Below are 54,752 nucleotides of genomic sequence, written 5' to 3'. Positions count from 1 at the left end.
GGAGCTCGGTGAGGGTTCGCGGGAGTAGCGTGGACATCGGTCCGGTCCGTCCACGATCGCGGAGGCTGTCATGACTGTTCGAGCGGAATGGAACGGCGTCGTTCTCGCCGAGAGCGACGACACGGTGGTGGTCGAGGGAAACCACTATTTCCCGGCCGCGGCAGTGCGCTCGGAGTACTTCACACCGACCGACACCCACACCGTGTGCCCGTGGAAGGGCACCGCGTCGTACTACACGGTGCGCGTGGACGGCAGCGAGAACCCGGACGCGGCCTGGTACTACCCGGAGCCGAAGGAAGGTGCCGCGCAGATCAAGGATCACGTCGCGTTCTGGCGTGGCGTCGACGTCGTCGAGGATTGAGCCACGGCGCGATGTCCCGCCGGCCGTATCCGGCCGGCGGATCGCCTCTCGCACTGCCCGAGCCACCGGCCGCAGATCCGGTGGCTGCGTAGCCTGGCTACATGGATAAGGACCAGATCCTCGCGGGGTTGGCCGCGCTGCCCGATGACGAGCTGGCTGCCGTCCTGCGCGCGGCCGTCGCCGGACGGCCCGCCTTCCACGCTGTGCAGGCCGCGCTCGCAGGGATGGCGGATGCCCCCGGTCGGGAAGGGCAGGAAGGGCTCGCCGATCACGAGACCATCCCACGCGGCGACGGCCCCGGCGATGTGACCAGCACCACTACTCGTCCTGTCGGCGACCCGCCCGGGTCGGTATCGGACCTGGTCGGCGGTCCGGTCTTCGCCGGCTCGCCGGATTTCCCGGTGTCCACGGCGAGCGGGTACACCTCCTCGGGAGTGCCCACCTTCGACTCGGTTCGCGATAAGGTCGATCGACGTTCCGGCACCGCGCAGGGAATGAGCGAACTCGATCGCCAGACCCCGGCGGGGCGCAGCGTCGACGAGCAATTCGCCGCGCGCGAGCAGGCCGCGCGTGAGCGCCTCGACCGCATCCGCAGGTCACTGCACGGCGAGGACACCGACTGAATGTCCGTCATCGCGGCGGGCGCCCGACGACAGGGGTGGATGTCATGACCGAACCGCGTGCGATCGCCGAACGGCTGCTCGACGCCCAGGTGGACTTTCTGCTCGCCGAGGTCACCGGCGAGCGATTCGCCGAGGTGGTCGCCCGCGATGTCGCCGACGTGCTCGCCGTCGCGGAGACCATCGGATTCGGCGAGGTGGTCGCACTCGAGGACGGCAAGCAGACCGTCGCCACCGTGGTGGATCTGATGGGCGGCAGCCCGGTGCTGGCCGACATGGTGGGCGTGTTCGCCGACGCCGTGTACGAGCACGTCGCCGAGAACACCACCGACACCCTCGGCGAGGTCGTCGAGCGCGAACCGGTCGAGGCGCTGCTGGAGAAGGTCCTCGGCATGCACCAGGCCCAGGAGCGCATCCTGGATCGGCTCACCGAATCCCCGCTGGTGGCCACGGTCGCCGCGAAGTTCGTCGACAAGTTGATCAGCGACTTCGTGCAGGCCAACCGGGAACGCGCCGAGAAGATCCCCGGTGTCGGCTCGCTGATGTCGCTGGGTCAGTCGGCGGCCAATCGCGCGAAGAAGGCCGCCGACAACACCTTCGTCGGCGACCTCGCGGGCAAGGGCGCGCTGTTCGCCCTCAAGCGCACCAACAACGCCATCCGCGAGATGCTGCGCGACGCCCCCGTGCACTCGGCGGCGATGGAGTTCTGGGATCTGCACGCCGGCGAACCGGTCAGCGGCCTGCGCGACTACCTGACCAAGAAGGATCTCAACGAGCTGGTCGTGCTCTGCTACGAGATCGCGGTGACCACCCGCGAGAAGCAGTACTTCGGCGAACTCGTCGCCGAGTGCGTCGAGGTCTTCTACGACAAGTACCGCGACCACACCCTCGCCGCCATGCTGCCCGAACTCGGCCTGACCGCCGAGGACATCACCGCCGAGATCCTGCGCTACGGTCCCGCCGTCGTCGAGGCCGCCAAGCGCGACGGCGTGCTCGCCCGCCTGATCCGCGAACGCCTCGAGCCGTTCTACACCTCCGACGCCGTCCTGGGCATCCTGGCCGACGCGAGTAAGTGAAGCCTGTGCCCGCCCGGCCGATACGGTGAGCGGCATGGGTGAGCACAAGGAACGGATGCTGCGCGGCGAGCTCTACCGTGACAACGACCCCGAACTGGTGGCCGAGCGGTGGCGGGCGCAGGAACTGTGCGAGCAGTTCAACCGCACCGCCGCCGATGAGACCGAACGGCGCACCGAACTGCTGCGCACCCTGCTCGGCAAGCTCGGCGAAGGCTCGTGGATCATGCCCCGATTCCAGTGCGACTACGGCTATCTGGTGGAGATCGGCGCCAACTCCTTCCTCAACTACGATGCGATCCTGCTGGACTGCGCACGCATCACCATCGGCGACGACGTCTCCATCGGTCCGCGCTGTCAGCTGCTGACCGCCCTGCACCCGATGGAGGACCACGAAGCCCGCAGACAGCGCTGGGAGTCGGCCGCTCCCATCACCATCGGCAACAACGTGTGGTTCGGTGGCGGGGTGATCGTCTGTCCCGGCGTGACGGTGGGCGACGACACGGTCGTCGGCGCGGGCAGCGTCGTCACCAGGGATCTGCCCGCCAGGGTCTTCGCGGCGGGCAATCCGGCAAGGGTGATCCGTTTGCTGTGAGCGTGCACCGGCGCGTCCTCCCGGCGTGCCTTGATTCTGCTCAGCGGGCGGACGCCGTGGCATCTCCGGAGAGTTGACGACTACGCGCGAGACAGGACCGCGATCGGCAGGGTGCGGGTGGTCAGCGCCTGGTAGGTGGCGAAGTCGGGGTAGTGCCGGATCAGGATTTTCCAGCGCGCGTCGTACTCGGCGGGGTCGGTGACCACGCGGACATCGACGGGCCAGGACTCGGAGCCGACCCGCACCTCGGCGCGTCCGGCGGCGACGAGATTGTGCCACCAGTTGGGCGGCTTGGGATTGCCGCCGTTGGAGCCACAGACGAGCAGGTCCTCGCCGTCGGGCACGTACATCAGCACCACCGGGCGCGGCTGTCCGGACTTCCTGCCGACGACGGTGAGCTGGAAGATGGGGCGACCCAGAAACTTTCCGAACCGGGTGCCGCCGAAGCGGGTGTAGAGGCGGGCATGCAGGCGGCTCTGCACCTTGGCCAGTCCGGCCAGCCGGGTGCTGCCGAAGTGCGCCAGGCGGCCCGTGCCGCTGAGTTTCGTCGGGGTGGCGTCCTCTGCCATGCGAATTCCTCGGGATAGTTCGGGTCGTGCGGGTGCACGCTACCGCGTCTGTCCACAGGCCGGACACGGCCCGCGCGCCTGTGTGATTCTCTCGCGTCAGGCCCCCGTGACGGTGGGACCCGGCAGTAGGGTCGAGCGCATGACCGAACCGCGGATCGAGACCGAACAGGACGCCACCCGGCCGCTGCGCGATGACATCCGTTTTCTCGGCGGCGTGCTCGGCGACACCATTCGCGATCACGAGGGCCCCGAGGTATTCGATCTGATCGAGCGGGTGCGCGTGGAGGCGTTCCGGGTGCGCCGGGAGGAAGTCGGCCGCAGCGCCGTCGCGCAGATGCTGCGCGATGTCGACATCGAGGTGGCGCTACCGCTGATCCGGGCCTTCACCTACTTCGTGCTGCTGGCGAACCTGGCCGAGGACATCCAGCGCGACCGCCGCCGCGCCGTGCACGTCGCCGCGGGCGAGGCGCCGCAGGACTCCTCGCTGGCCGCCACCTACCGCAAACTGGACGCCGCGGCGCCGGCCGCGGCCACGGTGGCCGATCTGCTCTCCGACGCCTTGGTGTCGCCGGTCATCACCGCCCACCCCACCGAGACGCGCCGCCGCACGGTCTTCGACGCTCAGACCAGGATCACCGAGCTGATGCGCGCACGGCAGTGGGTGAGCGACTCGCGCGAACGCGACGAGGTGGAACTCGGCATTCGCAGACAGATCCTGTCGCTGTGGCGGACCGCGTTGATCCGATTGGCGCGCTTGCGGATCCAGGACGAGATCGCCGTCGGTTTGCGCTACTACGACCTGACCCTGTTCGACGTCATCCCGGCCATCAATGCCGAGGTGCGGGCCGCCCTGCGCTCACGATGGCCGGACGCCGGCCTGCTCGAACGCCCGATCCTGCGCCCGGGGTCCTGGATCGGCGGCGACCGCGACGGCAACCCGTTCGTCACCGCCGACGTGGTCCGGCACGCCGCGAGCCAGGCCGCGGGGGTCGCGTTCGGCCGGTATCTGCGTGAACTGGTCGAGTTGGAGAAGACACTGTCCCAGTCGGCCCGGCTGGTCTCGGTGTCGCCCGACGTCGAAGCCCTGTCGGCGGCCGGTCACGCGGACCCCGCCATGCACAGCGACGAGCCGTATCGCCGTGCGCTGCACCGGATCAGGGTCCGACTGACGGCCACGGCCGAACGCGCCCTCGGCGCCACACTGCCGAATTCGGCGACCGGCCCGGACCCGGAGCCCTATCCCGGACCTCGCGAATTCCTCGCCGACCTCGAGGCGATCGACGCCTCGCTGCGCGCCTCGCGCGACGACCTGCTCGCCGACGATCGCCTCGCGGCGCTCCGGCACGCGGTGGAGACCTTCGGCTTCCATCTACAGGGTCTGGACATGCGGCAGAACTCCGAGGTCCACGAGCAGGTCGTCGCCGAACTGCTGGCCTGGGCCGGCGTGCACCCCGCCTATGCCGAGCTCGACGAGGACGCCAGGGTCGAGTTGCTCACCGCCGAACTGCGCACCCGCCGACCATTGCTCGGTCCGCAGGCCCGGCTGGGGGAGCTGGCGGAGAAGGAAATCGGCATCGTCCGCGCGGCCAAGGCCGTGGTCGACACCTTCGGTCCCGACGCCATTCCGAACTACATCATCAGCATGTGCACCTCGGTCAGCGACATGCTCGAGGCGGCACTGCTGTTGAAGGAGGGCGGTCTGCTCGACCCAGGCGCGCGCGGCGCAAGTGTGGGGCCGGCGGGTGCTGGCGCCGACAGCGACGGTTCGGGCGCCACCGGCGCGGACAGCGAGGTGGCGGGCCCCCGTTGTTCGGTGAACATCGTGCCGTTGTTCGAGACGATCGAGGATCTGGCGGCCGGTGCGGCGACGCTGTCCGCCGCGCTGGACGTGCCCGTCTACCGAGAGCTGGTCGCGGCGGCCGGCATGCGCCAAGAGGTGATGCTCGGGTATTCCGACTCCAACAAGGACGGCGGATACCTGGCCGCGAACTGGGCGCTGTACCGCGCCGAACTGGACCTGGTCGAGGTCGCGCGCAAGACCGGGATCAGGCTGCGGCTGTTCCACGGTCGCGGCGGCACGGTCGGTCGCGGGGGCGGGCGCAGCTACGACGCCATCCTGGCCCAGCCCGCGGGCGCGGTGCGCGGCGCGCTGCGGCTCACCGAACAGGGCGAGGTGATCGCCGCCAAGTACGCCGAAGCCGGTGCCGCACACCGCAATCTGGAATCGCTGATCGCGGGGACTCTGGAATCGACCCTGCTCGACGTGGAGGGGCTGGGCGCCGATGCCGAACCCGCCTACGAGCTGATGGACGACCTCGCCGCGCGGGCGCGGGCGGCGTACTCGCGCCTGGTGCACGAAACCCCCGGCTTCGTCGAGTACTTCCGCCAGTCCACCCCCATCGCCGAAGTCGGCGACCTCAATATCGGCAGCCGCCCAGCCTCCCGCAAACCCACCAACTCGGTCGCCGACCTGCGGGCGATCCCCTGGGTGATGTCGTGGAGCCAAGCCCGCGTCATGCTGCCCGGCTGGTACGGCACGGGCGCCGCGCTGGCGGAATGGGTCGGCGACGACCCGCGACGACTCGCCCGCCTCACCGACCTCTACCGCCGCTGGCCGTTCTTCAAGACCGTGCTGTCGAACCTGGCGCAGGTGATGGCCAAGAGCGATCTGGACATCGCCGCCCACTATGCCGAACTCGTCGAGGACGAGGAACTGCGTGCGCGGATCTTCGGCATGATCACCGAGGAACACGCCCGCACCCTGCGCATGCACGCCGCCATCACCGGCCACGAGCAGCTCCTCGCCGACAACCGCTCGCTGGCCGAGTCGATCCACAACCGGTTCCCCTACCTCGAACCCCTCAACCAAATGCAGGTGGAACTGCTGCGCAGGCTCCGCTCGGGCGAGGACACCGAACTGGTCAAACGCGGCATTCTGCTCACCATGAACGGGCTGGCGACCGCCCTGCGCAACTCGGGGTAGGCCGACGATCGATGCCGCCGCGGACTCGTCGCGGCCGACCCCGCGTACCAGGTCACCCGCCCGATCTCGGAGGGGGCCGTACAGTGCCTTCACGGACGGGAGAAACAACATGTCGCAGGTGACCGTCGTCGGCGCCGGAATCGGCGGACTGGCGACCGCGATCGCGTTCACCCGCATCGGCTGGCAGGTGCAGGTGCTCGAACGCGCGCCTGCTCTTACCGTTCCTGGCGCCGGATTGTCCCTGTGGCCGAACGCGTTACGCGCTCTCGACGCCCTCGGGATCGGCGACCAGGTGCGCGCCCGCGCTCGCGAAGACGGCTCGGCCGGTATTCGCGACAGCCGCGGCGCCTGGCTGTCGACGTTCGATGTGCCTGCCCTGAAAGCGCGCTACGGTCTGCCGATCATGGTGCATCGGGCGGATCTGCTCGACATCCTCCGTCACGCGATCCCGGCCGGTTCGGTCCGCACCGGCGTCACCGTGACCGAGGCTCGCGGCGACGGCACCGTCACGCATTCGGCGGGTGAATCCCGCGCCGACCTCGTCGTCGGCGCCGACGGCATCAACAGCGTCGTGCGCCGCGCCGTCGCGGGTACGGTCCGACCGGTCTACGCCGGCTACACCGCCTGGCGTGTGATCGTCACCCCGAAGCGCCCGATCACCGATCTCGGCGAAACGTGGGGTCGCGGGCTGCGCTTCGGTTACGCCGCCCTCGCCGACGATCGGGTCTACTGCTTCGGCGTCGCGAACAGGCCCGAGGGCGCGCCGAGCACCGGTCTCGCCGAACTGCGCGACCTCTTCGCCGGCTGGCACGACCCCATTCCCGCCCTGCTCGCCGACGCCGACCCCGCCGCTGTCCTGCACCACGACATCTACCGCCTGCCCGACCTGAGGACCTTCGTCGCCGGCCGCATCGCCCTGCTCGGCGACGCCGCCCACGCCATGAGCCCCAACCTCGGCCAAGGCGCCTGCCAGGCGCTCGAGGACGCCGTGGTGCTGGCTCGCATCGCGACCGACAGCGGTGACCTCGCCCGCTACGACCTCGCCCGCCGCCCGCGCACCAGGATGATCGCGGCCAGATCCGACCGGCTCGGCACCGTCGGCCAGCTGTCCGCCCGTCCTGTGGTGGCCGCCCGTGACGCGGTCATGCGCCTGATTCCACCCGCGGCCCAGTTCCGGGCCCTCGCACCGGTTCTGGACTGGGAGCCCTGAGCGTCGGAATTGCGGCGAATCCCGCTCGGCGACCGCGTGCCGACTCCGTGCTGCAGCGGTCGCCCGACGGTCGCCGTCTCAGCAGTCCGTCCGAAGAAACGGACACCGAGGCCGACGACGGAGTCGACCTATCCGTGGAGGTCTCCGCCTCACTTCCGCCAGAACAGGTGATGCGTCACTCCGCTCGGGCTCGGCACCGTCTCGAGGTGGAACCGATCGGTCAGTTCCTCGGGCGACTCCCAGAGCTTCAGCCCGGAGCCGAACTCCACGGGCGAGACCGCCACATGCATGGCGTCGACGAGGTCGGCGTCGAGGAACTGCCGGATGGTGGTGACGCCGCCGCCGAGACGCACGTCCTTGCCCTGCGCGGCCTGCTTCGCCTGTTCGAGGACCGTGGCCGGGTCGCCGCCGACGAAGTGGAAGGTGGTGTCGGAGAGGGTGATCGACGGCCGGGTGTGGTGGGTGAGGACGAACACCGGGGTGCGGAACGGGGGCTTTGCGCCCCACCAGCCCTGCCACTCGTGGTCTTCCCACGGTCCACGCTGGGGTCCGAACTTGTTGCGGCCCATGATCTCCGCGCCGATATTGTTCGTGAAGTCCCGGGTGAAGTAGTCGTCGAGACCGCGGCTGCCGCCGGGATCGGTGCGGTTGGGCCAACTGGCGGTGGCGCCCGCCCAGGCGAACATGTCACCGGGGTCGAAACCGAACGGGCTGTCCAAGCTCTGGTTCTCTCCGGCGGCGATCCCGTCGCTCGAGACGTTGAAGTTCTGGACGCGCAGTAGTTGTGGCACTCGCTTCTCCTGTATCGCGACGATGGTTGCCGAAGATGAGACGCCGCGGATTCGGCGAATTCATCGCCGGAACCCTAGCGATCCTCTCCGACATCGCGACTTGACCTTGACACGATGTCAAGGACTCGAATGGTCGGCGAAGGAGGTGGTTGTTGTGAACACAACCCAACATGCTCAGCTCGTCGACGCCCTGACCGCGGCCGATCCGTCGGTCCGGCTGCGGGCCGCCCTGTCCGCGGGCACGGATTCCGATCCCCGTCTGACGGAGACGCTGGTCGCCCGGTGCGCCGTCGAACCGGACTTCTTCGTCCGCGACATGCTGACCTGGGCATTGTGCCGGATGCCTGCCGATGTCACGGTGCCGAGACTCATCGACGAACTCGGCTCCGGCTCCGCGCAGGCCCGCAGCCAGGCGTTGCACACGCTGTCCAAGATCGGGGACCCGCGCGCCTGGCCGTCGGTCTCGGCGCAGTTGCACGACGAGGACGACGAGGTCGTGCGCAGCGCGTGGCGGGCCGCGGTGGTGCTCGTACCGCTCGGGCAGGAAGCCGTCCTCGCGGCCGAGCTCGTGCCCGAGCTCGGCAGGGGAGACCGGGACAGGCAACTCAGCCTGAGCCGCGCGTTCGCCGGACTCGGTGAGGACGTCCTGCCCGCGCTCGACACGGTGGCATCGCATCCCGATCCGCTGGTCCGCGCGCATATGGAGGCCACGAAACAGCTCGTGCACGATCCCGAGAGCAGTTTCACGCTGTCGGTCGAGCTGGCCAAGCGCGTCGCGATCACGGGTCAGGGAAGCTAGGAGGAGAGGCGATGTTGATCGGCGAGGTCTCGCGGCGTTCCGGCGTCAGCACCCGGATGCTGCGCCACTACGACGCGGTGGGGCTGGTGCAGCCCACCGGCCGCACCTCCGGCGGCTACCGCGAGTACTCCGCCGACGACATCCGGCGCCTCCTGCATGTCGAGAGTCTGCGCACCCTCGGGCTCTCGCTGCAGGAGGTCAAGCGCGCCCTCGACGAACCCGGCTTCGCGCCGACCGAACTGGTGGCCGACCTCATCCGGCACACCCGCCTGCGGATCGCGGCCGAGGAGGAACTGCTCGCGAAACTCGAGCGGGTCGACGCCGCCGCACCGTCGGAGTGGGAGGACGTCCTGCGCGTAGTCGCTCTGCTGCGCGCCCTCGAATCCGGATACGCCCCGCGTCGTCAGCAAGCGCTCCTGTCCGCCGACACGCCGACCGCGTTACCCGTCGAGGCTCTGGTCGAGGCCGTTCTGTCGGAGGACAACGCCGACGTGGCCGGGGCGCTGCGGTGGTCGCTGGCCAGGGCACAGGGGCAGGGGCTCGACGGTCTGGCCGTCGGTCTGGGCTCGGCGTCGGTCGATGTCCGGCGTCGAGCCGTCACCGCGATCGCCGAAGTGTCCACGGCCGCGGCCACCGAACTCCTGCGCGAAGCGCTCGACGATCCGGATGCCACCGTCCGCGGGCGCGCGGCCCTGGCGCTCGGTTCCCGCGAGGTGATCGGCGCGCTGCCCGCCCTTGTCGCGATGGTGGTCGAGGGGCGAAGCGATGTCGAAGCCGCCGAAACGCTCGGCCTGCTGACGAAGGTCGCCCCCGACGTCGACATCGTCGCCCGCGTGTCGGGTGAACTCGCCGGTGCCGACGACCCGTCCACCCGGTTGCGCCTCACCCAAGCCCTCGCGGAGATCCCCGGCCCGGCCGCACGGCAGGCCCTCGACGACTTGACCCGCGACGGCGACCGGACGATCGCGGCGACCGCCGCCGCGATCCTGACGCTGCGGGACCGCCGACCGCGGCTGGAACGGCGTAGGGGTCAGCGTGGTGATCCACCGGCGAAGACCGGCCGGGGCGACAGCTGACGGTTGGCGCTACCTGGTCGGTGAGAGCAGGTCAGCCGGCGGCGTACCGTGCCGCCATCGCCCGGGCGGTGGCCGCCATGCGCTCGCGCAGTTCGGGCGGCTCGAGCACCTCGAGGTGTTCACCCAACGGCAGCAGCCCGTGCGACAGAACCGGATAGGACTCCGCGCCCACGGTCACCTCGACCCACCCCTGCTCATCGGGTTCGCCGCGGGAAGCGAGTGCCTCGGTGGCCGCGGCGGGATCGAGGAACAGCCGCAACAGGCTCAGCTGATCGGCGGCGATGCGGCAGCGGGCGCGCACCCGCAGCATGGAGCGGGCGAACTCGTCCTGGGCGGCGGCCCAGTGCTCGGCGAGTTGAAATCCGGGTGGGCGGGTGAAGGTCCGCTCGGTGGGAGTGGCGGAGAGGATGCGCCCGACGCGGTAGGAACGGATGTCCCGGCCGTGGCGGGCCACGAGATACCAGGTACCGGCCTTGAGGACGAGCCCGAGCGGGTCGAGGAGACGCAGCACTTCCCGGTCGGCACGGCCGTAGCGGACCTCCAGGGTGCGATCGTGCCAGAGCGCGTCGGTGATCGCGGCCAGCGCCGGGGTCTCCTCGGGACGGCGGAACCAGCCGGGCGCGTCGACGTGCACGCGTTCGGCGATGCGGGTGGCTCGCCCGCGCATCTCCGGCGGCAGCGCGGCCAGCACCTTGAGCTGGGCGGTGGCCAGCACGGTGCCCAGCCCGAGGTCCGTGGCAGCCTCGGGCAGTCCGGTCAGCAGGACCGCGTCGGCTTCTTCGGAGGTGAGCCCGGTCAGCCGGGTGCGGAAACCGTCGAGCAATCGCACCCCGCCGCCCCGGCCCTGCTGGCTGTAGACGGGCACGCCCGCCGCCGAAAGGGCCTCCACGTCGCGATACACGGTCCGCACCGACACCTCGAGTTCGGCGGCGAGTTCCGGCGCGCTGAGGTGACCGCGGGTCTGCAACAGCAGCAGCAGTCTCAACAGTCGGCTCGCGCGCACCCGAAGGAGAATAGCCGCGGAACCTGACAGGACCTGGCAGGTTTGCGGCGTACCGTCGCCGTGCATGACCACATGGAAACGGTTCGTCGAGGAAGCGCCGAAGATCTCCTCCGTGTTCACTCGCAGGCATCAGGCCACCGGCAACCTGTGCATGCTCGGCACTGTCCGCGCCGACGGCTCCCCGCGCATCAGCCCGGTCGAACCGCGGATTTTCGAGGACATGCTGGTGATCGTCGGTATGCCCGGCACGCGCAAGTTCGCTGATCTGGCCCGCGACCCCCGGTTCTGCCTGCACACCGCGACCGTGGACACAATGGTCACCGAGGGCGACGCCAAACTCTTCGGCGCCGTCAGCGACCTGCCCGACCCCGCCGTGCACGGCCGCTTCGCGCAGGCGCTGTTCGACGAGAACGGCTTCGACCTCCGCGGCCAGGAGTTCGACCACTTCTACATCGCCGACCTCACCACCGCGTCCTGCGTGGAGGTCGGCGACGAACTGATGATCACCATCTGGAAGCCGGGTGCCGGCGAGCGCGTCGTGCGCAAGAAATGACCGGCTCGGACGGCAACAGCCCCTGTCACCTGCGTAGGTGACAGGGGCTGTGTTGCTCGTTCAGCGGGGGATCCCGCTCAGGCAGCGCCCTCGATCAGAGGTAGGCGCCACAGACCGGCCATGCGCCGGGACCCTGGCCCGCGAGAACGTTCTCGGCGACGCGGATCTGCTCGGCCTTGCTGGCGTTGCTCGCCTGGCCGGAGCCGCCGTAGGCCTCCCAGGTGCTCTGCGAGAACTGCAGGCCGCCGTAGTAGCCGTTACCGGTGTTGATGCCCCAGTTGCCGCCGCTCTCGCACTGCGCGACAGCGTCCCAGTTGTTGGCGGAGGCGGTGGCCGTGGAGAGACCGAACGGGATGGCGGCGAAGGCGCCGACCGCTGCGATGAAACCGGCGGCGCGAGTGCTGATCTTTCGGTTCTTCGACATGAGTATTTCCCTGCTGCGCCCACCGACTCGGCTCGAGGCCGGAGTCCCTGTCCCCAGTGGATGTCGGGGTTTCTCGAACCGTGGGACAGGGTCTGTCGGTGTTCGGCGGTTCGAGCGATGTGCCCGTCTCGGTCGATCGGGCCGTGCCTAAACCATAACGAACTAATCTCGAACAATCACGTGTAGGTAACGTCACCAATGTCTTGATTGTTTGTCGAGGGATAGCTGTATTACTCCAGGTTGATGCGTGGAAATGTGGACGGCGTTCGACAGTATGTTCTAACGCAAATGTGCCGCAGGTCACGTTTATTGGACCGAAATATGTGACTCGGGCAACGTGCGGGTGCCGGTCGGTTCGGTAGCCGGAACCATTTTCCGCGCATTTGCGCAGGTAGAGACGCTTTGGTGCGCTCGGTCTCCTGCATCTTGCGGGGTGGGCGGAGTTGCGGGGGCCGGTTCGAAGGCGCTTCCCGATCGAGTCGTGCGGGCTCTCGTGGGGGCGATTCGGAATTCTGCGAATAGATATGTTCGAAGAATGGCGCGGCCGTGGCGTGGTCTCGGATGGCGCCGGTGAGGTTCGGAGCCGTGTCGTTACCGAAGGGTGTCCGGGCGGGCTGAATTTCGCGTCGTCGCCGAGGAATTCGCGCCTTGGTTTGGACGGCTGGAATATCTCTGATCTTGAAATCGGCACGGTCGTCGGCGATCGCGAGGATCGGCGGCCCGGTGGGTATGCCCTCGAATCGGATTGGCGCGCAATGGTCTCTGCTCGCGCATCGGCGGGCGGAGGGCTCCCCGCGGCTACCTGGCGGGGAGGTGCGGTTCGACGCCCGGTCGAGTGCCCTCGGGTTGCGTCACCGTTGTGTCACGGTGATCCGAGGGGCTGGGGGCTGTCGAGTCGCGGCGTCGTCCCCCTCGCAGACTCCGGGCGGCGGCGCGGATTCGATCGGGGAACTCGACATGAGCACCCGCCTCATGAATGAGCTTGCACTGTCGTGCATAATCATTTCATGGCTGATTCGGATGCCCCTCTGCGGATTGCTGTCGCCGGAGCGAGCGGATACGCGGGCGGCGAGGTCTTGCGCCTGCTGCTCGCCCACCCACGTTACCGATCCGGGCGCCTCGAGATCGGGGCGCTGACCGCGGGCTCCAACGCGGGTTCCCCGCTGATCGCCCACCAGCCGCATCTGCTGCCGCTGGCCGACCGGATCCTCGCGCCGACCACCGCGGCGGAACTGTCCGGTCACGACGTGGTCTTCCTCGGTCTGCCGCACGGCCAGTCCGCCGCCATCGCCGAACAACTGCCCGAATCCACCGTCGTCATCGATTGCGGTGCCGACTTCCGGCTGCGCGATGCGGCCGCCTGGACCAAGTACTACGGCACCGATCACGCGGGCACCTGGCCCTACGGCCTGCCCGAACTACCCGGCGGACGCGAGGCGCTGCGCGGGGCCACCCGGATCGCGGTGCCCGGCTGCTATCCAACTGTGTCGAGCCTGGCGCTGGCTCCCGCCGTCGCGGCGGGCATCGTCGAGCCGACGGTGAACGTCGTCGCGGTCAGCGGCACCTCGGGCGCGGGCCGCAAGCTCGATGTGGGCCTGCTCGGCTCGGAGGTGATGGGATCGGTGCGGGCCTACAACATCGCCGGCGCACATCGCCACACGCCGGAGATCGTGCAGAATCTGTCGCCGCTGGCCGACGGCCCGGTGAAGGTGTCGTTCACCCCGGTGCTGGCCCCCATGCCGCGCGGCATCCTCGCCACCTGCACCGCCCCCACCACCGTCGACGCCGCCCAGGCTCGCGCGGTCTACGAGAAGGCCTACGCCGACGAACCGTTCGTGCATCTGCTGCCCGAGGGCGTTCTCCCGCAGACCGGTGCGGTGCTCGGCTCCAACGCGATGACCCTCCAGGTCACCGTGGACGCCGACGCCGGACTGCTCGTGGTGATCGGCGCGATCGACAACCTGACCAAGGGCACCGCCGGTGGCGCGGTGCAATCGATGAATCTGGCCGTCGGCTTCGACGAGACCGAAGGACTTCCCACCGTAGGAGTGGCACCGTGACGACAACCGAGAGCGGCACCGGCAAGCTGGTGCGGACCCAGGGCGTGACCGCCCCGCTCGGCTTCCGGGCGGCGGGTATCGCCGCGGGCATCAAGGCCAGCGGCAAACCGGACCTGGCGCTGGTCTTCAACGAAGGCCCCGAATACGCGGCCGCGGGCGTGTTCACCAGTAACAAGGTCAAGGCCGCGCCCGTGCTGTGGTCGCAACAAGTGCTCACCGCCGAGCGGCTGCGCGCGGTGATCCTCAATTCCGGGGGCGCCAACGCCTGCACCGGCCCCGGCGGCTTCCAGGACACCCACCGCACCGCCGAGGAACTGGCGACGGCATTGAGCAACTGGGGCACCGAGACCGGCGCGGGCGAGATCGCGGTCTGCTCGACCGGCCTGATCGGCGACCGGCTGCCGATGGACAAGCTCATTCCGGCGGTCACCGAGATCGTGCACGAGATGGCGGGCGGGCTCTCCGGCGGCACCGAAGCCGCCCACGCCATCATGACCACCGACACCGTGCCCAAGGAAGCGGCCTTCCACCACCGCGACAAGTGGAACGTCGGCGGCATGGCCAAGGGCGCCGGCATGCTCGCCCCCTCGTTGGCGACCATGCTCGTCGTGCTCACCACCGACGCGGCGGTCACCGCCGATCAGCTCGACAGCGCGCTGCGCAAGGCGACCCGGCTCACCTTCGACCGGCTCGACGTGGACGGCTCCTGCTCCACCAACGACACCGTGCTGCTGATGGCCAACGGCGCCAGCGAGGTCACCCCCTCGCAGGAGGAACTCGACGCCGCCGTCCTCGCGGTCTGCGACGACCTCGCCGCCCAGCTCATGGCCGACGCCGAGGGCGTCACCAAGCGGGTGCGGGTCACCGTCACCGGCGCGGCGAGCGAGGACGAGGCCGTGATCGCCGCCCGTGCCATCGCCCGCGACAGCCTGGTCAAGTGCGCGCTGTTCGGCTCGGACCCGAACTGGGGCCGGGTGCTGGCGGCCGTCGGCATCGCACCGATCACCCTGGACCCGGACCGGATCTCGGTGTCGTTCAACGGCAATCCGGTCTGCGTGGACAGCGTCGGCGCGCCCGGCGCCCGCGAAGTCGACCTGTCCGGCGCGGAGATCGACGTCCGCGTCGAACTGAACGTCGGTGCGGGCACCGCCATGGTGCGCACCACCGACCTGTCGTATGCCTATGTCGAAGAGAACTCGGCGTACAGCTCATGACCGCCCTCGACCCACTGTCCACGCTGTCGGCCCTGGACAAGGCCCACGTGCTGGCCGACGCGCTGCCCTGGCTGCAGAAATTCCGCGACAAGATCGTCGTCGTCAAATACGGCGGCAACGCCATGGTCGACGAGGACCTCAAACGCGCCTTCGCCGCCGACATGGCGTTCCTGCGCACCGTCGGGGTGCACCCGGTGGTGGTGCACGGCGGCGGGCCGCAGATCAGCGCCATGCTGAAGAAGCTCGGTTTGCAGGGCGAGTTCCGCGGCGGATTCCGGGTCACCACGCCCGAGGTCATGGACGTGGTACGGATGGTGCTGTTCGGTCAGGTCGGGCGCGAACTCGTCGGCCTGATCAACGCCCACGGCCCCTACGCGGTCGGCATCTCCGGTGAGGACGCCCGGCTGTTCACCGCGACCAGGCGCACGGTCCTCGTCGAGGGCGAACCCACCGACATCGGGTTGGTCGGCGATGTCACCGAGGTGAACCCGGCCGCGGTGCTCGACCTCATCGACGCCGGCCGGATTCCGGTGGTGTCCACCATCGCCCCCGACGCCGACGGCGTGGTGCACAACATCAATGCCGACACCGCCGCCGCCGCGCTCGCCGAGGGCATCGGCGCGGAGAAGCTGGTCGTGCTCACCGACGTCGAGGGCCTCTACACGAACTGGCCGGATCGGTCCTCGCTGACCAGCAGTATCGAGGCCGCCGCGCTGGCGAACTTGCTGCCGAGCCTGGACGAGGGCATGGTGCCGAAGATGGAAGCCTGTTTGCGCGCGGTGCGCGGCGGGGTGCCGAGCGCGCATGTGATCGACGGTCGCGTCGCGCACTCGGTGTTGCTGGAACTGTTCACCGGAGAGGGGATCGGCACGATGGTGACGCCGGGAGGAGAGACGGAATGAACGCGACAGCACAGACCGGACAGCAGGACACCGAGCAGCTGCGGCAGCGCTGGTCCTCGGCGCTGATGAACAACTACGGCACCCCGAAGGTCGCGCTGGTGCGCGGCTCCGGCGCGGTGGTCTACGACGCCGACGGCAAGCGCTACCTCGATTTCCTCGGCGGCATCGCGGTCAACAGCCTCGGCCACGGCCACCCGGCCATCCTGGCCGCGGTCACCCAGCAGCTGGGCACCCTCGGCCACGTGTCGAACCTGTATGTCAGCGAGCCGGTCGTCGAACTCGCCGAACGGCTGCTCGCGCACTTCGGCGACGGGGAAGGCAAGGCGTTCTTCTGCAACTCCGGCACCGAGGCCAACGAAGCGGCGTTCAAGCTGTCCCGGCTCACCGGCCGGACCAAGATCGTCGCCTGCGAGGAGGCCTTCCACGGCCGCACCATGGGCGCGCTCGCGCTGACCGGCCAGCCCTCCAAGCGCGCGCCGTTCGAACCGATGCCCCCCGGCGTCGTGTACGTGCCCTACGGTGACGCCGCCGCACTGGCCGCCGCGGTCGACGACCACACCGCCGCGGTGTTCCTCGAACCGATCCTCGGCGAGTCCGGCGTGATCGTCCCGCCGCTGGACTACCTGGCCAAGGCCCGCGAGATCACCTCACGCCACGGTGCACTGCTGATCCTGGACGAGGTGCAGACCGGCATCGGCCGCACCGGCCCGTTCTACGCCCATCAGGCCGCGGGCATCGTCCCCGACGTGATCACCCTGGCCAAGGGCCTCGGCGGCGGCCTGCCCATCGGCGCGGTGCTGGCGACCGGCCGCGCCGCCGAGTTGTTCAACCCCGGCATGCACGGCACCACCTTCGGCGGCAACCCGGTCTGCGCCGCCGCCGCGCTCGCGGTGCTGCGCACCATCGACGAAGAGGGGCTGCTGGCCCACGTCGAATCGGTCGGCAAGCGGCTCAGCGACGGCATCGCCGTGCTCGAGCACCCGCTCGTCGACCACGTGCGCGGCGCGGGCCTGTTGATCGGTATCGCCTTGACCGACAACGTCTCCGCCGAGGTGGAGGCTCGCGCCCGGGAGGCGGGTTACCTGATCAACGCGCCCAAGCCGAATGTCCTGCGGCTGGCGCCGCCGCTGGTGCTCACCGAGACCCAGGCCGAGAATTTCGTCGCCGACCTGCCGGGGATCCTCGATGCGGCGGCCGCCGATGCGAAGGGAGCCCGGTGATGACCGGCGAACTGCGTCACTTCCTGCGCGACGACGACGTCTCGCCCGCGGAACAGGCCGAAATCCTCGACCTGGCACTGGAACTCGCGAAAGCGCCGTTCTCCCGGCGCCCGCTGGAAGGGCCGCGCGGGGTCGGGGTGATCTTCGAGAAGAATTCCACCCGCACCCGCTTCTCCTTCGAGATGGGCATCGCCCAGCTCGGCGGGCACGCGGTGGTCGTCGACGGGCGCGACACCCAGCTGGGCCGCGAGGAAACCCTCGCCGACACCGGCCGGGTGCTCTCGCGCTATGTCGAAGCCGTCGTCTGGCGCACCTTCGAACAGGACCGCCTCGACCAGATGGCCTCGGCGGCGACGGTTCCGGTGGTCAACGCGCTGTCCAACGAGTTCCACCCCTGTCAGGTGCTGGCCGACCTCATGACCCTGCGTCAGCGTCTGGGCTCGTTGTCCGGCCGCAAACTCGCCTACTTCGGCGACGGCGCGAACAATATGGCGCACTCGCTGCTGCTCGGCGGCGTCACCGCGGGACTCGACGTCACCATCGCCGCACCGGCCGGCTTCGAGCCGTTGCCGTGGGTGCTCGAGGCCGCCCGCAAGCGTGCCGTCGAGACCGGCGCGAGCATCACCGTCACCGGCGATCCCGTCACCGCCGCGACCGGGGCGCACGCGCTGGTCACCGATACCTGGACCTCGATGGGCCAGGAGAACGACGGCCTGGACCGGGTCGGCCCGTTCGTGCCCTTCCGCATCGACGCCGGCCTGCTCGCGCACGCCGAACCCGATGTGGTGGTGCTGCACTGCCTGCCCGCGCACCGCGGCGACGAGATCACCGACGAGGTCATCGACGGCCCGCACAGCGCGGTGTGGGACGAGGCGGAGAACCGCCTGCACGCCCAGAAGGCGCTGCTGGCGTGGCTGCTGGCCAAGCGAGAGCCGGCCGATCGAGAGCCGGCCGATCGAGAGTCACAATGAGCGTCTCCACCCCCGAGCGCGGCGGCGCCGGGCGATCGGCCGACGGTAAGACGCCGGCGATCGCCCGCACCCGCGCGGGCCGCCAGTCCCGCATCATCGAACTGCTCTCCGCCCACGCCGTGCGCAGCCAGACCGAACTGGCCGCGCTGCTCGCCGCCGAGGGCATCGAGGCCACCCAGGCCACCCTCTCCCGCGATCTCGACGAACTCGGCGCGGTGAAGCTGCGCGCGGCCGACGGCGGCGCGGGCGTCTACATCGTCCCCGAGGACGGCAGCCCCGTTCGCGGCGTCACCGGTGGTACCGATCGCCTTTCCAAACTTCTCGGCGACCTGCTGGTCTCCACCGACGCCAGCGGCAATATCGCCGTCCTGCGCACGCCGCCCGGCGCCGCCGGTTATCTCGCCTCCGCCCTGGACCGAGCCGCCTTGCCCTACATCGTCGGCACCATCGCCGGCGACGACACCATCGCCGTCATCGCCCGCGAACCGCTCACCGGCGCCGAACTGGCCGCGAAGATCGAGGCACTCGCCTGATCCCGTAGGGCGACCGCCGTCGCCCTACGCGTGGGCTTCCGGCTCCGGGGCACGCCGCCGATCGCGTGCTCGCACTTGCCGTCCGACGAATCCGGTCCGCTGGGATCGTCTCGCGGGCTGTCGGCGTCTGCACGTCTGCCCGGCGCCGTATCGGCGGAACCGGTTGGGGGATCGTCGCTGCTAGGGTGGGTTCTGTGCTGTCCGGTCGTGCGAGGACGCTGCTGCGTTCGTTGCTGTGGGTCACCTTGGCGGTGGCCGTGCTCGGCATGCACCACGCTCCCCTCACCGGTTCGACCGGGCATGAACACAGTGGCGGCACTCGGGCGATCGCCGCACAGGTGATCCCGGCCGGGATGGTGACAACTGTCGCGTCGCCTGCCGAGAACGGATCGCACGAGAGTTGCTGCGCGTCGGTGCCCCACGCGGCCCCGGCGTGGGAACGCGGGCACGACGAGATGCCCGGCGGTGGTCACGACGACGGACATACCGGCGTGATGCATCTGTGCCTGGCGATCATGGCCGCGGTGGCCGGGCTGGCACTCGTATTCTCGGCCGTGGCATGGCCGTCGTCGGCCGGTGGGCGTCTGGTGAGCCCGATCCGGTGTCGGGACGGGTTCGGTCGCGCTCCGCCGATGCCGACTTCGCGGCGCCTGGCTGTTCTGTGTGTGTTACGGCAGTGATCGACGACCGCCGGATCCGGTGCTTGTTTCGCCCGGATCGCGGTGTGTCCGAACACTTTCCGAAATCCCCGAACACTTCAGGAGTGACTCATGTCCGGCAAGACCCTTCCCTCAGCCGTGCTGGCGGCGCTGGCCGCGGCTGCTGTACTGACCGGCTGTGGCGACGACGACTCGGCCGATAGCTCGGACACCGGCGCTGCCACCGTCGGTGTCTCGGCCACGGCGGCACCGACGACCAGCGGCACGAACGCACCGGCCGATGTGCACAACGACGCCGATGTCACCTTCGCGCAGGAGATGATCCCGCACCATCGTCAGGCCGTGATGATGGCCGAGATGGCGATCTCGCGTTCGACCGATCCGCAACTCCAGGACCTGGCGAAGCGGATCCAGGCCGCCCAGGAACCGGAGATCGCGACGATGACCGGGTGGTTGCAGGCGTGGGGCGCGCCCGTCACCGGTGGCGGGCACGGTGGCGGCCCGCACGGCGGTGGCTCGCCGATGATGTCCTCGCCGATGATGCCGGGGATGATGAGCGACGAGCACATGTCGCGCATGGGGGCCGCCACCGGGGCCGAGTTCGACCAGATGTGGCTGAACGGGATGATCGCCCACCACGAGGGTGCGATCGAGATGTCGCGCACCGAACTCGCCGAAGGCGCCGATCCGGACGCCAAGGCGCTGGCCCAGCAGATCATCGATTCCCAGCAGGCCGAGATCGACGAGATGCGGAACATGCTGAAGGGCTGATCCCGCATGTTCCCGCAGGCCCCGCGCCCGCTCCGGGCGTGGGGCCTGCGCCGAGTCGCGTCCGGGCGGCCGACTCGTTTCCGGTCTCACGGGCAACTGCACGTACATTTTCCTGGCCGTCACATCCGTGACCGAGATCGCAACACGCGCCGCCTACCGTGGGGCCATGCCGCCACGCCGACGATCCGCGTTGCTCGCCCTGTTGGTGGCCGACGAACCCGGAAGACCCCAGATCATCCTGGGAGAACTGCGCCGGGTGATTCTGGACGGGGCGGTGCCACCGAGCACCGCCATTCCGCTGCGCGAAGTCGCGGAACTGTTCGGCGTCGGCCACACACCGGTCCGGGCGGCGCTCGACACGCTCATGGGGGAGGGGTTGGTCACCCACCAGCCGCGCTCCGGATACCTCGTCGCCCAGCTCAGCGCCGCCGAGTTGAGCGAAATGTACACCGTGCGAGAGACATTGGAAACCGCGTCGCTGGCCGCCGCCGCGCGGCATGCCACCGAGGCCGACATCGAGGCCGTGCTCACCGTGCACGCCGATCTGGAAGCCGCCATCCGCGACGACGACCTCCTCGCCTACCATCGCTGCTCCCGTCGCTTCCATGTCGCGCTGACCCGGCCGTCGCGCATGTTCCGATTGCTGCGGATGCTCGAAACCGCCTTACACGCCACCGAACCCGTGCGGACCGTGGTACACGCCGATCGCTCGGGCTGGCTTGCCCTGCACAACGACCACGCGCACATGCTCGACGCCTTTCTGGCCCGCGACGTGGACCGCCTGCTCACGACGGCCGGAACCCACCATCGCAGGCTGGAGAGCGTCGGCGCGACTCTCGCGGAAACCCGGTCGGGTGGTGACTCTCTCGGTTCCGTGCGGACTCCGCGCCGCATGCCCTCGGCGCCGTCTCCGACGGCGTTCTTGCGAACCACCCGGCCGAAGCAGCGGGTGACCGACACGCAGCCACGGTAGTCCCCGCGATCGCCGCGCGGCCCGAGCGCCGTTGGCGATGCGTCCGTTGTGTCGAGCCGACCAGACCTGCCGAGGCGGATTCCGTGCAGGTAGAAGCGGATCTGCTAATGTAGGTACGTACCTACATTCTTGGAGGTCGCATGACCACGATGAGTGCCAGAGAGTTCAACCGTGACGTCAGTGCCGCGAAGCGCGCTGCGGCCGAGGGCCCGGTGGTGATCACCGATCGCGGCGAGGGAGCCTTCGTACTGCTGTCGATCGAGGAGTATCGAAGACTACGCGCGGATAGCCAGGACATCGTGGAGCGTCTGAGCATGGACGACGACATCGAGTTCGATCCGTCGCCGTTGTCCGTCGAACTGAGGGTGCCCGAGCTGTGACCTTCGTACTGGATACGAACGTGGTCAGCGAACTGCGGAAGTCGGATCGGGTGGCGAATGCCTCGGTCCGCGCGTGGGCGCGCGCCCGCAGGCCGTCAGAGCTGTATCTGAGCGCCGTGACCGTGACGGAGCTCGAGGTCGGAATCGGCCGGGTCGAACGACGCGACGGGACGCAAGGCAAACGCTTGCGCATGTGGCTGGAAGATGACCTGCTCGACGTATTCGCGGGCCGCATATTGCCATTCGACCTGGCCACTGCGCGACGTGCCGCGCAACTGCACGTTCCTGACCCGCGGCCAGAGCGCGACGCCATGATCGCCGCGACGGCTGCCGAGCACGGCATGACGGTGGTGACCCGGAATGTGAAGGACTTCGCGACTATGGGTGTGCCGCTGATCGACCCGTGGACCGACTGACCGATCTCGGCTTCGCCTCGGTGTCCTCGAGCGGGTTCACCACCCGTCATAGCGCCTTTCGGGTAGTAGGGTCCCCAGCGGCCCCAGGTCGATGTTCAGGTCCTCCGGTTCGAGGCCGAAGTGCTCGCGCAACTCGGCCATGCGCTGTTCGAGCAGCATCAGGGTGGTGCCGATCCGCTCGATCTGGTCGTCGGTCAGGTCGCCGTCGTCGACCCGGCGCACCGCCTGCCGTTCCATCAGCTGGCGCAGCAGCTCCACCAGGGTCAGCACCAGCGTGACGAGCCCGCGTTCGACGGACTCGGGATCCGCGTCGATTCTCGGTGGCACACCGCTGGATTCAGCCATCGCCGGACGGCTCCAGCTCCGGCGTTCGACCGCCGGTCGGGTCGAGGGCAGCGGGTTTCGGCGGCGTCGCGGTCAGGGCGCTGATCGAGGAGATCAGCGCGCGCAGCGAGATCTGCACCATGTCGACGTCGGCGATGGAGAGTTTGATGTCGCCGGAGATGACGACGCCGCCGGCGAGTACCCGATCCAGCAGATCGACCAGCGCGACACGGCGTTCCCCGTCGGCGGCTCTCATGCCGGATCCTTGCCCACGCCGACGAACGAGTACGGCGGCCACGGTCCCGTGAGCTCGAGCCGGATGCCGGGAAAGCGCTCACCGAGCGCGGCGACGGCGGTCGCGAAGGACTCGCTGCGATCATCGTCCACCAGATAGCTGCCGTTGAGCACCATCCACTCTTTGGTACGGCTCAGGGCCGGATCGGTCGCCGGTTGCCGTTTGCCCGCCGCGGCCTCCCGGACCAGCGCCTGGTGAATCTGCTCGACACGCTCGGCTGTCTCCTGCTCGACGGTGTCCTGCGCGGTCAGCTGTGCACGCCGGCGGCGCAGATACGCCGTGCCGGACCCGCCGCCCGCACCATCGGCGGCGCCCGCCGCCGCCACCGCCGCGGTCAACGCCTCCCGGTCGCCGTAACCCTTGACCCCCCACTCCGTGCGGCCTTCCACCAGCACGAGCGCCGACTCGAAATCCGCTCGCCGCCCCTCGAGCAGGGCACGCACACGGTCGTCGTCGAGGAACACGGTCGCCAGCCGCATCGGCACGGTCGGCGCGCGCCGCGCCAGCGCCGACACCACCGCGTCGTGTGTGCGCGCCACGCCGTCCAGCCAGTCCAGGTCTTCCAGATTCGAGCGCAACGGCTGCTCCCCGAAGACCGCCAGCGGCACCGATCCGACTACCGCGGTCAGGTCATCGGCGCGGATCCGGCGCAGTGGTTCGCCGGCGACGCCGGTCATCGCGCCGAGGTCGTCGGAGTCCGACGTGGCATCGGTCACGGCATAGAGCCATACCCCTTCGCCGTCGATCACCGTCGCTCGTCTTCCACTTCGGCGGGGACTTCGGTGCGCGCCTCCACCCGGCGCGCGCCCTCCAGCTGGGCGATCCGCTCACGCAGTTCCCGGTTCTCCAGTTCGAGATCGCGATCGCGGCGCTCGTTCGTGTGCGCCTTGCTGTTCAACCACGGATCGGTCTCCCACCAGTCGATGCCCACCGCTTTCGCGGTCTCCAGCGAGGCGACGACCAAGCGCAGTTTGATCGTCAGGAGCTCGATGTCGAGCAGGTTCACCTGGATGTCGCCGGCGATCACCAGCCCCTTGTCCAGCACCCGTTCGAGGATGTCGCCGAGGTTCGTCGACTGGTGGCCGCCTCCGTAGGGCTGCGGGGCGGACGACGAGCCTCCGACCACCGTCATGACCGACCACTCCCGCCGATGTCGGCGCTGCCTCGGCTGTAGCGGCGGGTCCGGTGGTAGGCGAGCAGGTTGCCGTCCATGTCGATCTCCACCTCGTAGAGGGCGAGCATGTCAGAGGACGAGGGGATGCGGCGGTCCTCGAGCACCTCGATCTCCACCGTCCAGCCGTCCTCGGTCGGCGCCATGGAGGTGGTGCCCTCCGGTTCTTTGGCGATCAGCGCGCGCAGTTGCTCGGTCGCCGCGGCGGCGGCCTCGACCGGGGTGGCCGCGGCCCGGCCGGCGAACTGGTCGGCAGGCTCGGGATCGTCGTCTGCGGGCTCGCGGGTCACCTCGATCACTCCTCTCCGGCAGGCGGGGCGGCCGAATCGCTCGGCCGCATCAACCGATCGAGGACCTGTTGCTGCGCGTGTCGCCGCTCCTCGTCGGACAATTCGCCCGCGGCCGCCGCCTCGTCGATCGCCTCGATCTCATGCCGCACCTTCGCCGGATCGTGCTGTTCCTGCTCGACGCGTTCCTGAATGACCTCGGCCAGCCACACCACACCGCGCACCGGCGCGAGCGGAAGCAGCAACAGCGACGACACCAGCCCCATGGTTCAGCCCTCCGGTTGCGGTGCGACAACGAAGTCGTAAGCCGCCATCGGACCGAGCAGGCTCAGCTCCACGCGGCCGTCCCACTCCTGCGCCAGCTCCGTCAGCGTCTGCTCGAGATCACCCTGGCGCGCCAGTTCGATCAGGACGGCGATGTGCACCGCGTCCTCCTCATGGGTCGGCTGCCGGCGGTTGACCATCGGGTCGAGATCGTCGAGTTCACCGATCACCCGCTCGGTGTCCGCCGCGCGCCGCTGCTCGATCGCCTTGCCGATCATCTCGCCGAGGGCGATGCGTTCGTTGCGCGTCGCGTCCTCGGACTTGTCGCGAATCGCCTCACGCAGCCGCTCCGCCTCGGCGTTGCCCGCGATCAGTTCGCGCAGAATCGCCTTCTCGACGTAGCGTCCTTTGATCACGAACTGCGCGCGACCCTCCAGTTCGGTCATCGCGGCACGCAGCGAGTCCTCGTTGTCCGCGAGCAGTTCCTTCTCCACCGCGTCGGCATCGGTCATGACCGCGCCGAACCGTAATGGCAGCACCGGCGCGACGGCGGCCGAACCGTCCAGCAGGCGCGCGTGCGCGGTCAGATCGTCCGGGGTGCCCAGCGGCCGACCGACCGGAATCTCGCTGACCAGCGCGGCGATGTCACCGTGGCGCACCACGCTCACCTCGCTCGGTGGATCGCCCACGCCGGACGCGGAATCCTCCGGCTCCACATCGCCGGGCACGATGCCGTACACATACACCGCGGTCTCCCCGGACATCAGCGCCCCCTGTCCCGCGGCTGGCGTGATCGTTGGCGTTTGTCCTCGACCTCGTCGAGCAGGTCCATGACCTTCTCGCCCGCGGCTTCGATGGCGCCCTTGGTCTTGTGCTTGGCGCCGCCCGACGCGACGTCGCCGACCAGATCGGGCAGCCCCTTCGCGTCGCTCTCGGAGATGTCGAGCCGATTCACCGCCTCCGCGAAACGCAGATAGGTGTCGACACTGGCCACCACGACTCTCGCGTCGATGGTGACCAACTCGATCCCGACCAGCGACACCCGGGCGAACGCATCGATGACCAGTCCCTTGTCGAGAATCGTGTCGACCACGTCGGCCAGGCTCGACGAGTTCGGGCGGGCCATGGTGCCCGCGCCCCCGCCACCACCCGCGGGTTCGATCGTCATGGTCGTCCGCCTTCCCGGTCGGCGCCTCGGCGTTCGGCCGCGCTCCGCCGCCGGACCGGCCTGCGGGACGTCGCGGATCGTTGCGCGCCGTCGGTGTTCTCGTCGTCGGCGGCCTTGGGCTTGCGAGACGTCCGCCTGGGCGCGGTCTTGGTGTCGGCCGGCTCCTCCTCGGCAGTGTCTTCGTCAGCCGCTGCCTCGTCGGGCGCCTCCTCTTCGGCCGCTTCCTCGTCCGGCGACTCCTCGTCGACGGCGTTCTCGGAGACCACCTTCTTGTCGCGGATCTCCCCGTGCCAGCCCTCGATGTCGTCGGGATGCAGGACCGCCTCGGTCATGACATGGCGCTGGAAATGCTTGAGCTCCAACCGTGTTCGCCTGCCCACGGCCCGCCACAGGTTCGCGGTCTTCTCGAACAGTCCGCCCGGGTGGTACTCGAGGACCATGATGATGCGGGTCAGGTCCGGAGCGAGCTCGTGGAAGGTCACCGCCCCGTCGATGTAGCCCTTGTCCCCTTTGGAGCGCCAGACGATCCGATCGAACGGGACCTGCTCGGTGATGGTCGAATCCCAGCTCCGCCGCGACCAGAACACCTTGCCGGTCCAGGTCAGCTTCTCGTCGGACACCTGCTCGACCTGCTCGACCTTCTTCATGAACTTCGGGAAGTCCGCGAACTGCGTCCACTGGTCGTAGGCCAGTTGAATCGGGACGCCGACGTCGATCTGCTCCACGATATTTGTCAGCTTCAGTTTCTTACCGCCGCCGCCTTTGCCCTTGCCGCCGAGCAGCGAGTCCTTCGCGTCGTGCAGCTTGTCCTGGACGGTGTGGCCTAGGTGGGACATGCCCGCGCTCATCGCCGCCTTCATCGGTGACGCGCCACCGGCGAGCTTCTCCACGCCGGTCATCGCCGACAGCAGATTGCCGCTGCCGCCGCCCTCGGCGTAGTCGTGCAACCGGTCGGCGGTCCCCGTGACCTTGTTGGTGACACCGCTGAGCGCTCGTTCGGCCACCGTGCCCGCGAGAGTCTGCAACGACTTCTGCAACTGCCCGGACGGCGTGAGCTCCTGCACCTTCCCCGCCGTCGATGACGCGGCGCGGCCCGCTTGTCCGACGGTGGACGACGCCGAGCGACGCGCTTGCCCAGTGGTGGACGAGGCGGCCCGGCGTGCCTTGCCACCGGTCGAGGACGCCGCTCGACCGGCCTGGCCTGTGGCCGTGGAGGCGGCCCGACGCGCGGCGGCGGCGGGCTTACGGGCGGTGTCCGCACCGGGCAGATCACCGATCGATCTCTTCGCCATCGTCCTCACCTTCCTGTCCGGCGAACGGGTGCGCGGTCGGCGGTATCGGCGTCGGCTCGCACGCGCCGGGTCCGGGTCGACCCGGACCTGCCGCCGGAACCAGCGCTCTCGCTCTTGCGCGGCCTGCTCGCGCGCGTCCGTGACGGCGTGGCGGATCTGGTCCGGGCACGAGGGCGGGGTTGCTCCTCTTCGGGGAAGTCCTCGTCCTCGGAGTCCTCGTACTCGGAGTCCTCTTCCGTGGATTTGTCGTCTTCGAGTTCCGCCTCGTCGTCTTCGTCGGTGTAGTCCTCGTCGTTCTCCTCGTCCGTTACCTCGTCCTCGTCCTCGGGGGTTTCGTCGTCCGAGGACTCGTCGTCGGCGTAGTCGTCCTCGTCCTCGAGGTCGCTGTCGGACCGGTCCTCGTCCTCGTCCTGGTCGAGGTCGTCCGCGTACTCGTCCTCAGCAGGCGACTCGTCCTGTGAGTCGGCAGGCTTGCGCAGCCGCGCGTTGAGCGCGTCGACCCGGTTCGCCGCCGCGTTGACTGCCGCGGCCCGCACGGCGCCGCCCAGCTCGCCCCGGACCGTCTCGGTGATCTTCAGCAGTTCCGGCGACGAGTCCAACAGGGACGTCCCGCGTTTCAGCAACTCCTGTGCACCGGACTGTCTGCTCAGTCCCGCGCCGGCCAGTGCCAGCGCAAATCGCATCTTGCGCGTGCGGCCGAGGACATAGCCCACGCCCACACCGATCGCCAATCTCGCGCCACCCTTCATCACCACTCCTTGCCTGCCGTCGACGGCGATGCACCGTGTTGAGCGCACGGGCCGGCAGCGTTTCGATGTGCCTCTCCTGTGGGTTAGACCACATTCTCGTCGGCAAACCGGCTGGGTGGTCGGAATTTCTCCATCTCACGCCTCGCCGATTCGCCACAGCCGCCATTCGCGGCTCTCGGCGGCGATCGGTCGGCAAACGCCTGCGGTCGCGCCTGACGTGCCGGTGGGCGTAGGCCTGCCGCTGCCGCTGTCGATCGGCACGCTCAGCGTTTCCGGCCACGCGAGGCGACATCGGCGTGGCAGAGTGCGCAGAGCGAGCCGGTGCGAGTTACGGCTGCCTGCCATGAACGACGCGGTGCCGAGAAGCGGCGATCCGAAGCCGAGCGGTCGGCGCCGCCGTCCTACGGGAAGGATGCGGTGGATGGCTTCACTCGACCGGCGCGCGGACGACCATGCCGAGGTCCTCGCGTGAGCCGGGTTCTCGTCGTCGGCGCAGGGGTCGGCGGACTGGCCGCGGCGATGCGACTGCAAGCCATGGGCCACCAGGTCACCGTGCTGGAGCAGGCACGTGAGATCGGCGGGAAGCTCGGCGTGGTGGAACTCGACGGATTCCGCTTCGACACCGGCCCCTCGCTGTTGACGATGCCGCACGTGTTGGAGGAACTGTTCGCCTCCGCCGGTACGTCGGTGCACGATGTGCTCTCGCTGCGGAGGCTGCCGTCGGCGGCCAGGTACCGGTTCCCGGACGGCACCGAACTGGATATGCCGGGAACGCTCGCCGACATCCCCGCCGCCCTGGATCGAGCTCTCGGTCCCGGCCGCGGCGCTCAGTGGTCGGCGCTGTCGGATCGGGCCCGGACCATCTGGGAGGTGACGCACGGCCCGTTCCTGGAATCCCCGATGCGGTTGCGCACCATGATCGGCGGTGTGATCAAGCCGTCGGACGTCCGCGCCGTCGCCCCATGGCACACCCTTCGTGGGCTCGGGCGCCGCTACCTGCGCGATCCCCGCCTGACGATGCTGCTCGACCGCTACGCCACCTACACCGGTTCCGACCCCCGGCGCGCGCCCGCGGCACTCGCCTCGATCCCGTGGACCGAACAGGCATGGGGTTCGTGGTACGTCCACGGCGGACTCGGCCGTATCGCGGAAGCACTACGTGACAGGCTGCTCGAACTCGGCGGCGTGATCGAGACCGATACCGGGGTCGTCGAACTGACCACGAATGCGCGCGGGCACATCACAGGCGCCGTGCTCGCGGACGGCAGCGTCGCGACAGCCGACCTGGTCGTCGCCAACGCCGACGCTCGCCAGGTGTACGAGCGCCTCGTCCGAACTCCGGCGACCAGGCGGGCCGCGGCGCGGCTGCGTCGGGCCACCCCGTCCCTGTCGGGCTTCGTGATCCTGCTGGCGCTCGACGATCCCCCCGCGGACACACCGCACCACCGCGTGCTGTTCGCCGAGGACTACGACGCGGAGTTCGACGCGGTCTTCGGTTTCCGCGGCCCGATGCGTCCGGTGGCCCGGCCGACGGTGTACGTGTCGGCCCCCGACGACCCGGAGATCGTGCCCGGCCCCGGCACCGGCGCCTGGTTCGTCCTGGTGAACGCGCCTCGCCATGACCCGGTCCGAGGAATGGACTGGGACGCACCGGGACTGGCGGACGACTACGCCGATCTGGTCCTGCGGGTCATGGCCGAACGCGGCCTCGAGGTGCGCCCTCGGGTGCGGCACAGATCGATCATCACACCGGCCGACCTCGAGCGGCGCACCTGCACCCCCGGCGGCTGCATCTACGGCTCGTCCTCCAACGGTCCGCGCGCGGCCTTCCTACGACCGGCCAATACCTCACCGGTGCCGGGTCTGTTCCTGGTCGGCGGCTCGGCCCACCCGGGCGGCGGGCTGCCGCTGGTCATGCTGTCGGCCCGTATCGTCGCCGGCCTGATCGGCCCGGCCGCGTGAGAAGCAGGTCAGGTCGTACCGCGTGGGTATGTTGGTCCGTGAGGTGGGCCTGTCCCCGCCGTTGGCGAACCCGCCGGATCGGCTGAGCGAACGTGCGTGACGAGGGAGGACCGACGATGGCCGTGATCGACCTGTACGTGGACCCGGTATGCCCGTTCGCGTTCGTGAGCGCGCGATGGCTGCTCGACAGCGCCGACGACGAGCACACGGTGACCTTGAAACAGATGAGCCTGGCGACCCTCCATGACGAAGACACCGGCGCGGACTCCCAGGACCCGATGCTCATCCGCTCACGCCGGATCGGCCGCGTGTTCGCCGCCGTCGACCGACACCACGGCCACGAGGTGTTCACGCCGCTGTTTCTCGCGCTGGGAACCCGGCTGCATCCGCGCGGACCGGATACAGACGACACCGCGGCCGCCGCGGCCGCGCTCGCCGAGGCCGGACTCGACCTCACCCTGCTCGCCGCGCTCGACGACACCGCTCTCGATCCGGAGGTCGCCGCCGCCCATCAACTCAGCCAGACTGCGCTCGGCGGCCGAGGCGGCAGCCCCATCGTCGCCATCGACGGCCACGGCTTCTCCGGCCCGGTGCTCACCGCGCCCCCGCCCCGGCACCGCGCGGCCGATCTGCTCGCCGCCCTGGTCACCGCCGCGACCACTCCCGGATTCGCCGCGCTGAACCGCCCGTACCAAGGCCCACCGGCCTTCACCGCCACCGAGTAGCAGCCGCCCCGCGGGAGAACATCCGGATCTCCCGGGTGCGTCGGCGTGTGGGTACTCGACGGCACCGGCCGACAGCACCGTGGTGACGACACCGGTGTCGAGGTCGGTCACGTCCGTCGGCGGAATCGGTGTACTGCTCATCGGTCCCGATCATCCCGGGTCCGGCCCGGCGACCGGAACGGGCATGAACAGATCGTTCAGCTGATCGCCGACGCCGCAACGTCGGCAGTAGGCCCAGCTGTCACCGACAGAGGGTTTGCTCGTTACTTACCGCACCAGCCACTGCGCGACTCGTCAGGAGTTCTCGGCGGCGGGTGCCTGCCGACTCGAGAGGAAAGACCATGACGTTGCCGAAACGGACCGCGAACACCAAGCCGGTCTTCCGGTTGCCGAGCGCGCGTCCGGAAGTACTGCGGCGTGTGGCGGCCGCCTTGCAGCAGCCGGAGCCCGAGAGTGCCGATCTTTCGGTTCACCGTCCGGATATCGCCGAGTCCCGCGTGTCGGCCTGACGCGGGCTCGCCATGCTCGGCGAGCCACTGAACCTGGTCGAACAGGCGCTCGACGACCCGACCGCTACCTTCACAGCGGGGAAGTAGCCGAACAGCTCTTCGTCCGCTGGATATCGGGGTTGCCGCGTCGGAGGGAAAGACATGCCGGATCAGCGCAGCGTTGACGTTTCCCAGCCACCGCTGTGGCCCGCCGAATGGGGACGTGACCGCGCCCGGACGCGGCTGGTCGCGGCCGCCCTGATCTTCGTCGTCGGCGCCCTCGTGTCGATTCCCATCAGTGTCGACGCCCTGCGAACAGGTGACCGGCGCGCGCTCGGCCTCGCCGTGCTCGGCGGTCTCGTCAGCACGAGTTTCGTCGCGATCCTCGCTCCGCTTCTTCCGGCTCGCCGGTCGACGTTGCCCCGGCGCGTGGCCACGATGCGAGGGCCGGACGGAGAATCCGGAGTGGTGTTCCCGGTGATCGCCACGTGGAAGCCGGCGCTGATCGCGTGGTTGGTCTTCGGCGGTGTCTTCGTCGCCGCTCAGGGGCTGGTACTCATCGAATCGGTCGCCGAATCCGGTCGCTCGGTGGGCGCGAACATCGCCGGCTTCCTGGGCATCCTGGTCTATCTGGTCTTGTTCGTCGCGATCCTCGGATCGCTCGTCTATCTCCTCCGCCACCTGCGGGGCGGCGGGTTCATCCGGTTGGATGCCGAGGGGGTAACGCATTCGGTCGTCGGAGCTGCCCGTCTCTTTCGCTGGGACGACATCGGATTCGTCACTCCGTGCCTGGTGAACGAGATGCACGCGGTGCGGCTCGTGCTGATCTCCGAATCGGTGTTCGAGCCCCCGGCCGGTCGCGGCGTGCTCGGCACACTGAAGTCCGGACACCTGGAGCGACAGCTCGACCTGCTGCCGTGGACGGTTGCCGTCGATCCGGCCCTGTTCCTGCGCACGATTCGCTTCTACTGGCTGCATCCGGAACAACGACCGGAACTGCGGGACGCCGCCGCGATCGATCGGATGCGGCGCGGCGACGTGGCTGCCGACTGACGGCTGCACGCCGATGCATGAGCACACTGCGCACCGCCGAAACGACGGGGCGAGCGACTCCGGTCCGTCAGTGCGGGTACTCGGAGAAGAACTGCTGCAGGAGCGGGGCCACCGCTTCGAAGGCCGCTCGTGCGATCGTGGTGGCCGCGTTGCCCGCGTGCATGACGACGAAACCGAGCCAGTCGCGGTTGTCTATGGCGAACTGCAGAAGGTCGGGGTCCACGGGTGCTCCTTTGCCTCCAGGGCGGGCTGAACAGGCCCGATGGTCACTACGCGACGTACGGCTGGAGCAGCGGCGGGAGAACCTCGAGACCCCACTTGACTGCCGACAGAATGCCGTTGCCGAGGTTGATGACGACGAAGCCGATCACGTCGCGGTTCTGTTCGGCCAGGTCCTGCAGCGGTTCGATGATGTTGTGGAACATGGGTGGGTCCTTTGCGCCTGTGGTGGATTCAGGGGCGTACTCCAGGCTTCCACAGCGCCGGGGCGCGGCCAAGGCTCCTGAGCGTCGAGATGCCCCGAGAAAGGTTTCCGCTCGCCGCGTAGCCCTCGATCGTCCGCGGCGGTACCGTTGCCTGGCCGATGACCACCCCGGTTATGTATGGGCTTGCATAGTCGTGCATAATCATTTGCACAAGGGTGCAGGGTTCCCGACCTGCGCGCCGGCGCGACCGGCAGACCGCCCTCGAGACGGTCGAGACCACCACTCATACAAAACCTAGGAGCACTGAAGACATGTCCGAGCGCGTCGTACTCGCCTACTCCGGTGGGCTGGACACCTCCGTCGCCATCAGCTGGATCGGCAAGGAGACCGGCGCCGAGGTCGTGGCCGTCGCCATCGATCTGGGCCAGGGCGGCGAGGACATGGACGTGGTGCGCCAACGTGCGCTGGACTGCGGCGCGGTCGAGTCGATCGTGGTCGACGCCCGCGACGAGTTCGCCGACGAGTACTGCCTGCCCACCATTCAGGCCAACGCCCTCTACATGGGCCAGTACCCGCTGGTCTCGGCCATCAGCCGGCCGCTGATCGTCAAGCACCTGGTGGAGGCCGCCAAGTTCCACGGCGCCACCACCGTCGCGCACGGCTGCACCGGCAAGGGCAACGACCAGGTCCGTTTCGAGGTCGGCATCGGCGCGCTCGCGCCCGATCTGAACGTGATCGCCCCGGTCCGCGACTACGCCTGGACCCGGGAGAAGGCCATCGCCTTCGCCGAGGAGAACAAGCTCCCGATCAACGTCACCAAGAAGTCGCCGTTCTCCATCGACCAGAACGTGTGGGGCCGCGCGGTGGAGACCGGGTTCCTCGAGGACCTGTGGAACGCGCCGACCAAGGACGTCTACGACTACACCGCCGACCCGACGGTCAACTTCGAGGCTCCCGACGAACTCATCATCACCTTCGACAAGGGTGTGCCGGTCGCCATCGACGGCCGCCAGGTCAGCGTGCTCGAGGCCATCGTCGAGCTGAACCACCGCGCGGGCCGTCAGGGCGTGGGCCGACTGGACATGGTCGAAGACCGGCTCGTCGGCATCAAGAGCCGCGAGATCTACGAGGCGCCCGGCGCCATCGCGCTGATCACCGCGCACCAGGCGCTCGAGCACGTGACCATCGAGCGCGAGCTGGGCCGCTACAAGCGTCAGGTCGAGCAGCGCTGGGGCGAGCTGGCCTACGACGGCCTGTGGTTCTCCCCGCTCAAGCGGGCGCTGGACGCCTTCGTGCGCGACACTCAGCAGGCCGTCTCCGGCGACATCCGGATGGTGCTGCACGGCGGCTCCGCCGTGGTCAACGGCCGCCGCTCCGAGCAGTCGCTCTACGACTTCAACCTCGCCACCTACGACGAGGGCGACACCTTCGATCAGTCGCTGGCCAAGGGCTTCGTGCAGATCCACGGTCTGTCCTCGAAGGTCGCCGCGCGCCGCGATCTGAACCAGAAGTAATTCCGGCTCGTCGCGGCGGGCCCGGATCACCGACGATCCGACCGCCGTGGCCGGAGGCGAACACACCGACGAGGGCCGATGCCGAGCGCACCGGCCCTCGTCGGCGCGTGGGGGGCGTTCGCGAACCCCCGCGGCCTGCCCGGCTACCGTGGGATCTCGATCGAGTTCGCGGCGCCATCCGTGCGCCGACGAGGGCCGCGCCAACCGGCCGACCGGTGTCCGTGGCACCACCGGGCACCCGGTGTCCGCCATGGCATCGGATGCCGACGTGGCAGCGACCGCGGGGCTCGATCGCCGAGCGCCCCCGGTTCGTCCGACGTGGACGATGCGGAGCACGATCGGCCAGGCACATCCACGACGGACCGACCACCCCGACACCGATCGACGAGGAGACAGCACACGATGACGCAGAGCGGCAGCACGAATACAGGTGCGCTGTGGGGCGGGCGTTTCGCATCGGGCCCGGCCGAGGCGATGGCCGCGCTGAGCAAGTCCACCCACTTCGACTGGGCACTGGCCCCCTATGACGTGCGGGCGTCCAAGGCCCACGCGCGGGTGCTGCACAAGGCAGGCCTGCTCACCGAAGCCGACCTCACCGCCATGCTGTCCGGCCTGGACCGGCTCGCCGCCGACGTCGAGTCCGGCGCGTTCGGCCCGGCCGAGACCGACGAGGATGTGCACGGCGCGCTCGAACGCGGACTCATCGAACGGGTCGGCGCGGAGTTGGGCGGCAGGCTGCGCGCGGGCAGGTCTCGCAACGACCAGGTCGCCACCCTGTTCCGGATGTGGTTGCGCGATGCCGCGCGCCGCGTCGCCGCCGGTGTCCTGGACGTGGTGGACGCGCTCATCGCGCAGGCCGCCGCCCATCCCGATGCGGTCATGCCGGGCAAGACCCATTTGCAGGCCGCCCAGCCCGTGTTGCTGGCGCATCACCTGCTCGCGCACGCCCATCCGCTGCTGCGCGATCTCGACCGCCTGCGCGATTTCGACTCCCGTGCCGCCGTCTCGCCCTACGGCTCGGGCGCACTGGCCGGTTCCTCGCTCGGTTTGGATCCCGAGGCCATCGCCGCCGACCTGGATTTCGATGCGGCCGCGGCCAACTCGATCGACGCGACCTCCTCGCGTGACTTCGCCGCCGAGGCCGCGTTCGTGTTCGCCATGATCGCCGTCGACCTGAGCCGGATGGCCGAAGAGGTGATCATCTGGAGCACACCGGAGTTCGGCTATGTCACCCTCGCCGACGCCTGGTCCACCGGCTCCTCGATCATGCCGCAGAAGAAGAACCCGGACGTCTCGGAACTGACTCGCGGCAAGGCGGGCCGGTTGATCGGCAATCTGACCGGCCTGCTGGCCACCTTGAAAGCCCAGCCGCTGGCCTACAACCGTGATCTCCAGGAAGACAAGGAACCGGTCTTCGATTCGGTGGCCCAGCTGGAGCTGCTGCTGCCCGCCATCGCCGGTCTGGTCGCCACGCTGACCTTCCACACCGATCGCATGGCCGAGCTCGCGCCCGCGGGCTTCACCCTCGCCACCGATATCGCCGAATGGCTTGTCCGGGAGGGTGTCCCGTTCCGGGTGGCACATGAAGCGGCGGGTGCGTGTGTCCGCGCCGCCGAGGCGCGCGGGGTCGGGCTCGACGAGCTCACCGACGAGGAATTCGCCGCTGTCGACCCGGCACTGACATCGCGGGTGCGGGAAGTGCTGACCGTGCAGGGCTCGATCGCTTCGCGCAACGCGCGCGGCGGCACCGCGGGTACGCGGGTGGCCGAGCAGTTGGACGAAGTGCGTGCGGCGGCCGCCGAGGCGCGGTCACGTTTGATCTGACGAAAAGTGCTCGGCCCGGCAACGACCGGGCCGCAACGAAAGTCGCCCCCCGTCGCAGGTGTCAGCAGACACGTGCGACGGGGGGCGATTCGTTCCTTCAGATCAGAGGCCGACCAGGGCGAGCACCGCAGCGAGCAGAGCAGAGACGAAAGCGAGCACCATGCCAGTTATCTCCTTCATGCGTAGTTGCTATTGCCGCGGTGAAGGTTAGCGACAGTCGTGTGCGGAACGCAAACTCCACCGAAAACGGCTTCTTGGTCGGAAGTCCGTTTCATTACTCGAGATTCGCCGCTGTCGGCGGGTATGAACTCGCATTCGGATGCGCGGGCGGACGCCCCCGGCAGGGCGGATGCGCGGCGGATTCTCCTTCCGATGCAGGACACTCGGCTCCGGCAGACCGGGCGACTCCCGAAACATCGGTATGATCGGGACGTCGCGCCGCGTCATCGGGTTCACGTGCCGGCCGGGTGTCGAAGTTCGGTGAAAGGGCAGTGGAAACTGCTGATCGGCACTTCCGCTGCGGGCCACGAACGCCGATGCTGGTATCGGGGCGTCACGGCGTTCGGCCGAATCGGTGGTTGCGAAGAGTGCGCCGAGAGCGGCCGAGAGTTTTCGAGCAACCGGGTAGCGACACTGCCCGGCGTGATATCCGAAGCGTTCGGTGGCCGACACATCCGGATAACCGGGTGTTCGGGCAAGCGGTGTGAACTGGGCGGGTGATGCGCTCGGCCGATCGATCACTGTGTATTTCGTTGACGCCGAGAGACTTTCGAGTCCGGCGGAAGAGGAGGAGTACCGGATGATCTCGGGACGACAGTCGTACTCGCATCGGCGGCCGGGGGAGGTGAACGCATCGTGAGCTTCCACCGTGCCGAGCCGGCCCTGGGATACCTGCGTGCCGACCTGTCCGGCATCCGGCAGCCCTGGGACGAGATCCGGATGCGACACCTCGCTCCGCGGCTGGGATACAACCTGAGCAAGACCATCGTCTTCACCGCCGCCACCGACAACCGGATCGACCGGCTGCTCGCCCAGATCGAACGGCACAACGCCCGTGCGGTATTCGTGCCGGACCCGGCCCACCTCGAGGGAAAGCTCGACGTGATCGAGGCCCGCGTCGGTGTCGTCATCGATCTCGAGCGGGAACCCGCTCCCACGGCGATCGAACGGGTGATCCCACACTACGAGGCCGGTTGGCTCGGCATGTGGCGGTGGCTCAGCGGCTGATCTCGCGACTCGCACCTGATCGCCACGCCGGGAAATAGCCAGTTGCGGTAGGCGATTCGATTCCCTACGCTCATCGGCGATGATGACCGGGACGGCCTCGAGCCACACACGGACAGGTGACCCGGCGCTCACCTGAGCGCCCGAGCGCCTCCTGTTTCGCGATCGAACCCAGCACCACTTTCGATCACGACAGGAGACCTTCATGACCGCACGTTTCAACCACACGATCATCGCCGCGACCGATCGTGAGGAATCCGCCGCGTTCTTCCGCGACATCTTCGAACTGGCCGACGCCCCGTCCTGGGGTGTGTTCACCAACCTGCTCTGCGAGGACGGCGTGCTGCTGCAGTTCGCCGAACCGCCGGTCGACATCCAACGCCAGCACTACGCCTTCCTGGTCGACGACGAACTGTTCGACCGTGCGTACCGTCGGCTGTGCGAGCGCGAGATCGAGCACTGGGCCGACCCGCATTTCCAGCAGCCGGGGGAGATCAACGACGGGCACGGCGGCCGGGGCGTCTACTTCCTCGACCCAGCCGGGCACGGCATCGAGATGATCACTCGCCCGTATCTGTGAGTGGTGCGGGCGCTCGCGGCTTCCGCCCCGGGCGCCCGCATACTCGGCCGCGACAGCACGCATGGTCGACGCCGCGGGTGAGGGCCGCCGAAGGCCGGATCACTCCTGCGCCGCCGACTCGCCGTACGCGCGTTCCTCGAGCAGATCGGCGAGGTGCAGCACAGGGCGGGCGAGATCGGGAATCGCCGCAGGATTGCTCGGCTTGCCGAGCTTGTAGGTGAGCAGATCGCGTCCGGCGAGGCTCCACCGCTCGACGGGACCGTCCAGTTGCGCCTGAACGACCACCGGATCGAGCATGAGCCGGGCGTAGCGCTGATCGACGGCGCTCACCCGGAAACGACGGTCGAAGGCGGCGTCGCCGGTGTGGATCGGGAGGGAGGCGGCGAACGCGTCGCCGATCTCGCGGCTCAGTTCTCGGTCGAGCACCGCCAGCGGGGGATAGGGACGGTCGAGGTGCACCACGAGGACGGTGAATCGGTGCGACTCGGCGCGGTACTCGGCCGCGGTGACCAGCCGATTGTCGACCACGCCGGTGAGGGCGAATACGACGGTGCCGTTCTGGTGGCCGGGTAGCCGCGCGCTCCAGGCCGGGTGCGACCGGTCGTCGTAGCGCCAGCCGTGCGTGGCCGCCCACCGGGCGAAAGTATCCCGGGCTCCACGGTCCGAGCGGCGCAGCAGCGGCAGGAACACGAACAGTCCCGCCGCCGCGACGACACCGACGAAGACGACCGCGGCGATCAGGACGGCTTCCCACACGGCTACCACCTCCCGGCTCGATTCCCATTGTGAAGCAGGCCCTCGAGGTGGGTCGCCGAGTCGCGAGGACACGCCGCTGGCTCGTTAGGCTGCCGCCATGACCTTGCTGTTCCTCGCCCTGGCCATCGCCTTCGAAGTGACGGCGACGGTATCGCTGAAGTTCTCCGAGGGATTCAGCAGGATCGGGCCGTCGATCGTGGTGGCCATCGGCTACTGCGGTGCGTTCTACTTCCTGTCCCAGGCGTTGAAGCGCGGGATGCCGATCGGCGTCGCCTACGGCATCTGGTCGGCGATCGGCGTCGCCGCCATCGCGATCATCGGGGTGCTGCTGCTCGGCGAGAAGCTGACAATGATCCAGGTCGGCGGCATCGCCCTGGTGATCCTCGGGGTGATGGCGCTGGAACTCGGAGGCGCGCACTGACCGTTTTGCTCAGCCGGCTTCTCGGGCGATCTTCTTGGCGATGTTGTGGGCGAGCGTGCCCAGGCGGGTCAGCCGGGCATCGCCGAGCGGGGTGAGCTTTCCGCCGAGCCGGTTGGTGACGAAGCCGAGCGACATCCCGGTCTCCGGATCGGCGAAAGCGCCGGATCCGCCGAGTCCGAAATGACCGAACGCCGACACCGGCTCCGATCGTGAGGGCTTCATCGGCACGCCGTGATAGCCCAGCGCCCACGGGATGCGGAAAGCGAGCACGTAGTCGGGCGTGAACACCTGCCGCGTGCGGATCACATCCACGGTGCCCGGCCCCAGCAGTCTGCGGTCGCCGAGGCTGCCGTCGCAGGCGAGCGCCCCGTACACCGCGGCCAGCGAGCGGGCCGAGAAGACGCCGTTGACGCCGGGCATCACCGAATCGTGCAGGCGCGGGTCGGCCATGATCTCGGCGAAGCCGCGCGGGGTGGTCTCGGCTGCCGCGGACAGTTTCGTGCGGCCCATCAGCCGCACACTGGCCTCCCAGCTCATCCCGGCGACGGTGAGTACCGGGAAGTTCACCGCGATCCGGGAGCGCTGCTCCCTCGGCACCCGGAACCACAGATCGGTGATGCCGAGCGGCTCGGCGATCTCGGTGCGCAGCGCCTCGGTGAAGCTCGTTCCGCTGACTCTGCGCACCAACTCGGCGACCAGATGCCCGAAGCTGATGGCGTGATAGCCGCTGGTGGTCAGGCGCCTGGGATCCGGGGCAGCGGCGGCGAGCGCGGCGGTGACCGCCTCGTCGTCGAAGAACCGGTCGATCGGTCCGGGCACGAGATCGCGCATCCGGTGCAGACCGGCGCGGTGGGTGAGCAACTGACGCACGGTGATCTCGCCCTTGCCCGCCGCGGCGAACTCGGGCCAGTATTCGGCCACCGGATGCTCGTAGTCGAGCAGGCCGCGTTCGGCGAGACGGTGCAACAGTGTCGAAGCCACGCCCTTACCGGTGGAATAGGTGACGGCCAGGGTCTCGTGGGTCCATCGCTGCCCCGGCCGGGCGTATCCGGCCCACACGTCGACGACCGGCTCACCGTGCAGGTAGACGCAGAGCGCGCCGCCGCCGTCGCCGGGCTTGCCGAACAGCCGGTCGAACTCGGTCACCAGCCGGACGAATCGCCGGTCGACGTGCTGGGCCGCGGGCTCGGTGGCACGCGCCGCCGCGACCTCGTCCTCGATGGTCTCCCGGTCGGCCTCGTCTGCTGTGGAATCTGGGCTCACCCGGCCGCACCCCTTTCGTCGTCCCCGTCCACAGTAAGAGGAGCGGGGATCGCGCGTCGGGGAGCGGGCGGCCGGGTGTGTCCCGATGTCAGGCCGCGGCCGCTCGGCACAGGTCCAGCAGAGCCGAACCCGGGTCGTCCACGTCGACCACCAGCCGAGTGAATTCGCCGTGCTCGAGGTCGATCTGCAGGCCGCTGCCGTCGAATCGGGTGTCCCAGAACTCCTTGCGGCCCTTGCCGCGGAAGGTGCCCGCGGCGATGACACCGGGGAAGAAGGCGCCTGGCGCGCGGACCCACGGCGGACGCATGTCGACCGACGCCGGGCCGACGGCGGCGATGTCGCGGAAATCGAAGGTGATGCTGTCACGCATGGAGAGCAGCCGGTGGCCGCCGACCACATGAATCGTCACTGTCGTACCGCGGACCTCGATCTCGACCATTGGTGCGCACCTCGCTCTCACCTGGGCAACATCTACGCCTTCCAGGATGCGCCGCCGCCCTGGTGTCATGCTGTGCCGTTCCTGTGAATTCACCAAGGATCCTTTCACATTCCGGTACGCGGATATGCGCATTGAAACATGTGAGACCAGGCGGCCTGGGGGCAGGGGCCAGGGGCGGTCAGTGCTCGCGAGGGGCGTCCGCGCGGAAGGCGGCGTCGGCGATCTCGAGCACCGCGGCCAGCCACGGGGTGAATTCCTGGGGATCGGCGGCCAGCAGGGTGCGGACCTCGGCCGGCTCGAGCCAGCGGAGTTCGGCGACCTCGGCCGGGTCGGGCCGCGCGGTCTCGGCGGTGGCGCCGCCGATGAACACGTGATCCCATTCGTGTTCCACCCGGCCGGTCGCCGCGTCGCTCGCGCGATAGCGGAAAACGCCTGCCTCGACGAGTTCGGCGTCGAGTCCGAGTTCCTCGCGCAGCCGGGCGCGCGCAGCGTCCGGAATGCCCTGCCCCGGGGCGGGATGGCCGCAGCAGGTGTTCGCCCACTGCAAGGGGAAGCGGGTTTTCACTGCGGCGCGCCGCTGCAGTAGCACCCGGCCGTCGTCGTCGAACAACAGCACGGAGAAGGCTCGATGCAACTGTCCGGGCGCGCGGTGCGCTTCGGCGACCGGGCACTCGCCGACCGCGCGCCCTTGCTCGTCGACGAGCTCGACCAGCAGTGATTCGCGATCGGGGGTCGGCAGCACAGCGGTGTCGATCATTGCCCCAGCGTATCGAGAACCTCCACCGGGGCTCTCGCGGTGTGACCATCGTCAGGTCTCGAAACGGTCGTGGCTGACCTCCGATGCCCTCGCGATGTGGAAAGCTCGTCGTACGCGTCGGGATCGTAAGGGTGCGTGGCACAAGTGCAGGAGCGATCGTGAAGTTCAGTGCGAAGGGTGTGGCGGGGCCGATGCGGCGTTTGATGGCGACCGCGCAGAACGGTCTGGAGGTGATCCGCTTCGGCGGATTGGCGCACGGTGTGGAGGCCTCTCCGTTCGAGGTCGTCGAGCGACGCCGCATGTACCGATTGCGGCGCTATTTCCCCGACGACGCGACCCCGGGACGCCCGGTGGCGCTGCTCGTGCCGCCGCTGATGGTCAATGCCGACATCTGGGACGTCAACGCCGAAGGCGGCGCGGTCGGCATCCTGCATCGCGGCGGCATCGACTGCTGGGTGATCGACTTCGGCTCGCCGGCGCTCGAGGAGGGCGGCTGGCAGCGCGACCTGGCCGATCACGTGCTCGCGGTGAGCAGCGCCATCGACACGGTGTGCGCGGCCACCGGCGCCGAGGTCCATCTCATGGGCTACTCGCAGGGCGGCATGTTCGCCTACCAGACCACCGCCTACCGCTACGGCCGCGGCGTGGCCAGCATCGTCACTTTCGGCAGCCCGGTCGACATCGTCAACGGCGTGCCCTTCGGCCTGCCCTACGGCCTGGTCTCCGACGTCGCCGACTTCCTCGCCGACCACGTGGTGACCCGGCTGCCGATCACCGACTCCATGGTGCGAGTCGGCTTCCAGATGCTCGACCCGGTCAAGACCGCCAAGGCGCGCATCGACTTCCTGCGTCAGCTGCACGACCGGGAGGCGTTGCTGCCCAAGGAACGTCAGCGCCGCTTCCTCAACCGCGAGGGATGGGTGGGTTACGCCGGGCCCGCGGTCGCCGACCTGCTCAAGCAGTTCGTCGCACACAACCGGATGATGCTGGGCGGATTCGTGATCCGCGATCAGCCGATATCCCTGGCCGAACTCACCTGCCCCATCCTGGCTTTCGTCGGCGAGGTGGACGATATCGGCCAGCCGGCCGCCGTGCGGGGGATCGTGCGAGCCGCGCCGAACGCCGACGTCTACGAATCATGTCTGTACGCAGGTCATTTCGGACTCGTGGCGGGCAGTGTCGCGACCGAGCAGACCTGGCCGCTGGTGCGGCAGTGGATCGAATGGGCGGCCGGCGATCAGCCGTTGCCCGAGGAGATCCACCCGATGTCGGAGAACGCCACCACCAACAGCCGGCATTCGGCCGCCGACCGGATCGTCAGCTCTGCCTCGGCCCTGGCGGAGGCGGGCGCGGGCGTGGGCAAGGTGTTCGAGGGACTGGCAGGCAGTGCCGTGCGCGGCTCGGTCGAGCTGATGGGCGAGGCCGCCCGCGCGCTGCCCAGGCTGACCCGCTTGGGCATGATCCAGCCGAGTACCCGGATCTCGCTGGGTAGTCTGCTCGCCGAGCAGGCCAGGCGCGCGCCGCTGCGCGACTGTTTCCTGTTCGACGATCGCGTGCACACCAATGCCGCGGTCGATGTGCGGATCGACAACGTGGTGCGCGGCCTGATCACGACCGGTGTCCGGCCCGCCACCCGGGTCGGCGTGGTCATGGAGACCAGGCCGAGCGCGCTGGCCGCCGTCGCGGCGCTCTCCCGGCTGGGAGCTGTGGCCGTGTTGCTCGCGCCCGGCAGTGAACTCGGTCGCGCGTTGGAGCTCACCGGCACCCGGACCGTGCTGGCCGATCCGGAGAACCTGCGTCAGGTGGCCGAGACCGGCGCGCGGGTGCTCGTGCTCGGCGGCGGCGGCGACCGCGAACTCGACACCCCGCCCGGCGCCGAGGTGATCGACCTGGAACAGATCGACCCGGCCGCCGTGCGTGTGCCCGGCTGGTACCGGCCGAATCCGGGATTGGCGCGTGAGCTGGCTTTCGTGCTGGTCACCGGTACCGGAGACCGGTTGGAGACCAAGTACATCACCAACTATCGCTGGGCGCTGTCGGCCTTCGGCACCGCCACCGCGGCGGACCTGAACCGTCGTGACACGGTGTACTGTCTTGCGCCGCTGCATCATTCCTCGGGTCTACTGGTCAGCCTGGGCGGCGCGGTCGCCGGTGGCAGCCGGATCGCGCTGGCCCGCTCGCTGGACCCGCGCAGCTTCGCCGAAGAGGTGCACCGCTACGGCGTCACCGTGGTCACCTATACCTGGACGATGCTGCGTGACATTCTCGACGCCGAGGTGTTCCCCGCCGGGCACGCCCACCCGATCCGGCTGTTCATCGGTTCCGGCATGCCGGCGGGTCTGTGGCGACGCACCGTCGAACAGTTCACCCCCGCACGGGTGCTCGAGTTCTACGCCTCCATCGAGGGCGAGGTGGTGCTGGCCAACGTGCACGGTGTCAAAGTCGGCAGCAAGGGCCGTCCGGTGCCCGGCACCGCGAGGGTGGAGCTGGTCGCCTACGACCCGGTCACCGGCACCATCCGCATCGAGGAGAACGGTTACGCGTCGCGCTGCGCCGACAACGAGGTCGGCCTGCTGATCAGCAAGGCCGCCGACGGCATCGACCTGTCCGCGGGCGGGCTGCGTGGGGTGTTCGCGCCGGGCGATGCCTGGGTGCCGACCGAGAACCTCTTCCGCCGGGACGGCGACGGCGACTACTGGTTGATCGATCGCGCCGACACCGTGGTCATCACCGAGCGAGGTCCGGTCTACGGTCAGCCGATCGTGGACGTGCTCAACGACATCGGCGCGGTCGACATGGAGGTCGCCTACGGCCTCGAAGCGGGCGGGAAGACCTTGTCGGTCGCCGCGGTGTGCGTGCGGGAGGGTTGGCATCTGGAACCCAAGGACGTCTCCGAGGCGATGCGCGCGCTCGAACCGAGCAAGCGCCCCGACCTGGTGCATGTGGTCGACACGATTCCGCGCAGTGCCTCCTACCGGCCCTCCACCAGCGCGGTGCGGGCGGAGGGCCGGCCGCAGCCGGGGCCGGACACCTGGTGGTACCACCCCGATACCGAGACCTACGAGGTGCTCACCGAGGCCGAGGCCGCGGAGTTGTTCGGCTCGGGACCGGCCGACGCCTGATCGGTCTCAGATCCGGAACTCGGTGACGGCGGCCAGCACCCGCTCGATCTGCTCGTCACCGAGACCCGGCCACAGCGGCAATCGCAGCAGCGTCGAGGAGAACTCCGCGCTGCGTACGCATGCCCGCGGTGTGCGGCCGAGCTTGAGTCCGGCCGGGCTCGAATCCAGCGGCACGTAGTGGAACGGCGCGCTCACCCCGCGCGCGGCCAGGTGCGCGATCAAGTCGTCGCGGTGCCGCTCGGTCGGCGTCCGCAGATAGAAGAGGTGCGCCGTGTGCTCCCGGTCCGGCGGCACCGCCATCAGCTGGATGTCGTTGCGCGCCGCCCATTCCGGCAGGCCCGCGGCGTAGGCGTTCCACACCCGGTGCCTGCCCGCCTGGATGATCTCGAACTCGTCGAGCTGGGCGTCGAGAACGGCGGCATTGAGTTCGCTGGGCAGGTAGCTGGAACCGATGTCCTGCCAGGAGTACTTGTCGACCGCGCCGCGCAGGAACCGGGCCCGGTCGGTGCCCTTCTCCCGGATGATCTCCGCGCGCGCCATCAATATCTCGTCGGTGAGCAGCAGCGCGCCGCCCTCGCCGCAGTGCAGGTTCTTGGTGTCGTGGAAACTCAACGTGCCCATGGTGCCGAGGGTGCCCAGCGCGCGGCCGCGCCAGCGCCCGCCCAACCCGTGGGCGTTGTCCTCCACGATCGCGATGCCGTGCGCCGCGGCCAGTTCCCCCAATCCGGCCATGTCGGCGGCCACCCCGCCGTAGTGGATGACCACGATCGCCTTCGTCCGCGCGGTGATCGCGGCGGCCACCGACTCGGGCTCGAGATTGCCGGTGGCGAGGTCGATATCGGCGAAGACACAGGTCGATCCCCGCAGCGCCATCGCGGTAGCCGTGGAGGTGAACGCGAAGCTGGGCACGATCACCTCGTCCTCGGGGCCGAGTTCCAGCAGCAGCCCGGCCATTTCGAGAGCAGAGGTGCACGAGGTGGTCAGCAGGACGTGCGGTGCCTCGGTGATCGCGGCGAGCTTGGCGGTCGCGGACGCGGTGAACGGACCGTCACCGTGACTGTGGTCCGAGGCGAGCACAGCCGCGAGATTGTCCAGCTCCCGGCGGGCGCGATGGGGACGGCTGAAAATGATGCGGTCAGTGCTCACCCTGCTCGATTCCCCCGGTCGGTTCGCCCGTGGCGGCGGGGCGTGGCGTCGGTGTGCGCACCGTGAGGAACAGCGGCTTGCCGACGAGGATGTGCAGCGCCACTCCGAGGTATTCGGCGATCATGCCCAGTGAGAAGAGGATCGCGCCCGAGCACAACAGCAGGACGACGATGATCGACGCCCAGCCCTCCGGCGCCCAGTGCGCGGTGGTCAGCACCTTGAACACGACATAGGCCGCCATGACACCACCTGCCAGCGCCAGTGTCACCCCGAGCATGCTGACCACGCGCAGGCCGCGAGTTCCGCTGCACAGCACCATTTTCCAGAACAACGAGAACAGCCGCCGGTAGTTGTAGCCGGACTCCTCCCTGCCCTCGGCGCGCAGGGTGACCGGCTGCTGCGCGACCCGCCCGACCACCCAGGTCAGCGCGACGTCGAGGTAAGCGCCGTTGGAGGCGACCTCGGCCAGTTGCCTGCCGATGTCGCCGCGGATGAGGCGGTAGCTCTCGAATCTGGTCGAGGCGGGGAAGGCGAACAGCGCCGCGAGCACGAGTTTCGCGCCGCGCGAGGTGACATTGCGCAGGAAGCCGTGCGGCCGGGTGTTGACCGGCTTGGAGTAGACCAGGTCCGCGCGTTCGGTGAGCGCGGCGTCGAGGAAGCCGCCGATGGCGCCGGGATCGTGCTGGCCGTCCTCGTCCATCGTGACGATCCAGTCGCCGACCGCCACCGACATGCCCGCGATAGTGGCCGCGTCCTGACCGAAATTACGGCTCAACCAGATGGCGCGGACCTCGGGGTGGGTCTGCTGGAGTCGCTGTATCACCACATCGGAGCGGTCCGGCCCGTTGTCGTGGACCAGGACGATCTCCTCGATCACATAGGGGATGCCGCCGGGAGTGAGGTGGGTGATGGTGAGCCGATGCAATTCTTCGACCAACGCCGCGATGGTCTGCTCGCCGCGATAGACCGGAACCACCACCGAGATCGCGTGCGGGCGATCGGCTCCGGGGTGGCCGGGCCGGTACACGCTCTCGGCATCGGAGTCCAGGCGCTCGACGGAGACCGGACGCTCGACGGAATAGGAGCGTCCGGTGGCGGTGGGGCGCCCGGCGGGAAGGGGGCGCGCGGTGGGAATCGGCATCGACGGAATCGGCTTTCGATGATGGTGTGTGCCGGCGCTGCCGCCGTATACGGAACCGGTATACGGCGCAGAGGTGCGCGTCACTGTAACAGGGAAAGCCATTCTTAGTCGCGACGCGCGGGCCGCTGTCGGCGGAAACAATCCATTCGGAAGTTGTTGCCAGGCCGGCAGAATTCGACATTTCGGGTAAATCGGTCATTGCTGACGGATGGGTCGCCCATCTGTAATGTGTGGCAATCGTGACGGACAGTGCGGTACGTGAGAAAACGGGGGAGCCGGCTCCCACGCCGGAGCCCGAATCCCCGGCTTCCGGAACAGGATCGGCCGAGGTCCGGGTGACCTCGGCGGATGTGCTGGAGCGTCGGCGAGTCCGGCGCTGGGGCCTGGTCACCATGGCAGGCGTGATCGCCGGATACCTCGCGGTCCTGGCGGCCAACGCCAGGCACTATTTCACCGACGACACCGAATCCCAGTACTCCGCGCTGTGGGTCGGGCTCGGGCGCTCGCTCCGTGAGGGCACTTTTCCGGTGATGGTCCCCGAACACTGGATGGCCGGCAACAATACGATGGACGACGCGGGCCTGTTCAACCCGCCGCAATTGCTCATCGATCTCGTCGCACCCTCCATCGACAACATCGCGCTCTACGCGACCGTCGTGAAGCTGATCTTCTCGATCATCGCCGCGCTGGGCGTCTACCGGATCTGTCTGGTCTACCGATCCGGGCCGGCGTGGGCGGCGGTGGCGGGCGTGGCCTTCCCGCTGTCGGGCTTCTTCCTGTTCTTCGATCAGGCCAGCTGGATGACCGCGCTCACCGGCACCGCGTGGATGCTGCACGCCTGGGCGTCGGCGGTGCGCTACACCCGCGGCGAGTCCGGCCCGATTCCGGTCTTCGTCTTCCTCTACCTCACCATCACCGTCCAATACATCTTCCCCTCGGTGGAGGCGGTGCTGATGCTGGCGGCCATCGCCGTCGGCGAACTCGTCCATCGCACGCCGTGGCAGGCGGTACTGCGGCTGACGCTGGTCTCGGCCTGCGCCGGACTGGCCGGGCTGCTGACCTTCCTGCCCAGTCTCCTCTCCGCGAAAGTGACCTGGCGCGGTGTCTCCGAGGTCGTCAACGACCAATTCCTGACCGTGCCGTGGTCGGAATCGCTGAACGCCAGCCTGCCGAGCACCATGCCGGCCTACACCTCCTGGTGGGGCTACGTGCAGCCGCTGCCCTCGACCTACATCGCCTGGTTCCTGGTTCCCGCGCTGGCTTTCGTCGACTGGGGCAAGGCGAAGCAGGCCTGGCGGGAACTGAGCGCGGTCGCGATCTTCGCGGTGACCATGCTCATGTGGATCGCGGGCCCCGGCACGATCGGCCCACTGCGCTGGCCCGCACGGGTACTGCCCATGCTCGCCATCGGCCTGCTGGTGCTGGTGTGCGTGCTGCTCAGCCGCTTCGGCAGCTTCCGTGATCCGAAGAACCGCGCGATCGCGGCCGGTCTGCTGGTGCTGCTCCTGTTGGTGCGGTCGGTCTCCGCCGATCCCGACGGCGCGCTCCGGCACCTGGTCTCGGCCGTGGCCATCCTGGCGCTGGGCGCGGCCGTGGTCCGGCTGGCAGGCACGCGCGGCATCGCGGCCGCCTGCGCACTCACCATCGCGGCCATGTTCCCGATCGCCTACCTGCAGGTCCGCGCCGCCCAGCCCACACCGATGGCGTGGAACCTGCCCGCCGACCGTTCGGAGGCCAAAGCGGCGTTCCCGGAATTCCCCGGAACCACCATCCAACTCGGCGAGCGCGGCCTGCTCCAGGACCGGGACCGCCACCCCGACGCCGCCTACCGCTCGCTGGTCTTCGGCAACTACGCCCGCACCCTGGACCGGACCTACGTCAACGGCTACACCCCCACCGGTCACTTCTACTTCGGTGAACTGCTGTGCATGCGCTGGGACAGCAGCGTCTGCCCCGACGCCTACCGCCGCCTGTTCGCCCCCGAACCGGACAGCGGACGCGCACCGGTCGACCTGATGAACCTCGATCGAGTCGTCTTGCAGCGCGCGCTGTTCCCCGACGCGAAGAACCAGCCTGTGCCCGAGGGCTGGCACTGGGTCGATCTGCCTGGCCACGAGGACTACATAGCCGTTCTCGAACGCGACGGCGGACTGGTTTCGACGGTCAACGGCCGTATCTCGCACACCGAGGACGTCACCGCCGAGTCGATCTCGGAATCCGACACCACCAGCAGGCTGCGTGTCGATTCGCCCGACGGCGGCTCGGTGGTGTTCGCCCGCCTGGGCTGGCCCGGCTACCGGGCGACGCTCGACGGCGAGTCGATCCCCATCACCACGGTCGCCAAGAGTTTCGTCGCCGTCGAGGTCCCGCCGGGAACCGACGGCGCCGAACTCGTGCTGACCTGGCGACCGCCGGGCTGGAAGATCGGCATCGCCACGATGATCGCCGGTCTCGCGGGACTCGTGGCGCTGCAATGGTGGTACAGCCGGTCACGTCGTCGCGATACGGATGGCGCGGTCGATACGGCTGATACGTCCGGCGCGGATGGCGCGGCTGGCACGGCAGATGCGGTCAGCGCTGCTGACACGGCCGCTGCCGCCGGCACCGCCGAGGCTGTGGGGTCCGCCGACTTCGCCGATGCCGCCGACCCGAGGTCGCCGGAAACCGGCCGCGAGCCGACGGGCGCCACCCCGTGAGCGAGGTTCCATGAGCGCCGACGCCGCACGTGCCGAGTCCGCGGTCAGTGGTCCCGTGGACGTCGGGCCGATAGATCCCGACGTTGCGCGGACCGGACCGGCGAACGCCGACCTCATGGCTGCAGATCGCGTGGACGCCGCTCGCGCGAGTACGGAGCTCACGCACCCCGAGCCGGTACGGGCCGGCAGCCGGCTCGGCCTGATCCGGCGCACGCTGCGCAGGCAGGAGGTCGGCTATGCCCTGGTCGGCGGCTTCAACACCGTGTTCGGCATAGCGCTCACGGTGGCCTGGCTGACCGTCCTGCCCGATACCGCGTGGGCCCCGTCGGCGGCCGTCGCGCTCGCCTACGCGGTCAGCGTCGTCGTCGCCTTCGCCCTGCACCGAAGGTTGGTGTTCCGGGTGCGCGGCCGGGTGCTGCGCGACTTCCTCGGCTTCGTCGTCGTCAACTCGGGGGGGCTGGTGCTGAACATGGCACTGCTGTCGCTGGCGGTCACGGTGCTCGGCCTGCCGAAAGCGCCCTCGACGGTGGTGGTGATGGGACTGGTGGCGATCGCAGGCTTCTTCGGTCATCGGCACATCTCGTTCCGTCGTCGGCCGGTCGACGAGGCGGGCGGCGTGGTCCGGTAGGTTCAGCACCATGTCGGAGCGCACCGCCTTGGACCCCATCCTGCTCGAACTGCTGGCCTGTCCCCAGGACAAGGGCCCGCTGCTGCTCGTCGCCGACGATTCGGGCGCCGACATCCTCTACAACCCGCGTCTGCGCCGCGCCTATCCCATCGACAACGGCATCCCGGTGCTGCTCGTCGACGACGCCCGCGATGTGCCCGAGGCCGAGCACGAGAAGTTGCTCGCTCGGGCAGGCGAGTGATCGGCCGAGCCGGTCAGCTCGATCCCGCGCCGATGTCGCCGGTGAGGTAGCGCTGCAGCGTCGGCCCGACTGCCGCGACCAGTTCGTCGAGTGGCATCGAAGCCAGCGGCTCCACCCCGATGATCTTGCGCGCCACCATGATTCCCGCCAGCTGCGACGCCGCCAGGGCCACCCGGGCACGCCCGTCGTCCGCCTCGGTCGCGATCCGGGAACGCACGCGCTCCAGCACGACGTCCAGCACGAAACCGCGCGCGAGGACCGGATCCGCTCCGGCCAGCAGGCTGCGCACCGCGGCGACGGCCGCGGGCCCGGCGGGGGAGTCCCAGACGGCGACGATGGTGCGCACGATCGAGGCGCCGAGTTCGTCGACCGGCGCCGAGTCGATGACCGTGAGCACCACCTGCGGGTCGAGGGGCAGATCGACCACCGCGGCGAACAGTTCCTGTTTGGCGCCGAAATAGTGGTGCACCAGCGCTGGATCGACACCGGCATCGCGCGCGATCGACCGGATCGAGGTCTTGTGGAAACCGTTCTCCGCGAAGCGCGCCCGGGCCGCGGCCAGGATCGCCTCCTTGGCCCCCGACCGCCCGCGCCGTCGACCGGACCGGCTCGGGCTCGCCGATTCTCCACCCGCCGCATTCATGCGCTTCGCCGCCGTAGCGTCGCCGCGCCCACGATCAAGGCGACGACCGCGAAGGCCGCGACGATCAGCAGGTCCCGCCACATCCGCGCGGTCGGCTCGGCATGGATCGAGACCTGCTCGAGGGCGTCGACGGCATAACTCAGGGGTAACACATCGCTGATGATCTCGAGCCAGCGCGGCAGCTGATCACGCGGCACCAGCAGTCCGCACAGAAAGATCTGCGGCGTGACCACCAGCGGCATGAACTGCACCGCCTGGAATTCGGTGCGCGCGAACGCACTCGCCAGCAGGCCCAACGCGACCCCGCAGATTGCGTCGACCACGGCGATCAGCACCACCCAGCCGGGACTGCCGGCTGCCCGCAACCCGAGCAGCCCGAACGACACCAGGCACGCCACACTCGCCTGCGCGGCCGCGGCCAGCGAGAACGCACTTCCGTAGCCGCCGAGCAGATCCAGTTTCGACAGCGGCGTGGACAGCAGTCGCTCCAGCGTTCCCGAGGTGCGTTCGCGTTGCATGGCGATCGCGGTGACCAGGAACATCACGATGAACGGCAGGATGCCGAGCATGCTGATGCCGACCCGGTCGAACAGCGCGGGCCCCTGCGGATTCTCCGGAGTCGCGGCATAGACGAAATACAGCAACGTCATCATCACGGCCGGGACCACCAGGATCAGTGCGACCGTGCGGTGGTCGTTGCGCAGTTGGCGCAGGATTCGGCCGGTGGTGGCGGTATAGGGGCGCAGCGTTGTCATGCGATCGGTCCCGTCGTGATCAGGGCGAGAAAGGCTTGTTCCAAGTTGTTCTCGCCGGTCTCGGCTCGTAGTTCATCCGGGCTGAGGTGGGCAAGCAGCATGCCATCGCGCATCAGCAGCAGTTGATCGCAGTAGTCGGCCTCGTCCATCACGTGACTCGAGACCAGCAGCGTCGTGCCCCCCGCGGCGAGTTCGCGGAACTTCTTCCACAGTTCGACTCGCAGCACCGGGTCCAATCCCACGGTCGGTTCGTCCAGGATCAGCAGATCGGGCCGAGCGACCAGCGCGCACGCGAGTGAGGTCCTGGTCTGCTGCCCGCCGGAGAGCTCGTCGACGCGATCACGCATGTGCTCACGCAGTCCGACGGACTCGATCGCCTCCTGAACATCGTCGCGATCACGCCCGGACAATGCGGCGAAATACGCGACGTTCTCGCGCACGCTGATATCGGGGTAGACGCTGGGCGCCTGGGTGACGTATCCGATCCGTCTGCGCAGCTCGCGTGCGCCCGCGGGGAGGCCAAGCGCGGTGACCCGGCCCGAACGCACCAGCTGGGCGCCGACGACGCACCGCATCAGTGTCGTCTTGCCACAGCCGGAGGGCCCGAGCAGGCCGGTGATCGAACCGGCCGGGATGGTCAGCGAAACACCGTGCAGCACCTCGCGTTTCCCCCGTCGGACGATCAGATTCTCGATCTCGACAGCGGCCGATCCGGGTTCGGAGCCGGTCGGGCGGGGGAGGGGCTGCCGGGTCACGTCGCCCTCAATTCATCGTGTGTTGAATTCATCATGCGGCGAATTATGTGCCTTCGTCAGCGGCAAGCGCAATACCCCGCCGCAGCCGGTGTCGCGCACAATGGCCGCGTGTCCGCCGAAGAAGTCGTCTCTGTCGAAGAGTTGATCGTCGAACCGCCCGCCGCCGCCCGCCGCCTCCTCGGCGCCACTCTGCGCTCCGGCGCGACCGCGGTTCGCCTGGTCGAAGTGGAGGCCTACGGCGGCGACCCGGCCGGCCCCTGGCCCGATCCCGCCTCGCACTCCGGTCGGGGCCGCACCAGGCGCAATGCCGTGATGTTCGGTCCGGCCGGCCATCTCTACGTGTATCTGAGCTACGGCATGCACACCTGTATCAACGTCACGACCGGTCCCGACGAGACGGCGAGCGCTGTGTTGCTGCGCGCGGGCGAGGTGGTCGAAGGCATCGAGCTCGTCCGCGCCCGGCGCCCTACCGCCCGAACCGACGCGGATCTCGCGCGCGGTCCCGGCAATCTCGGCACCGCCCTCGGTATCGCCCTCACCGACTACGGCACCCCACTGTTCGATCCGGAGTCGCCGATCCGTCTCGAACTCGCCGACCCGCTGCCCGCCGATGCGATCGCCACCGGCCCTCGTGTCGGGGTCAGCACCGCCGCTGACCGCCCCTGGCGCTTCTGGCTACCGTCCGCCCCCGCGGTCTCCACCTACCGGCGCAGCCCCCGCGCCGGCTGAGACGCGCGCCGGGCCGAAATTCCGGGTCCGGGATTCCGCTGCCGGTCTCGGCGCCGCGCCGCCGGGAGTCCCTCCGCTGTCGGCGGCACCTGCGCATCGGCGCAGGACAGCGGTGCGGAAAGATGGGACGGCGTGAGCGGCGACATCATCGATGAACTGACCTGGCGCGGACTGATCGCACAGTCCACCGACCTCGACGCCCTGCGTTCGGCGCTGGCCGACGGCCCGCTGACCCTCTATGCCGGGTTCGATCCCACCGCGGCCAGCCTGCACGCAGGCCACTTGGTCCCGCTGCTGGCCCTCAAGCGCTTCCAGCGCGCCGGTCACCGGCCGATCGTGCTCGCCGGCGGGGCCACCGGACTCATCGGTGATCCCCGTGACGTCGGCGAACGCACCATGAACTCCACCGACACCGTCGCCGAGTGGGCCGGGCGCATCCGTTCCCAGCTCGAGCGCTTCGTCGACCTCGACGATTCGCCGACCGGCGCGATCATCGCGAACAACATGGACTGGACCGGCCCGCTGAGCGTCGTCGACTTCCTGCGCGACATCGGCAAGCACTTCTCCATCAACGTCATGCTGGCCCGCGACACCGTCAAGCGCAGGTTGGAGGGCGAAGGCATCTCCTACACGGAGTTCAGCTACATGTTGCTGCAGGCCAACGACTACCTGCAGTTGCGCCGTACCTACGGATGCCGGTTGCAGGTCGGCGGCTCCGATCAATGGGGAAACATCATCTCCGGCGTCGAGCTCAACCGCCGCGTCGACGGCGAGAGCGTGCACGCGCTGACCGTGCCTCTGGTGACCTCGGCCGACGGCAAGAAGTTCGGCAAGTCCACCGGCGGCGGCAGCCTCTGGCTCGACCCAGAGATGACCAGCCCCTACGCCTGGTACCAGTACTTCGTGAACACCGCAGACGCCGACGTCGTCAAGTACCTGCGCTGGTTCACCTTCCTCGACCGGGAGGAACTGGCCGACCTCGAGCAGGCCACCGCCGAGCGCCCGCACGCTCGGGAAGCCCAGCGCAGGCTCGCGGCCGAGATGACCACGTTGGTGCACGGCGAGGAGAACACCAAGGCGGTGCAACTGGCGAGTCAGGCCTTGTTCGGCCGCGGTGAACTGCGCGATCTGGACGAGTCCACGCTGGGTGCGGCGCTGCGTGAGACCGCGGTCGACGGGGAGGTCGCCCGGATCGAACCGGGCGCCGCGAACACGATCGTCGATCTACTGGTGGCTACCGGCCTGTCCGAAAGCAGGGGAGCGGCCCGTCGCACGGTCAACGAAGGCGGCGCCTCGGTCAACAACACGAAGATCGCCGACCCCGAGTGGACCCCGTCGGAAGCCGACTACCTGCACGGACGCTGGCTGGTCGTGCGCAGGGGCAAGCGAAATACGGCCGGCGCACTGCGCTTCGAAAATTGATCTTGGTGGCTTGGGTCACAATTTCGTGGCCCAAGCCCCGTTTCGGCCCGATCGCAAGCCTCTGACCTGCGGAATTACATGGCTGTAGTGCGGATTTGACGAAGAGTTCTCCGCCGCGTAACTTATTCCATGTCAGAGCGACACGGACACCGACCCGGAGCCGAGACGCAGAGCCGAAAGGCTCGGCGGGGCGCGGGAAACGAGGTAGGACGAGGAGCGCCTGACGGCCAGTGTGGATCATGGGATCGACCGGACTTGACTCCGGGAGAGACTGTGGTTAGGCTGGAAAAGTTGCCCCACAGAACAACCGGATAACCGGTCGGATGTGTGTGCGCCT

Annotated in this window: 60 protein-coding genes and 1 pseudogene (1 of these 61 running past the window's edge); 36 read left to right on the top strand and 25 right to left on the bottom strand. The window is 69.0% G+C overall.

What is annotated here, in order from left to right:
- From NS3_RS24450 to NS3_RS24430, 5 genes are all read left to right on the top strand, one after another.
- Positions 1-12, top strand: the 3' end of a protein-coding gene (locus NS3_RS24450; protein ID WP_067864155.1) for an SDR family oxidoreductase. 744 nt of this gene lie to the left of the window's left edge; 12 of the gene's 756 nt are visible here — the last part of the coding sequence; its start codon lies beyond the left edge, outside the window; the stop codon is at positions 10-12.
- Positions 13-70: 58 nt separating this feature from the next.
- Positions 71-361, top strand: a complete 291-nt coding sequence (locus NS3_RS24445) for a DUF427 domain-containing protein (protein ID WP_067864152.1) — start codon at positions 71-73, stop codon at positions 359-361.
- A gap of 101 nt (positions 362-462) precedes the next feature.
- Positions 463-984, top strand: coding sequence for a PspA/IM30 family protein (locus NS3_RS24440; protein WP_067864149.1), 522 nt, complete (start codon positions 463-465; stop codon positions 982-984).
- 44 nt (positions 985-1,028) lie between these two features.
- On the top strand, positions 1,029-2,057 hold the full coding sequence (locus tag NS3_RS24435; protein ID WP_067864146.1) for a hypothetical protein: 1,029 nt from the start codon (positions 1,029-1,031) through the stop codon (positions 2,055-2,057).
- Between the two features lie 34 nt (positions 2,058-2,091).
- Complete coding sequence (locus tag NS3_RS24430; protein WP_067864143.1) at positions 2,092-2,649, top strand: sugar O-acetyltransferase; 558 nt, start codon at positions 2,092-2,094, stop codon at positions 2,647-2,649.
- Between the two features lie 80 nt (positions 2,650-2,729).
- Here NS3_RS24430 and NS3_RS24425 read toward each other — a convergent pair whose 3' ends face one another.
- Positions 2,730-3,218, bottom strand: a complete 489-nt coding sequence (locus NS3_RS24425) for a nitroreductase/quinone reductase family protein (RefSeq protein WP_067864140.1) — start codon at positions 3,216-3,218, stop codon at positions 2,730-2,732.
- Positions 3,219-3,357: 139 nt separating this feature from the next.
- Here NS3_RS24425 and ppc point away from each other — a divergent pair, with 139 nt between their 5' ends.
- Positions 3,358-6,201 carry a phosphoenolpyruvate carboxylase gene (gene ppc / locus NS3_RS24420; RefSeq protein ID WP_067864137.1) on the top strand — a complete coding sequence of 948 codons (2,844 nt, stop codon included), beginning with the start codon at positions 3,358-3,360 and terminating at the stop codon, positions 6,199-6,201.
- A 109-nt stretch (positions 6,202-6,310) separates the two neighbouring features.
- Complete coding sequence (locus NS3_RS24415) at positions 6,311-7,411, top strand: FAD-dependent monooxygenase (RefSeq protein ID WP_067864134.1); 1,101 nt, start codon at positions 6,311-6,313, stop codon at positions 7,409-7,411.
- 149 nt (positions 7,412-7,560) lie between these two features.
- On the opposite strand, the gene NS3_RS24410 is transcribed toward NS3_RS24415, so the two are convergent.
- Positions 7,561-8,202 carry a dihydrofolate reductase family protein gene (locus tag NS3_RS24410; protein WP_067864131.1) on the bottom strand — a complete coding sequence of 214 codons (642 nt, stop codon included), beginning with the start codon at positions 8,200-8,202 and terminating at the stop codon, positions 7,561-7,563.
- Between the two features lie 145 nt (positions 8,203-8,347).
- On the opposite strand from NS3_RS24410, the gene NS3_RS24405 reads away from it, so the two are divergent.
- Together NS3_RS24405 and NS3_RS24400 are read left to right on the top strand one after the other, a co-directional pair.
- Entirely contained in the window at positions 8,348-9,001 is a 654-nt protein-coding gene (locus tag NS3_RS24405) for a HEAT repeat domain-containing protein (protein WP_067864128.1), read from the top strand.
- Positions 9,002-9,012: 11 nt separating this feature from the next.
- Positions 9,013-10,077, top strand: a complete 1,065-nt coding sequence (locus NS3_RS24400; protein WP_067864125.1) for a MerR family transcriptional regulator — start codon at positions 9,013-9,015, stop codon at positions 10,075-10,077.
- A gap of 31 nt (positions 10,078-10,108) precedes the next feature.
- Here NS3_RS24400 and NS3_RS24395 read toward each other — a convergent pair whose 3' ends face one another.
- Complete coding sequence (locus tag NS3_RS24395; protein ID WP_067864122.1) at positions 10,109-11,080, bottom strand: helix-turn-helix transcriptional regulator; 972 nt, start codon at positions 11,078-11,080, stop codon at positions 10,109-10,111.
- A 64-nt stretch (positions 11,081-11,144) separates the two neighbouring features.
- On the opposite strand from NS3_RS24395, the gene NS3_RS24390 reads away from it, so the two are divergent.
- Positions 11,145-11,633 carry a pyridoxamine 5'-phosphate oxidase family protein gene (locus tag NS3_RS24390; RefSeq protein WP_067864111.1) on the top strand — a complete coding sequence of 163 codons (489 nt, stop codon included), beginning with the start codon at positions 11,145-11,147 and terminating at the stop codon, positions 11,631-11,633.
- Between the two features lie 97 nt (positions 11,634-11,730).
- Here the strand turns inward: NS3_RS24390 and NS3_RS24385 are convergent.
- Positions 11,731-12,057, bottom strand: a pseudogene (locus tag NS3_RS24385) (transglycosylase family protein); the annotation flags it as partial.
- Positions 12,058-13,064: 1,007 nt separating this feature from the next.
- Here NS3_RS24385 and argC point away from each other — a divergent pair.
- The 11 genes from argC to NS3_RS24330 all read left to right on the top strand — a co-directional run bounded on the left by argC (position 13,065) and on the right by NS3_RS24330 (position 22,156).
- Positions 13,065-14,117 carry an N-acetyl-gamma-glutamyl-phosphate reductase gene (argC, locus tag NS3_RS24380; RefSeq protein WP_067864105.1) on the top strand — a complete coding sequence of 351 codons (1,053 nt, stop codon included), beginning with the start codon at positions 13,065-13,067 and terminating at the stop codon, positions 14,115-14,117.
- A complete protein-coding gene (argJ, locus tag NS3_RS24375) occupies positions 14,114-15,331 on the top strand; it encodes a bifunctional glutamate N-acetyltransferase/amino-acid acetyltransferase ArgJ (protein ID WP_067864095.1) in 1,218 nt (405 codons plus the stop codon). The genes argC and argJ overlap by 4 nt, the downstream gene beginning before the upstream one ends.
- Positions 15,328-16,233, top strand: coding sequence for an acetylglutamate kinase (argB, locus tag NS3_RS24370; protein ID WP_067864092.1), 906 nt, complete (start codon positions 15,328-15,330; stop codon positions 16,231-16,233). The genes argJ and argB overlap by 4 nt, the downstream gene beginning before the upstream one ends.
- Complete coding sequence (locus tag NS3_RS24365; protein WP_067864089.1) at positions 16,230-17,453, top strand: acetylornithine transaminase; 1,224 nt, start codon at positions 16,230-16,232, stop codon at positions 17,451-17,453. The genes argB and NS3_RS24365 overlap by 4 nt, the downstream gene beginning before the upstream one ends.
- A complete protein-coding gene (argF, locus tag NS3_RS24360) occupies positions 17,453-18,424 on the top strand; it encodes an ornithine carbamoyltransferase (protein ID WP_067864086.1) in 972 nt (323 codons plus the stop codon). The genes NS3_RS24365 and argF overlap by 1 nt, the downstream gene beginning before the upstream one ends.
- Positions 18,421-18,957: an arginine repressor gene (locus NS3_RS24355; protein ID WP_067864083.1), complete on the top strand. Its 537-nt coding sequence runs from the start codon at positions 18,421-18,423 to the stop codon at positions 18,955-18,957. Before argF ends, NS3_RS24355 begins: the two co-directional genes overlap by 4 nt.
- Positions 18,958-19,151: 194 nt before the next feature.
- Positions 19,152-19,637, top strand: coding sequence for a hypothetical protein (locus tag NS3_RS24350; protein ID WP_067864080.1), 486 nt, complete (start codon positions 19,152-19,154; stop codon positions 19,635-19,637).
- A 90-nt stretch (positions 19,638-19,727) separates the two neighbouring features.
- Complete coding sequence (locus NS3_RS24345) at positions 19,728-20,387, top strand: DUF305 domain-containing protein (RefSeq protein WP_067864077.1); 660 nt, start codon at positions 19,728-19,730, stop codon at positions 20,385-20,387.
- Between the two features lie 166 nt (positions 20,388-20,553).
- Positions 20,554-21,360: a GntR family transcriptional regulator gene (locus NS3_RS24340; protein WP_084495885.1), complete on the top strand. Its 807-nt coding sequence runs from the start codon at positions 20,554-20,556 to the stop codon at positions 21,358-21,360.
- 140 nt (positions 21,361-21,500) lie between these two features.
- Positions 21,501-21,740 carry a type II toxin-antitoxin system prevent-host-death family antitoxin gene (locus NS3_RS24335; protein ID WP_067864074.1) on the top strand — a complete coding sequence of 80 codons (240 nt, stop codon included), beginning with the start codon at positions 21,501-21,503 and terminating at the stop codon, positions 21,738-21,740.
- Positions 21,737-22,156 carry a type II toxin-antitoxin system VapC family toxin gene (locus tag NS3_RS24330; protein ID WP_067864071.1) on the top strand — a complete coding sequence of 140 codons (420 nt, stop codon included), beginning with the start codon at positions 21,737-21,739 and terminating at the stop codon, positions 22,154-22,156. Before NS3_RS24335 ends, NS3_RS24330 begins: the two co-directional genes overlap by 4 nt.
- Before the next feature lie 36 nt (positions 22,157-22,192).
- Here the strand turns inward: NS3_RS24330 and NS3_RS24325 are convergent, their stop codons facing one another.
- From NS3_RS24325 to NS3_RS24280, 10 genes are read right to left on the bottom strand one after another with little or no spacing between them, the layout of a single operon-like run.
- Positions 22,193-22,501 carry a gas vesicle protein K gene (locus tag NS3_RS24325; RefSeq protein WP_067864068.1) on the bottom strand — a complete coding sequence of 103 codons (309 nt, stop codon included), beginning with the start codon at positions 22,499-22,501 and terminating at the stop codon, positions 22,193-22,195.
- Positions 22,494-22,736: a gas vesicle protein gene (locus NS3_RS24320; RefSeq protein ID WP_067864065.1), complete on the bottom strand. Its 243-nt coding sequence runs from the start codon at positions 22,734-22,736 to the stop codon at positions 22,494-22,496. The genes NS3_RS24325 and NS3_RS24320 overlap by 8 nt, the downstream gene beginning before the upstream one ends.
- On the bottom strand, positions 22,733-23,524 hold the full coding sequence (locus tag NS3_RS24315) for a GvpL/GvpF family gas vesicle protein (RefSeq protein ID WP_067864062.1): 792 nt from the start codon (positions 23,522-23,524) through the stop codon (positions 22,733-22,735). Before NS3_RS24315 ends, NS3_RS24320 begins: the two co-directional genes overlap by 4 nt.
- Positions 23,521-23,907, bottom strand: a complete 387-nt coding sequence (gene gvpJ / locus NS3_RS24310) for a gas vesicle protein GvpJ (protein WP_067864059.1) — start codon at positions 23,905-23,907, stop codon at positions 23,521-23,523. The genes NS3_RS24315 and gvpJ (NS3_RS24310) overlap by 4 nt, the downstream gene beginning before the upstream one ends.
- Positions 23,904-24,245: a gas vesicle protein GvpO gene (gene gvpO, locus NS3_RS24305; protein WP_373865339.1), complete on the bottom strand. Its 342-nt coding sequence runs from the start codon at positions 24,243-24,245 to the stop codon at positions 23,904-23,906. Before gvpO ends, gvpJ (NS3_RS24310) begins: the two co-directional genes overlap by 4 nt.
- Complete coding sequence (locus tag NS3_RS24300; protein WP_067864056.1) at positions 24,242-24,499, bottom strand: gas vesicle protein GvpG; 258 nt, start codon at positions 24,497-24,499, stop codon at positions 24,242-24,244. The genes gvpO and NS3_RS24300 overlap by 4 nt, the downstream gene beginning before the upstream one ends.
- 3 nt (positions 24,500-24,502) lie before the next feature.
- Positions 24,503-25,261: a GvpL/GvpF family gas vesicle protein gene (locus tag NS3_RS24295; protein ID WP_067864053.1), complete on the bottom strand. Its 759-nt coding sequence runs from the start codon at positions 25,259-25,261 to the stop codon at positions 24,503-24,505.
- On the bottom strand, positions 25,261-25,665 hold the full coding sequence (gene gvpJ, locus NS3_RS24290) for a gas vesicle protein GvpJ (protein WP_174550516.1): 405 nt from the start codon (positions 25,663-25,665) through the stop codon (positions 25,261-25,263). The genes NS3_RS24295 and gvpJ (NS3_RS24290) overlap by 1 nt, the downstream gene beginning before the upstream one ends.
- Positions 25,662-26,957, bottom strand: coding sequence for an SRPBCC family protein (locus tag NS3_RS24285; RefSeq protein WP_084495884.1), 1,296 nt, complete (start codon positions 26,955-26,957; stop codon positions 25,662-25,664). The genes gvpJ (NS3_RS24290) and NS3_RS24285 overlap by 4 nt, the downstream gene beginning before the upstream one ends.
- Before the next feature lie 5 nt (positions 26,958-26,962).
- Positions 26,963-27,754 (bottom strand): hypothetical protein, encoded by a 792-nt coding sequence (locus tag NS3_RS24280; RefSeq protein WP_245649786.1) that lies wholly within the window; start codon positions 27,752-27,754, stop codon positions 26,963-26,965.
- A gap of 420 nt (positions 27,755-28,174) precedes the next feature.
- Here NS3_RS24280 and NS3_RS24275 point away from each other — a divergent pair, with 420 nt between their 5' ends.
- The 4 genes from NS3_RS24275 (at position 28,175) to NS3_RS24265 (ending at position 31,934) form a co-directional block, all read left to right on the top strand.
- Positions 28,175-29,668: a phytoene desaturase family protein gene (locus NS3_RS24275; RefSeq protein ID WP_067864047.1), complete on the top strand. Its 1,494-nt coding sequence runs from the start codon at positions 28,175-28,177 to the stop codon at positions 29,666-29,668.
- A 116-nt stretch (positions 29,669-29,784) separates the two neighbouring features.
- On the top strand, positions 29,785-30,393 hold the full coding sequence (locus NS3_RS24270) for a mycothiol-dependent nitroreductase Rv2466c family protein (protein WP_067864044.1): 609 nt from the start codon (positions 29,785-29,787) through the stop codon (positions 30,391-30,393).
- Between the two features lie 341 nt (positions 30,394-30,734).
- On the top strand, positions 30,735-30,902 hold the full coding sequence (locus NS3_RS29305) for a hypothetical protein (protein ID WP_157101513.1): 168 nt from the start codon (positions 30,735-30,737) through the stop codon (positions 30,900-30,902).
- Between the two features lie 141 nt (positions 30,903-31,043).
- Positions 31,044-31,934, top strand: coding sequence for a hypothetical protein (locus tag NS3_RS24265; protein ID WP_067864041.1), 891 nt, complete (start codon positions 31,044-31,046; stop codon positions 31,932-31,934).
- A 67-nt stretch (positions 31,935-32,001) separates the two neighbouring features.
- Here NS3_RS24265 and NS3_RS29585 read toward each other — a convergent pair whose 3' ends face one another.
- Entirely contained in the window at positions 32,002-32,157 is a 156-nt protein-coding gene (locus NS3_RS29585) for a hypothetical protein (RefSeq protein WP_169811682.1), read from the bottom strand.
- A 46-nt stretch (positions 32,158-32,203) separates the two neighbouring features.
- Entirely contained in the window at positions 32,204-32,359 is a 156-nt protein-coding gene (locus tag NS3_RS29580) for a hypothetical protein (RefSeq protein ID WP_169811681.1), read from the bottom strand.
- Between the two features lie 311 nt (positions 32,360-32,670).
- Here NS3_RS29580 and NS3_RS24260 point away from each other — a divergent pair, with 311 nt between their 5' ends.
- From NS3_RS24260 to NS3_RS24245, 4 genes are all read left to right on the top strand, one after another.
- Complete coding sequence (locus tag NS3_RS24260) at positions 32,671-33,873, top strand: argininosuccinate synthase (protein ID WP_067864038.1); 1,203 nt, start codon at positions 32,671-32,673, stop codon at positions 33,871-33,873.
- A gap of 402 nt (positions 33,874-34,275) precedes the next feature.
- Positions 34,276-35,697 (top strand): argininosuccinate lyase, encoded by a 1,422-nt coding sequence (gene argH / locus NS3_RS24255; protein WP_067864035.1) that lies wholly within the window; start codon positions 34,276-34,278, stop codon positions 35,695-35,697.
- A gap of 855 nt (positions 35,698-36,552) precedes the next feature.
- Complete coding sequence (locus NS3_RS24250) at positions 36,553-36,924, top strand: hypothetical protein (protein WP_067864032.1); 372 nt, start codon at positions 36,553-36,555, stop codon at positions 36,922-36,924.
- A 202-nt stretch (positions 36,925-37,126) separates the two neighbouring features.
- The gene (locus NS3_RS24245; protein WP_067864029.1) at positions 37,127-37,501 is read left to right on the top strand and encodes a VOC family protein; all 375 of its coding nucleotides are present in this window, start codon (positions 37,127-37,129) and stop codon (positions 37,499-37,501) included.
- Between the two features lie 99 nt (positions 37,502-37,600).
- Here the strand turns inward: NS3_RS24245 and NS3_RS24240 are convergent, their stop codons facing one another.
- Complete coding sequence (locus tag NS3_RS24240) at positions 37,601-38,257, bottom strand: hypothetical protein (protein ID WP_067864026.1); 657 nt, start codon at positions 38,255-38,257, stop codon at positions 37,601-37,603.
- A gap of 97 nt (positions 38,258-38,354) precedes the next feature.
- On the opposite strand from NS3_RS24240, the gene NS3_RS24235 reads away from it, so the two are divergent.
- Entirely contained in the window at positions 38,355-38,678 is a 324-nt protein-coding gene (locus NS3_RS24235; RefSeq protein ID WP_067864023.1) for a DMT family transporter, read from the top strand.
- Positions 38,679-38,687: 9 nt separating this feature from the next.
- On the opposite strand, the gene NS3_RS24230 is transcribed toward NS3_RS24235, so the two are convergent.
- From NS3_RS24230 to idi, 3 genes are all read right to left on the bottom strand, one after another.
- A complete protein-coding gene (locus tag NS3_RS24230) occupies positions 38,688-39,899 on the bottom strand; it encodes a serine hydrolase domain-containing protein (RefSeq protein WP_067864194.1) in 1,212 nt (403 codons plus the stop codon).
- A 130-nt stretch (positions 39,900-40,029) separates the two neighbouring features.
- Positions 40,030-40,380 (bottom strand): hypothetical protein, encoded by a 351-nt coding sequence (locus NS3_RS24225; protein ID WP_067864020.1) that lies wholly within the window; start codon positions 40,378-40,380, stop codon positions 40,030-40,032.
- Between the two features lie 178 nt (positions 40,381-40,558).
- Positions 40,559-41,137, bottom strand: a complete 579-nt coding sequence (gene idi, locus NS3_RS24220; protein WP_067864017.1) for an isopentenyl-diphosphate Delta-isomerase — start codon at positions 41,135-41,137, stop codon at positions 40,559-40,561.
- Between the two features lie 191 nt (positions 41,138-41,328).
- Between idi and NS3_RS24215 the strand changes: the two genes are divergently transcribed.
- The gene (locus tag NS3_RS24215; RefSeq protein ID WP_067864191.1) at positions 41,329-44,259 is read left to right on the top strand and encodes an AMP-binding protein; all 2,931 of its coding nucleotides are present in this window, start codon (positions 41,329-41,331) and stop codon (positions 44,257-44,259) included.
- 6 nt (positions 44,260-44,265) lie between these two features.
- Here the strand turns inward: NS3_RS24215 and rffA are convergent, their stop codons facing one another.
- A complete protein-coding gene (gene rffA, locus NS3_RS24210; protein ID WP_067864013.1) occupies positions 44,266-45,405 on the bottom strand; it encodes a dTDP-4-amino-4,6-dideoxygalactose transaminase in 1,140 nt (379 codons plus the stop codon).
- Positions 45,395-46,546, bottom strand: a complete 1,152-nt coding sequence (locus NS3_RS24205) for a glycosyltransferase family 2 protein (protein ID WP_084495881.1) — start codon at positions 46,544-46,546, stop codon at positions 45,395-45,397. The genes rffA and NS3_RS24205 overlap by 11 nt, the downstream gene beginning before the upstream one ends.
- A 392-nt stretch (positions 46,547-46,938) precedes the next feature.
- On the opposite strand from NS3_RS24205, the gene NS3_RS24200 reads away from it, so the two are divergent.
- The 3 genes from NS3_RS24200 to NS3_RS24190 all read left to right on the top strand — a co-directional run bounded on the left by NS3_RS24200 (position 46,939) and on the right by NS3_RS24190 (position 50,111).
- The gene (locus tag NS3_RS24200; RefSeq protein WP_245649788.1) at positions 46,939-49,242 is read left to right on the top strand and encodes a hypothetical protein; all 2,304 of its coding nucleotides are present in this window, start codon (positions 46,939-46,941) and stop codon (positions 49,240-49,242) included.
- 115 nt (positions 49,243-49,357) lie between these two features.
- Positions 49,358-49,870, top strand: a complete 513-nt coding sequence (locus tag NS3_RS24195; protein WP_084495888.1) for a GtrA family protein — start codon at positions 49,358-49,360, stop codon at positions 49,868-49,870.
- 10 nt (positions 49,871-49,880) lie between these two features.
- The gene (locus tag NS3_RS24190; protein ID WP_067864010.1) at positions 49,881-50,111 is read left to right on the top strand and encodes a Trm112 family protein; all 231 of its coding nucleotides are present in this window, start codon (positions 49,881-49,883) and stop codon (positions 50,109-50,111) included.
- 13 nt (positions 50,112-50,124) lie between these two features.
- Here the strand turns inward: NS3_RS24190 and NS3_RS24185 are convergent, their stop codons facing one another.
- Genes NS3_RS24185 through NS3_RS24175 form a run of 3 tightly spaced genes read right to left on the bottom strand, consistent with a single transcriptional unit; the run spans position 50,125 to position 52,264 of the window.
- Positions 50,125-50,754: a TetR/AcrR family transcriptional regulator gene (locus NS3_RS24185; protein WP_067864007.1), complete on the bottom strand. Its 630-nt coding sequence runs from the start codon at positions 50,752-50,754 to the stop codon at positions 50,125-50,127.
- Positions 50,751-51,509, bottom strand: a complete 759-nt coding sequence (locus NS3_RS24180) for an ABC transporter permease (protein WP_067864004.1) — start codon at positions 51,507-51,509, stop codon at positions 50,751-50,753. The genes NS3_RS24185 and NS3_RS24180 overlap by 4 nt, the downstream gene beginning before the upstream one ends.
- Entirely contained in the window at positions 51,506-52,264 is a 759-nt protein-coding gene (locus tag NS3_RS24175; protein WP_067864001.1) for an ABC transporter ATP-binding protein, read from the bottom strand. Before NS3_RS24175 ends, NS3_RS24180 begins: the two co-directional genes overlap by 4 nt.
- Before the next feature lie 108 nt (positions 52,265-52,372).
- Here NS3_RS24175 and NS3_RS24170 point away from each other — a divergent pair, with 108 nt between their 5' ends.
- Positions 52,373-52,993, top strand: coding sequence for a DNA-3-methyladenine glycosylase (locus NS3_RS24170; RefSeq protein ID WP_067863998.1), 621 nt, complete (start codon positions 52,373-52,375; stop codon positions 52,991-52,993).
- 132 nt (positions 52,994-53,125) lie between these two features.
- On the top strand, positions 53,126-54,415 hold the full coding sequence (gene tyrS / locus NS3_RS24165; protein ID WP_067863995.1) for a tyrosine--tRNA ligase: 1,290 nt from the start codon (positions 53,126-53,128) through the stop codon (positions 54,413-54,415).
- The last annotated feature ends 337 nt before the right edge of the window (positions 54,416-54,752 follow it).

The organism is Nocardia shimofusensis NBRC 100134 (assembly GCF_001613125.1).
Taxonomy (GTDB): domain Bacteria; phylum Actinomycetota; class Actinomycetes; order Mycobacteriales; family Mycobacteriaceae; genus Nocardia; species Nocardia shimofusensis.
The sequence above is the reverse complement of the archived record's forward strand: the minus strand, read 5'-3'. Positions and strand labels throughout refer to the sequence as shown.

Excerpts from the sequence above, each read along its gene's own strand:
- NS3_RS24445 (WP_067864152.1), top strand. The coding sequence starts at position 71 with ATGACTGTTCGAGCGGAATGGAACGGCGTCGTTCTCGCCGAGAGCGAC.
- NS3_RS24440 (WP_067864149.1), top strand. The coding sequence starts at position 463 with ATGGATAAGGACCAGATCCTCGCGGGGTTGGCCGCGCTGCCCGATGAC.
- NS3_RS24435 (WP_067864146.1), top strand. The coding sequence starts at position 1,029 with ATGACCGAACCGCGTGCGATCGCCGAACGGCTGCTCGACGCCCAGGTG.
- NS3_RS24430 (WP_067864143.1), top strand. The coding sequence starts at position 2,092 with ATGGGTGAGCACAAGGAACGGATGCTGCGCGGCGAGCTCTACCGTGAC.
- NS3_RS24425 (WP_067864140.1), bottom strand. The coding sequence starts at position 3,218 with ATGGCAGAGGACGCCACCCCGACGAAACTCAGCGGCACGGGCCGCCTG.
- ppc (WP_067864137.1), top strand. The coding sequence starts at position 3,358 with ATGACCGAACCGCGGATCGAGACCGAACAGGACGCCACCCGGCCGCTG.
- NS3_RS24415 (WP_067864134.1), top strand. The coding sequence starts at position 6,311 with ATGTCGCAGGTGACCGTCGTCGGCGCCGGAATCGGCGGACTGGCGACC.
- NS3_RS24400 (WP_067864125.1), top strand. The coding sequence starts at position 9,013 with ATGTTGATCGGCGAGGTCTCGCGGCGTTCCGGCGTCAGCACCCGGATG.
- NS3_RS24390 (WP_067864111.1), top strand. The coding sequence starts at position 11,145 with ATGACCACATGGAAACGGTTCGTCGAGGAAGCGCCGAAGATCTCCTCC.
- argC (WP_067864105.1), top strand. The coding sequence starts at position 13,065 with ATGGCTGATTCGGATGCCCCTCTGCGGATTGCTGTCGCCGGAGCGAGC.
- argB (WP_067864092.1), top strand. The coding sequence starts at position 15,328 with ATGACCGCCCTCGACCCACTGTCCACGCTGTCGGCCCTGGACAAGGCC.
- NS3_RS24365 (WP_067864089.1), top strand. The coding sequence starts at position 16,230 with ATGAACGCGACAGCACAGACCGGACAGCAGGACACCGAGCAGCTGCGG.
- argF (WP_067864086.1), top strand. The coding sequence starts at position 17,453 with ATGACCGGCGAACTGCGTCACTTCCTGCGCGACGACGACGTCTCGCCC.
- NS3_RS24355 (WP_067864083.1), top strand. The coding sequence starts at position 18,421 with ATGAGCGTCTCCACCCCCGAGCGCGGCGGCGCCGGGCGATCGGCCGAC.
- NS3_RS24345 (WP_067864077.1), top strand. The coding sequence starts at position 19,728 with ATGTCCGGCAAGACCCTTCCCTCAGCCGTGCTGGCGGCGCTGGCCGCG.
- NS3_RS24340 (WP_084495885.1), top strand. The coding sequence starts at position 20,554 with ATGCCGCCACGCCGACGATCCGCGTTGCTCGCCCTGTTGGTGGCCGAC.
- NS3_RS24335 (WP_067864074.1), top strand. The coding sequence starts at position 21,501 with ATGACCACGATGAGTGCCAGAGAGTTCAACCGTGACGTCAGTGCCGCG.
- NS3_RS24325 (WP_067864068.1), bottom strand. The coding sequence starts at position 22,501 with ATGGCTGAATCCAGCGGTGTGCCACCGAGAATCGACGCGGATCCCGAG.
- NS3_RS24320 (WP_067864065.1), bottom strand. The coding sequence starts at position 22,736 with ATGAGAGCCGCCGACGGGGAACGCCGTGTCGCGCTGGTCGATCTGCTG.
- gvpJ (WP_067864059.1), bottom strand. The coding sequence starts at position 23,907 with ATGACGGTGGTCGGAGGCTCGTCGTCCGCCCCGCAGCCCTACGGAGGC.
- NS3_RS24300 (WP_067864056.1), bottom strand. The coding sequence starts at position 24,499 with ATGGGGCTGGTGTCGTCGCTGTTGCTGCTTCCGCTCGCGCCGGTGCGC.
- NS3_RS24295 (WP_067864053.1), bottom strand. The coding sequence starts at position 25,261 with ATGTCCGGGGAGACCGCGGTGTATGTGTACGGCATCGTGCCCGGCGAT.
- gvpJ (WP_174550516.1), bottom strand. The coding sequence starts at position 25,665 with ATGACGATCGAACCCGCGGGTGGTGGCGGGGGCGCGGGCACCATGGCC.
- NS3_RS24285 (WP_084495884.1), bottom strand. The coding sequence starts at position 26,957 with ATGGCGAAGAGATCGATCGGTGATCTGCCCGGTGCGGACACCGCCCGT.
- NS3_RS24270 (WP_067864044.1), top strand. The coding sequence starts at position 29,785 with ATGGCCGTGATCGACCTGTACGTGGACCCGGTATGCCCGTTCGCGTTC.
- NS3_RS29305 (WP_157101513.1), top strand. The coding sequence starts at position 30,735 with ATGACGTTGCCGAAACGGACCGCGAACACCAAGCCGGTCTTCCGGTTG.
- NS3_RS24265 (WP_067864041.1), top strand. The coding sequence starts at position 31,044 with ATGCCGGATCAGCGCAGCGTTGACGTTTCCCAGCCACCGCTGTGGCCC.
- NS3_RS29580 (WP_169811681.1), bottom strand. The coding sequence starts at position 32,359 with ATGTTCCACAACATCATCGAACCGCTGCAGGACCTGGCCGAACAGAAC.
- NS3_RS24260 (WP_067864038.1), top strand. The coding sequence starts at position 32,671 with ATGTCCGAGCGCGTCGTACTCGCCTACTCCGGTGGGCTGGACACCTCC.
- argH (WP_067864035.1), top strand. The coding sequence starts at position 34,276 with ATGACGCAGAGCGGCAGCACGAATACAGGTGCGCTGTGGGGCGGGCGT.
- NS3_RS24245 (WP_067864029.1), top strand. The coding sequence starts at position 37,127 with ATGACCGCACGTTTCAACCACACGATCATCGCCGCGACCGATCGTGAG.
- NS3_RS24235 (WP_067864023.1), top strand. The coding sequence starts at position 38,355 with ATGACCTTGCTGTTCCTCGCCCTGGCCATCGCCTTCGAAGTGACGGCG.
- NS3_RS24225 (WP_067864020.1), bottom strand. The coding sequence starts at position 40,380 with ATGGTCGAGATCGAGGTCCGCGGTACGACAGTGACGATTCATGTGGTC.
- idi (WP_067864017.1), bottom strand. The coding sequence starts at position 41,137 with ATGATCGACACCGCTGTGCTGCCGACCCCCGATCGCGAATCACTGCTG.
- NS3_RS24215 (WP_067864191.1), top strand. The coding sequence starts at position 41,329 with ATGCGGCGTTTGATGGCGACCGCGCAGAACGGTCTGGAGGTGATCCGC.
- NS3_RS24205 (WP_084495881.1), bottom strand. The coding sequence starts at position 46,546 with ATGCCGATTCCCACCGCGCGCCCCCTTCCCGCCGGGCGCCCCACCGCC.
- NS3_RS24200 (WP_245649788.1), top strand. The coding sequence starts at position 46,939 with ATGGCAGGCGTGATCGCCGGATACCTCGCGGTCCTGGCGGCCAACGCC.
- NS3_RS24195 (WP_084495888.1), top strand. The coding sequence starts at position 49,358 with ATGGCTGCAGATCGCGTGGACGCCGCTCGCGCGAGTACGGAGCTCACG.
- NS3_RS24190 (WP_067864010.1), top strand. The coding sequence starts at position 49,881 with ATGTCGGAGCGCACCGCCTTGGACCCCATCCTGCTCGAACTGCTGGCC.
- NS3_RS24185 (WP_067864007.1), bottom strand. The coding sequence starts at position 50,754 with ATGAATGCGGCGGGTGGAGAATCGGCGAGCCCGAGCCGGTCCGGTCGA.
- NS3_RS24180 (WP_067864004.1), bottom strand. The coding sequence starts at position 51,509 with ATGACAACGCTGCGCCCCTATACCGCCACCACCGGCCGAATCCTGCGC.